The sequence below is a fragment of the Pseudomonas sp. S2_B07 genome, assembly GCF_054668435.1.
In genome coordinates this window covers 2,001,961-2,059,631 of the sequence record NZ_CP162769.1, presented here as the reverse complement: position 1 = coordinate 2,059,631, position 57,671 = coordinate 2,001,961, and the positions used below count along the sequence as shown (strand labels likewise).

At 57.4% G+C, this 57,671-nt stretch carries 47 protein-coding genes (1 of these 47 running past the window's edge); 35 read left to right on the top strand and 12 right to left on the bottom strand.

Annotated elements, in window-relative coordinates:
• Positions 1 to 1,513, bottom strand: the 5' portion of a protein-coding gene (locus AB4N43_RS09560) for a S9 family peptidase (RefSeq protein ID WP_027925867.1). Its footprint begins 542 nt before the window's first position; the window shows 1,513 of its 2,055 coding nt (coding positions 1-1,513); it begins with the start codon at positions 1,511 to 1,513; the stop codon falls past the left edge of the window.
• 247 nt (positions 1,514 to 1,760) lie between these two features.
• On the opposite strand from AB4N43_RS09560, the gene AB4N43_RS09555 reads away from it, so the two are divergent.
• Genes AB4N43_RS09555 through AB4N43_RS09545 form a run of 3 tightly spaced genes read left to right on the top strand, consistent with a single transcriptional unit; the run spans position 1,761 to position 3,623 of the window.
• Positions 1,761 to 2,258, top strand: a complete 498-nt coding sequence (locus AB4N43_RS09555; RefSeq protein ID WP_027925866.1) for a hypothetical protein — start codon at positions 1,761 to 1,763, stop codon at positions 2,256 to 2,258.
• A gap of 33 nt (positions 2,259 to 2,291) precedes the next feature.
• A complete protein-coding gene (locus AB4N43_RS09550; RefSeq protein WP_027925865.1) occupies positions 2,292 to 3,068 on the top strand; it encodes a class II glutamine amidotransferase in 777 nt (258 codons plus the stop codon).
• Positions 3,069 to 3,080: 12 nt separating this feature from the next.
• Entirely contained in the window at positions 3,081 to 3,623 is a 543-nt protein-coding gene (locus AB4N43_RS09545; protein ID WP_027925864.1) for a DUF2937 family protein, read from the top strand.
• Positions 3,624 to 3,682: 59 nt separating this feature from the next.
• Here the strand turns inward: AB4N43_RS09545 and AB4N43_RS09540 are convergent, their stop codons facing one another.
• Positions 3,683 to 4,597 (bottom strand): LysR family transcriptional regulator, encoded by a 915-nt coding sequence (locus AB4N43_RS09540; RefSeq protein WP_059181435.1) that lies wholly within the window; start codon positions 4,595 to 4,597, stop codon positions 3,683 to 3,685.
• Between the two features lie 148 nt (positions 4,598 to 4,745).
• Here AB4N43_RS09540 and AB4N43_RS09535 point away from each other — a divergent pair, with 148 nt between their 5' ends.
• From AB4N43_RS09535 to AB4N43_RS09520, 4 genes are read left to right on the top strand one after another with little or no spacing between them, the layout of a single operon-like run.
• Positions 4,746 to 6,032, top strand: coding sequence for an MFS transporter (locus AB4N43_RS09535; RefSeq protein WP_027925862.1), 1,287 nt, complete (start codon positions 4,746 to 4,748; stop codon positions 6,030 to 6,032).
• A gap of 44 nt (positions 6,033 to 6,076) precedes the next feature.
• Complete coding sequence (locus AB4N43_RS09530) at positions 6,077 to 6,829, top strand: 5-oxoprolinase subunit PxpA (protein ID WP_027925861.1); 753 nt, start codon at positions 6,077 to 6,079, stop codon at positions 6,827 to 6,829.
• Entirely contained in the window at positions 6,826 to 7,530 is a 705-nt protein-coding gene (locus tag AB4N43_RS09525; RefSeq protein ID WP_027925860.1) for a 5-oxoprolinase subunit B family protein, read from the top strand. The genes AB4N43_RS09530 and AB4N43_RS09525 overlap by 4 nt, the downstream gene beginning before the upstream one ends.
• Positions 7,527 to 8,453, top strand: a complete 927-nt coding sequence (locus tag AB4N43_RS09520; protein WP_059181433.1) for a 5-oxoprolinase subunit C family protein — start codon at positions 7,527 to 7,529, stop codon at positions 8,451 to 8,453. Before AB4N43_RS09525 ends, AB4N43_RS09520 begins: the two co-directional genes overlap by 4 nt.
• A 119-nt stretch (positions 8,454 to 8,572) precedes the next feature.
• Here AB4N43_RS09520 and AB4N43_RS09515 read toward each other — a convergent pair whose 3' ends face one another.
• From AB4N43_RS09515 to AB4N43_RS09505, 3 genes are all read right to left on the bottom strand, one after another.
• Positions 8,573 to 9,751: a vWA domain-containing protein gene (locus tag AB4N43_RS09515; protein ID WP_027925858.1), complete on the bottom strand. Its 1,179-nt coding sequence runs from the start codon at positions 9,749 to 9,751 to the stop codon at positions 8,573 to 8,575.
• Between the two features lie 12 nt (positions 9,752 to 9,763).
• Complete coding sequence (locus tag AB4N43_RS09510) at positions 9,764 to 10,609, bottom strand: AAA family ATPase (protein WP_008035065.1); 846 nt, start codon at positions 10,607 to 10,609, stop codon at positions 9,764 to 9,766.
• 165 nt (positions 10,610 to 10,774) lie between these two features.
• On the bottom strand, positions 10,775 to 11,851 hold the full coding sequence (locus AB4N43_RS09505; protein ID WP_027925857.1) for a DUF748 domain-containing protein: 1,077 nt from the start codon (positions 11,849 to 11,851) through the stop codon (positions 10,775 to 10,777).
• Positions 11,852 to 11,978: 127 nt separating this feature from the next.
• On the opposite strand from AB4N43_RS09505, the gene cysK reads away from it, so the two are divergent.
• The 18 genes from cysK (at position 11,979) to AB4N43_RS09415 (ending at position 32,194) form a co-directional block, all read left to right on the top strand.
• A complete protein-coding gene (cysK, locus tag AB4N43_RS09500) occupies positions 11,979 to 12,953 on the top strand; it encodes a cysteine synthase A (RefSeq protein WP_059181432.1) in 975 nt (324 codons plus the stop codon).
• A 219-nt stretch (positions 12,954 to 13,172) separates the two neighbouring features.
• Positions 13,173 to 14,111, top strand: coding sequence for an aspartyl/asparaginyl beta-hydroxylase domain-containing protein (locus AB4N43_RS09495; RefSeq protein WP_460153880.1), 939 nt, complete (start codon positions 13,173 to 13,175; stop codon positions 14,109 to 14,111).
• A gap of 480 nt (positions 14,112 to 14,591) precedes the next feature.
• The gene (locus AB4N43_RS09490) at positions 14,592 to 15,575 is read left to right on the top strand and encodes a glycosyltransferase family 2 protein (protein ID WP_460153878.1); all 984 of its coding nucleotides are present in this window, start codon (positions 14,592 to 14,594) and stop codon (positions 15,573 to 15,575) included.
• 5 nt (positions 15,576 to 15,580) lie between these two features.
• Positions 15,581 to 16,651, top strand: coding sequence for a dTDP-glucose 4,6-dehydratase (rfbB, locus tag AB4N43_RS09485; protein WP_460153877.1), 1,071 nt, complete (start codon positions 15,581 to 15,583; stop codon positions 16,649 to 16,651).
• Complete coding sequence (gene rfbD, locus AB4N43_RS09480) at positions 16,648 to 17,544, top strand: dTDP-4-dehydrorhamnose reductase (RefSeq protein ID WP_460153876.1); 897 nt, start codon at positions 16,648 to 16,650, stop codon at positions 17,542 to 17,544. Before rfbB ends, rfbD begins: the two co-directional genes overlap by 4 nt.
• Before the next feature lie 2 nt (positions 17,545 to 17,546).
• Positions 17,547 to 18,431, top strand: coding sequence for a glucose-1-phosphate thymidylyltransferase RfbA (gene rfbA, locus AB4N43_RS09475; RefSeq protein WP_460153874.1), 885 nt, complete (start codon positions 17,547 to 17,549; stop codon positions 18,429 to 18,431).
• A complete protein-coding gene (rfbC, locus tag AB4N43_RS09470) occupies positions 18,431 to 18,970 on the top strand; it encodes a dTDP-4-dehydrorhamnose 3,5-epimerase (protein WP_460153872.1) in 540 nt (179 codons plus the stop codon). Before rfbA ends, rfbC begins: the two co-directional genes overlap by 1 nt.
• Entirely contained in the window at positions 18,970 to 19,788 is an 819-nt protein-coding gene (locus AB4N43_RS09465) for an ABC transporter permease (protein ID WP_460153870.1), read from the top strand. Before rfbC ends, AB4N43_RS09465 begins: the two co-directional genes overlap by 1 nt.
• The gene (locus AB4N43_RS09460) at positions 19,778 to 21,109 is read left to right on the top strand and encodes an ABC transporter ATP-binding protein (RefSeq protein ID WP_460153868.1); all 1,332 of its coding nucleotides are present in this window, start codon (positions 19,778 to 19,780) and stop codon (positions 21,107 to 21,109) included. Before AB4N43_RS09465 ends, AB4N43_RS09460 begins: the two co-directional genes overlap by 11 nt.
• 1 nt (position 21,110) lies before the next feature.
• Positions 21,111 to 21,989, top strand: a complete 879-nt coding sequence (locus tag AB4N43_RS09455; protein WP_460153866.1) for a sulfotransferase domain-containing protein — start codon at positions 21,111 to 21,113, stop codon at positions 21,987 to 21,989.
• On the top strand, positions 21,986 to 23,995 hold the full coding sequence (locus AB4N43_RS09450; protein WP_460153864.1) for a sulfotransferase family protein: 2,010 nt from the start codon (positions 21,986 to 21,988) through the stop codon (positions 23,993 to 23,995). Before AB4N43_RS09455 ends, AB4N43_RS09450 begins: the two co-directional genes overlap by 4 nt.
• A gap of 29 nt (positions 23,996 to 24,024) precedes the next feature.
• Positions 24,025 to 25,110 (top strand): DegT/DnrJ/EryC1/StrS family aminotransferase, encoded by a 1,086-nt coding sequence (locus tag AB4N43_RS09445; RefSeq protein ID WP_460153862.1) that lies wholly within the window; start codon positions 24,025 to 24,027, stop codon positions 25,108 to 25,110.
• A gap of 25 nt (positions 25,111 to 25,135) precedes the next feature.
• Positions 25,136 to 27,796, top strand: coding sequence for a glycosyltransferase (locus tag AB4N43_RS09440; RefSeq protein WP_460153860.1), 2,661 nt, complete (start codon positions 25,136 to 25,138; stop codon positions 27,794 to 27,796).
• Positions 27,786 to 28,964, top strand: coding sequence for a glycosyltransferase (locus AB4N43_RS09435; RefSeq protein WP_460153858.1), 1,179 nt, complete (start codon positions 27,786 to 27,788; stop codon positions 28,962 to 28,964). Before AB4N43_RS09440 ends, AB4N43_RS09435 begins: the two co-directional genes overlap by 11 nt.
• A gap of 60 nt (positions 28,965 to 29,024) precedes the next feature.
• Positions 29,025 to 29,681, top strand: coding sequence for an acetyltransferase (locus AB4N43_RS09430; protein ID WP_460153857.1), 657 nt, complete (start codon positions 29,025 to 29,027; stop codon positions 29,679 to 29,681).
• Positions 29,681 to 30,640, top strand: a complete 960-nt coding sequence (locus tag AB4N43_RS09425) for a glycosyltransferase (protein ID WP_460153855.1) — start codon at positions 29,681 to 29,683, stop codon at positions 30,638 to 30,640. Before AB4N43_RS09430 ends, AB4N43_RS09425 begins: the two co-directional genes overlap by 1 nt.
• On the top strand, positions 30,640 to 31,722 hold the full coding sequence (locus tag AB4N43_RS09420) for a glycosyltransferase (RefSeq protein ID WP_460153853.1): 1,083 nt from the start codon (positions 30,640 to 30,642) through the stop codon (positions 31,720 to 31,722). Before AB4N43_RS09425 ends, AB4N43_RS09420 begins: the two co-directional genes overlap by 1 nt.
• Before the next feature lie 25 nt (positions 31,723 to 31,747).
• Positions 31,748 to 32,194: a hypothetical protein gene (locus AB4N43_RS09415; protein WP_460153851.1), complete on the top strand. Its 447-nt coding sequence runs from the start codon at positions 31,748 to 31,750 to the stop codon at positions 32,192 to 32,194.
• A gap of 137 nt (positions 32,195 to 32,331) precedes the next feature.
• On the opposite strand, the gene cysN is transcribed toward AB4N43_RS09415, so the two are convergent.
• Both cysN and cysD read right to left on the bottom strand, forming a co-directional pair.
• Positions 32,332 to 34,227, bottom strand: a complete 1,896-nt coding sequence (gene cysN / locus AB4N43_RS09410; RefSeq protein WP_460153849.1) for a sulfate adenylyltransferase subunit CysN — start codon at positions 34,225 to 34,227, stop codon at positions 32,332 to 32,334.
• Positions 34,227 to 35,669 carry a sulfate adenylyltransferase subunit CysD gene (gene cysD / locus AB4N43_RS09405; RefSeq protein WP_460153847.1) on the bottom strand — a complete coding sequence of 481 codons (1,443 nt, stop codon included), beginning with the start codon at positions 35,667 to 35,669 and terminating at the stop codon, positions 34,227 to 34,229. The genes cysN and cysD overlap by 1 nt, the downstream gene beginning before the upstream one ends.
• A gap of 508 nt (positions 35,670 to 36,177) precedes the next feature.
• On the opposite strand from cysD, the gene AB4N43_RS09400 reads away from it, so the two are divergent.
• Positions 36,178 to 37,041: a DMT family transporter gene (locus AB4N43_RS09400; protein WP_460153845.1), complete on the top strand. Its 864-nt coding sequence runs from the start codon at positions 36,178 to 36,180 to the stop codon at positions 37,039 to 37,041.
• A 39-nt stretch (positions 37,042 to 37,080) separates the two neighbouring features.
• Here AB4N43_RS09400 and AB4N43_RS09395 read toward each other — a convergent pair whose 3' ends face one another.
• From AB4N43_RS09395 to AB4N43_RS09380, 4 genes are all read right to left on the bottom strand, one after another.
• Positions 37,081 to 38,022 (bottom strand): LysR family transcriptional regulator, encoded by a 942-nt coding sequence (locus tag AB4N43_RS09395; protein ID WP_027925853.1) that lies wholly within the window; start codon positions 38,020 to 38,022, stop codon positions 37,081 to 37,083.
• A 70-nt stretch (positions 38,023 to 38,092) separates the two neighbouring features.
• On the bottom strand, positions 38,093 to 39,622 hold the full coding sequence (locus tag AB4N43_RS09390; protein ID WP_027925852.1) for a tripartite tricarboxylate transporter permease: 1,530 nt from the start codon (positions 39,620 to 39,622) through the stop codon (positions 38,093 to 38,095).
• Positions 39,619 to 40,152: a tripartite tricarboxylate transporter TctB family protein gene (locus tag AB4N43_RS09385; RefSeq protein WP_460153844.1), complete on the bottom strand. Its 534-nt coding sequence runs from the start codon at positions 40,150 to 40,152 to the stop codon at positions 39,619 to 39,621. Before AB4N43_RS09385 ends, AB4N43_RS09390 begins: the two co-directional genes overlap by 4 nt.
• A 52-nt stretch (positions 40,153 to 40,204) precedes the next feature.
• Positions 40,205 to 41,221 (bottom strand): Bug family tripartite tricarboxylate transporter substrate binding protein, encoded by a 1,017-nt coding sequence (locus tag AB4N43_RS09380; protein ID WP_460153842.1) that lies wholly within the window; start codon positions 41,219 to 41,221, stop codon positions 40,205 to 40,207.
• A gap of 389 nt (positions 41,222 to 41,610) precedes the next feature.
• Here AB4N43_RS09380 and AB4N43_RS09375 point away from each other — a divergent pair, with 389 nt between their 5' ends.
• The 6 genes from AB4N43_RS09375 to AB4N43_RS09350 all read left to right on the top strand — a co-directional run bounded on the left by AB4N43_RS09375 (position 41,611) and on the right by AB4N43_RS09350 (position 49,070).
• On the top strand, positions 41,611 to 42,966 hold the full coding sequence (locus AB4N43_RS09375; RefSeq protein ID WP_460153840.1) for an MFS transporter: 1,356 nt from the start codon (positions 41,611 to 41,613) through the stop codon (positions 42,964 to 42,966).
• On the top strand, positions 42,959 to 43,915 hold the full coding sequence (locus AB4N43_RS09370; protein WP_194939854.1) for an amidohydrolase family protein: 957 nt from the start codon (positions 42,959 to 42,961) through the stop codon (positions 43,913 to 43,915). Before AB4N43_RS09375 ends, AB4N43_RS09370 begins: the two co-directional genes overlap by 8 nt.
• Positions 43,912 to 44,916 (top strand): 4-hydroxythreonine-4-phosphate dehydrogenase PdxA, encoded by a 1,005-nt coding sequence (locus tag AB4N43_RS09365; protein ID WP_027925847.1) that lies wholly within the window; start codon positions 43,912 to 43,914, stop codon positions 44,914 to 44,916. The genes AB4N43_RS09370 and AB4N43_RS09365 overlap by 4 nt, the downstream gene beginning before the upstream one ends.
• Before the next feature lie 329 nt (positions 44,917 to 45,245).
• Positions 45,246 to 46,421: an L-rhamnonate dehydratase gene (locus AB4N43_RS09360; RefSeq protein WP_027925846.1), complete on the top strand. Its 1,176-nt coding sequence runs from the start codon at positions 45,246 to 45,248 to the stop codon at positions 46,419 to 46,421.
• Positions 46,422 to 46,473: 52 nt separating this feature from the next.
• On the top strand, positions 46,474 to 47,469 hold the full coding sequence (gene araD1, locus AB4N43_RS09355; protein ID WP_460153838.1) for an AraD1 family protein: 996 nt from the start codon (positions 46,474 to 46,476) through the stop codon (positions 47,467 to 47,469).
• Positions 47,470 to 47,489: 20 nt separating this feature from the next.
• Positions 47,490 to 49,070: an aldehyde dehydrogenase (NADP(+)) gene (locus AB4N43_RS09350; protein ID WP_460153836.1), complete on the top strand. Its 1,581-nt coding sequence runs from the start codon at positions 47,490 to 47,492 to the stop codon at positions 49,068 to 49,070.
• A gap of 114 nt (positions 49,071 to 49,184) precedes the next feature.
• Here AB4N43_RS09350 and AB4N43_RS09345 read toward each other — a convergent pair whose 3' ends face one another.
• Complete coding sequence (locus AB4N43_RS09345; protein ID WP_027925843.1) at positions 49,185 to 50,093, bottom strand: DMT family transporter; 909 nt, start codon at positions 50,091 to 50,093, stop codon at positions 49,185 to 49,187.
• A 239-nt stretch (positions 50,094 to 50,332) separates the two neighbouring features.
• Between AB4N43_RS09345 and aceK the strand changes: the two genes are divergently transcribed.
• The 3 genes from aceK to AB4N43_RS09330 all read left to right on the top strand — a co-directional run bounded on the left by aceK (position 50,333) and on the right by AB4N43_RS09330 (position 57,649).
• The gene (aceK, locus tag AB4N43_RS09340; RefSeq protein ID WP_027925842.1) at positions 50,333 to 52,051 is read left to right on the top strand and encodes a bifunctional isocitrate dehydrogenase kinase/phosphatase; all 1,719 of its coding nucleotides are present in this window, start codon (positions 50,333 to 50,335) and stop codon (positions 52,049 to 52,051) included.
• A 233-nt stretch (positions 52,052 to 52,284) separates the two neighbouring features.
• Entirely contained in the window at positions 52,285 to 56,196 is a 3,912-nt protein-coding gene (gene hrpA, locus AB4N43_RS09335) for an ATP-dependent RNA helicase HrpA (protein WP_194939851.1), read from the top strand.
• Positions 56,197 to 56,527: 331 nt separating this feature from the next.
• Positions 56,528 to 57,649, top strand: coding sequence for a beta-ketoacyl-ACP synthase III (locus AB4N43_RS09330; RefSeq protein WP_027925840.1), 1,122 nt, complete (start codon positions 56,528 to 56,530; stop codon positions 57,647 to 57,649).
• Positions 57,650 to 57,671 lie beyond the last annotated feature (22 nt).

Sequence of the window (57,671 nt, the reverse complement as noted above, 5' to 3'; positions counted from 1 at the left end):
GCTCCTGCTTGCCGGCGCGATACCACGCCTCGCCCAATTCACCACCGCCGCGCACATGCGCGATGGCGAAGGCCATGCCGCGATCCAGCAGGCTCAGGCGGGCGTGGGAGAACCACGGGTCGAGGCTTTCGCCGTAGGCGCCGTAGCCGTAGAGATACAACGGCACGGGTTGGCCCTGGTGCTCGCGTTTGACCACCAGGCTGATCGGCACTTGTGTCCCGTCCGGCGCGGTGGCCCACAGGCGCTGGCTGACGTAGGCATCGGCGTCGAACGGGCCGAGCACCGGGGTTTCCTTGAGCACTTTCTGCTCACCGTTGTTCAGTTCCAGCTGACGGATTTGCGCCGGACGGTTCAGGGCTTCGTAGCGCAGACGGATCCTGTCGCTGACGAACTCCAGACTGTTCTGGACATGCAGGCTGTAGGCCGCGTCCGGCAATTGCACGCGATAAGGCGCCAGGCCTTGTGGGTGGACTTCAATGATCGGCAAGCCCCCTTCACGCAGGCTCAGGGTCATGGCGCCGGTGTTCAGGCTCATGCCTTCGATCATCACGCTGTCGCTGTGGGGGATCAGGTTCTGCCAGTCGGCTTCGGTCGGCGCCACGCCGGTATCGACCGCGCTGTACAGGGCAAAGTTGATGCCGTCGCGGTTGGTGCGAATGAACCAGGCCCATTGGCCGTCGAGGGCGCCGTGGTCGACGTCGTATTCATGGTCCTCGACCCGTGGCGCCAGGCAGGTGAAGGCCTGATGCGGCAGGGCGGCGTCTAGCGCCCAGACTTCACTGGTGGTCTTGCTGCCCAGGGACAGCAGCAGTTGCAGTTCGGAGCTGGAGCGGTAGCAATGCAGGAAGAAGCGTCCGTCCGTTTCATGGAACACTTCTTCGGCGGCTGTACCGTCCAGTCGATAGCGGAACAGTTTGTGCGGGCGATGGGTGTCGTCCAGTTCGCCGAAAAACAGGGTCAGGCTGTCATTGGCCCAGGTCATGCTGCCGTCACAATCCTGGAACTCCAGCTCGCTGACTCGACCGTCGGACAGTTCCTTCACGAACAGCGTGTAAATCTCATCGCCCGTGGAGTCGATGCTGTAGGCCAGGCGCTGGTGGTCCGGGCTGATGCTGAACGCGCCCAGGGAAAAGAAGCCGCCGTTGGCCAGTTCGTTCGGGTCCAGCAGCAACTGTTCCTGGCTTTCGTCGAGTTGCAGGCTGTCATCAGCCGGGCGTGGACAGCGGTAGTGCCGGGCATATTCGTCACCGGCGGTGGTCCGCGTGTAATACAGGTACGGGCCCCAAGGGGAGGGCAGCGACAGGTCGGTTTCGAGAATCCGGCCCTTGATCTCTTCGAACAGGGTTTCGCGCAGGCCGGCCTGATCGGCGGTCAACGCCTCTTGATAGCTGTTTTCAGCCTTGAGGTAGTCGAGCACCGCATCGGTGTCGCGCTCCTGCAGCCAGGCATACGGGTCATCGCCCTCGGCCTTGCGGGCAATCGGAGCAGCGGAAACGTTGGCGGATAAGGGCATGGATGGCTCTCGTGCAATGTAAGAAATAGGGGCGTTGCAGACCACAGTCAGCTCTGGACTCAGTGCAAAACCTGTGGAAGCGAGCTTGCTCGCGATGAGGCCATTACATTCAACATCAGTGTTGAACGACACACCGCTATCGCGAGCAAGCTCGCTCCCACAGGTTGGGTGTCTTGACCGGCTGGTATTGGGGCAAGCCTGATCTGCGAAAAGTCGTTACTATAAGCGCCTCTTTGCCTGCCTTGCCATGGACACCATGACCGAGAACGACTATCTGATCGCTTGGGGCTGCTACGCCTTTGCCGCTTTTGGCTGCCTGTTGGTGTGGATGCGCTTGACCCGCTGGATGTGGCGCTGGCTGCGCGAGCCGCTGCGGCTGCTGGTGGCTGTCTTGCTATTCAGCCCGACCATCATCGATCCAGTGAAAGATAAAGTCGCGCCGGCTATCGCCATCACGGCGCTCGACCTGTTGTTCAAGGTTGGCAACAACGCCTGGCGAGCGATTTCCGATCTGTTGATGTACGGCATGATCGCCTTCGGCCTTTACCTGGTCATGGTGGCGATCCGCTTCCCCATCGAGCGCGCTTCCAACGCTCGCAAGGAACAGGCCGCCGCCGCCAAGGCCGCGGCCAAAGCCGAAGACCCGGACGATGATCATCCCTTCGGCGGTGCCGGCGATGATCGTTATGGTCGCCCACCGGTGCCGAGCAATCCGCAGCGATTGCGCGTCGAGCCGCGTTTATAACCTTGCCCCTGCCTTTTCATCGAGAATCCGAGCATGTGTGAGTTATTGGGCATGAGCGCCAATGTGCCGACCGATATCGTGTTCAGTTTCACCGGGCTGATGCAGCGCGGCGGTCGTACCGGTCCGCACCGTGATGGCTGGGGGATCGCTTTCTACGAGGGCCGTGGCCTGCGTCTGTTTCAGGACCCGGCCGCCAGTTGCGAGTCGGAAGTCGCGAACCTGGTGCAGCGCTATCCGATCAAAAGTGAAGTGGTGATCGGGCACATCCGCCAGGCCAATGTCGGCAAGGTCTGCCTGTCCAATACCCACCCGTTCGTGCGCGAGCTGTGGGGGCGCAACTGGTGTTTCGCCCACAATGGCCAGCTCGCGGACTTTCAACCGACCGCCAGTTTCTACCGTCCCGTCGGCGACACCGACAGCGAGGCGGCGTTCTGCGATCTGCTCAACCGCGTGCGCGCCGCGTTCCCGGAGCCGGTCGAGATTGAACGGCTGCTGCCAGACCTGGTGGCGGCCTGCGCCGAATACCGTAGCAAAGGCGTGTTCAACTGCCTGCTCAGCGACGGTGACTGGCTGTTCTGTTATTGCTCGACCAAATTGGCCCAAATCACCCGTCGGGCGCCATTCGGCCCGGCACGATTGAAGGATGTCGATGTGATCGTCGACTTCCAGGCCGAAACCACGCCCAACGACGTGGTGACGGTGATCGCGACTGAACCCCTGACCGAAAACGAAACCTGGACCCGTTACGAACCGGGCCAATGGAGCCTCTGGCGACGCGGCGAATGCGTCAGCCAGGGCAAGACCGAATAAGGATCTCCCCCGATGTTGCTCAGTTACCTACGGCTGGTGTTGTTTGCGGCGGGCCTGTTGATTGGTGTCCAGGTGCCGGGTTTTATCAATGATTACGCCAAGCGGGTCGAGGCGCACCTGATTGAGGCGCAGACCGGTTTGAGCGGTTTCCAGGGCACGGCCAACGAGTTCTTCAAGGGCGACATGCAGGCGCTGGTCGCCCATTACCGCGCCAGCGAAGACCCGATCTTTCGCAGCGATGCCGACAGTCTGAGCAACTTGCTGACCCGCCAACTGGCGTTGGACAAGCAATTCCAGGCGATGCAAGGCCCGTGGTACATCCGCTTCCTGCAAGTGGTACTGGCTGCTGACCCGGATATCCGCAAGGAAACCTGGAATGGTTACAGCTACCAGATCCTGCTGACCCCGGAAGCGATGATCTGGGGCATGAGCGGCGCATTGCTGCTGTCGTTCGGGATCGAATGCCTGTTCCGCTTGATCGACTGGGTGGTGCTGGGCGGCAAACGCCTGCGCCAGAGCCGGCCGATCGAAGACCGGGATGTGCGCGGCCTCTAATAACCAAAGCGCAGATCTGTGTAGCAGCTGCCTCGTGCCTCGGCAGCTGTTACAAGGGTTCAGTCAGCAAGAACGATGTAATCCTCACCCATCTCCTGCGCATACCGTTCCAGCACCTGCTGACACAACGCCACAATCTCCTCGACCCATTCAACACCCGTGCGCCACGACACCACCACCTGCAAATCCGGTGGTCGTTGACCGATGGGCAGCAGGGTCAGTTCCCCGCGCGCCAGCTCCTCGGCCACCAACACCGGCGGTAGCGCGCCAATGCCGAAACCATCGCGCAACAACCGGGTGATCGCCGACACCGAGTTCACGCAGTTCAGGCGTGGCGTCATCACGCCATTGGCCTGCATCAGGGCGAGCACCTCTTGATGCGGATGGGAGTTTTTCGAGTAGGTAATGATCCGCTCGCGCGCCAGATCGGCAATGCCGGAGTACTCGCGGTTGTAGAGAGAATTGCTCGCCGCAATCCAGCCCATGGGATGGCTGGCCAGCTCCAGGCTGCGCACGCTTTCCTGGCGCATCAGGTCGGTTTGCAGGATCAGGTCGAGAAACCCTTTTTGCAGCTGATCGCAGAGGTTGAGCGACGTATCGGCCACCAGTTCGATTTCCACCAACGGATAGAGGTCCGTCATCTGCGCCACCAGCGGGCTCAGCCAGGTGTGGATCACCGTGTCCATGACGCCGATCCGCACCCTTCCAACCTTGCTCGAACGGGTCTCGATCGACTGTTTGAGTGCCTGCATGGTGTCCATCATCTGCTCGGCATAGTCGAGCACTTTCAGGCCTTCGGGCGTCAGGCTGACGCCGCGTGAATCGCGCAAAAACAGTTTCACCCCCAGCTCGCTTTCGAGCACGGCGATGCGGCTGGATATCGAGGCCTGGGTGGTGAAGAGCTTGTCGGCGGTCAGGCGAAAACTCTTGAGTCGAGCGACCCAGACAAAGGTCTCGAGAAACTTCAGATTCATGGGATCAACTTTTTCTTATGCCTAAGCCCGGTTTTTATTAGTTGGACGCAGCAGGGCCACGGACCCAAAAATCGGCGCATCCGGTTCCCACGATAGGCGTCGTCGGGGCTCAGAACAATACCAATAAAAACTAGCGCGGAGATTTGCCATGAGTGCGCCCGACACGCTCGACATCCCCAAAACAACGGCCCGCCCGGGACCTTTCGACTGGTACCGCAACATCAATCAGCAGGAACGCCGCACCTTCTGGAGCTGCAAGATCGGCTACGGCCTGGACGGCATGGACACCCAGATGCTCAGTTTCGTGGTGCCGACCCTGATTGCCATGTGGGGCATCACCACCGGCGAAGCCGGGCTGATTCACACCAGCACCCTGATCGCCTCGGCCATTGGTGGTTGGGTAGCGGGGATACTTTCGGACCGCATCGGTCGCGTGCGCACCTTGCAACTGACGGTGCTGTGGTTCGCCTTTTTCACCTTCCTCTGCGGCTTCGCGCAAAACTATGAACAACTGCTGATCAGCCGCACCCTGATGGGCTTCGGTTTCGGCGGCGAATGGACCGCCGGTGCGGTGCTGATGGGGGAAGTGATTCGCGCCAAGGACCGTGGCAAAGCGGTGGGCATGGTGCAATCGGGCTGGGCGCTGGGGTGGGGGCTGACGGCGATTCTGTATGCGCTGCTGTTCTCGGTGTTGCCACCGGAAGACGCCTGGCGTGCGCTGTTCATTCTCGGCATCGTGCCGGCGATTTTTGTGATCTTCGTTCGTCGCCTGGTCAAGGACCCGGAAATCTACCGCGAGGCCAAGGCCAGACAGGAACCGAGCAACCCGGCGAAGTTCTACGAGATTTTTGCTCCTGGCATCCTCTTCACCACGATTCGCGCGTCGGTGCTGACCACCGGTGCATTGGGCGGTTACTACGCGATCACGTCATGGTTGCCGACGTTTTTGAAGAACGAACGGGGCTTGAGCGTACTCGGTACGGGCGGTTATCTGGCGATGGTGATCGTCGGTTCCTACGTCGGTTACGTCATCAGCGCGTATTTGACTGACATCCTCGGCCGCAAAAAGAACTTCATCCTGTTCGCTGTTGGCTCGTTCACCATCGTGCTGCTTTACACCCAACTGCCGGTCAGTAACGGCGTGATGCTCTGGCTGGGTTTCCCACTGGGCTTCTTCGCTTCGGGGATCTTCAGTGGCATGGGCGCGTTTTTGACTGAGCTGTTTCCGACGCGGATTCGCGGCTCGGGCCAGGGGTTTTGCTACAACATTGGTCGGGCGCTGGCGGCACTGTTTCCGCTGCTGATCGGCTTGCTCAGCCAGAAGGTGCCATTGAGCGTCGGTATCGGGGCGTTTGCGGCGGTGTCTTACGGCGTAGTGATCCTCGCCGCGCTGAGCCTGCCGGAAACCCGTGGCAAACAACTGGATGCGCAGTAATCTGCCTACATCTGACAAGAACAATGCCTACAGGAGTGTTCACCGTGAACCGCCTGCTATTGAACTGCGACATCGGCGAGAGTTTCGGCAACTGGACCATGGGTCTGGACGCCGAGGTCATGCCCTTCATTGATTGCGCCAACATCGCCTGCGGTTTTCACGCGGGCGATCCAAGCATCATGCGCAAGACCGTCAGCCTCGCGCTGAGCAACGGCGTGCAGATCGGCGCGCACCCGGCCTATCAGGATCTGGTCGGTTTCGGCCGGCGCTCCATGGCATACACCGCCCAGGAACTCCAGGACATCCTGCACTACCAGATTGGCGCTCTCGACGGCATTTGTCGGGCCCAGGGCGGGCGTGTCAGCTACGTCAAACCCCACGGTGCGATGTACAACGACATGATGGCCAATCCGGCGCAATTGCGTGCGGTGCTGCAGGCCGTGGCGACGTACGACCGCAGCCTGCCACTGATGTTGATGGCCACCCGTGACAACAGCGCCGCGCAGCAACTGGGCGATGAATATGGCGTGACCTTGTGGTTCGAAGCCTTCGCCGACCGCGCCTACGACAGTGCGGGCATGCTGGTTTCGCGACAACTGCCGGGCGCAGTGCATCATGATCCCGAAAAAATCATCGGGCAGGCACTGACCATCGCCCGTGGCGACCACCTCACTGCCAGCGACGGCAGCGCATTGCATTTGCAGGCCAACACCCTGTGCGTGCACGGCGACAACGCCAGTTCGGTCGCCGCCGTGCGACGGATTCGCGAAGCCCTTGATCAGCAGAGCGCGCCATGAAACTGCGGGTAGAGGTGGTGGCGCTGGATTGCCTCATGGTGCGTCTGTTCGATGAGATCAGCGAGGCCAACATGCCGTGGATGCTGGCCGCCAGCGAAAATCTGCGGGCCGCGTTCGGCGAACATCTCATCGATCTGGTGCCGTCCTATACGACGTTGATGGTGCATTACGATTTGATCGCGCTGAACCCGGCTCAGGCTCGGGAATTGATCGCTCAAGCGTTGATTGATCTGTCGCCCAATACCCGCACTGGCGGTCAATGCCACGTGCTGCCGGTCTGGTATGACCTGAGTGTCGGCCCGGAGCTGAGCCTGTTGTCGCAGCGTAGCGGGTTGGCGGTGGAGGAGGTGATCCGTCGTCACAGCGGTCGCGAGTATCAGGTGTTTGCCTTGGGTTTTGCACCGGGTTTCGCCTTCATGGGACTGGTCGAGGAAGTGCTCGCCGCGCCACGCCTGAATACCCCGCGCAAAAAAGTCGCGGCCGGCAGCGTCGGCATTGCGGAGCGCCAGACCGCGGCCTATCCGGTGGTATCCCCTGGCGGCTGGAACCTGATCGGTCGCACCCCGAGCAAACTGTTCGACCGTGAACGCGACGGTTACAGCCTGATGCAACCCGGCGACACGGTGCGCTTTGAAGCCGTCAGCCATGCTGAATTCATCCGTCTGGGCGGTGACGACACGCCATTGGAGGCGCAGGCATGAGCCGCTTATCAATAGAGGCAAGTACACCGCTGTGCCTGTTGCAGGATGCCGGTCGTTTTGGCGTGCGGCATCTGGGCGTGACCCAGGGGGGCGGGCTGGATTGGCGTTCAATGTCCTGGGCCAACTGGCTGTTGGGCAATGACCTGAAGGCGCCGGTGATCGAAATTACCCTCGGCGGGTTCACCGTGGTGGCTGAAGAAGATTGCGTGCTGGCGCTTGCTGGGGCGGATCTGGGAGCTCAAATCGAGGGCCAGGCGCTGGCGCCATGGCGTAGTTTCCGGCTGCATAAAGGTCAGCGATTGCAATTCACTCAGCCGCTGCTCGGGGCTCGGGCTTATCTCGCGGCACCGGGCGGATTTGAGGCACCAAGTGTCCTGGGCAGCCGTTCGACCGTGGTCCGTGAGGAACTGGGCGGTCTGGATGGGCGGGGACGGGCGTTGGCCAAAGGTGCGCAATTGAGCTATGCCGGGAGTGCGTTGCTCCTGTTGCGGGCGTTACCGGCGGAACACCGACCGGACTTCTCCGATGATTCGCCGCTGGATCTGGTGCTGGGCGCACAGATTGGCGAATTCAGCGGGCAGAGTGCGTTCGACGCGTTCAACAGTGTGTGGACCCTCGACAGTCGCGCCGACCGGATGGGTATTCGCCTGCTGGGCACGGCGTTGCAATACCAGGGAAAACCGATGATTTCCGAAGGCATCCCGCTCGGCGCAGTGCAGGTGCCACCGGACGGGCAGCCGATTGTGTTGCTCAATGATCGGCAGACCATTGGCGGCTATCCGCGACTGGGGGCGTTGACGCCGCTGGCGTTGGCGCGGCTGGCGCAGTGCTTGCCGGGGGCGAAGGTGCGGTTGCGGCCGGTGATGCAGGAGGTGGCGCATCGGGAGCAGATCCAATACCTGCATCGTTTCCTGAATAGCTAAAAGCATCGCGGGCAAGCCCGGCTCCCACAGGATTTTGGGGGTTCACATACTGTGTGAACGACCTCAGTCTTTGTGGGCGCCGGGCTTGCCCGCGATGGCGGCCTGAAGGGCAGCGAAGATTACTTGGAAAGAAACCGCATCCCTTCCTCCAATCCCCGAAGGGTCAGCGGATACATCTGGTCATCGATCAAGTCCCGCACAATATTGGTCGACGAGGTATAGCCCCACGTATCTTTCGGATACGGGTTAATCCAGATGAGTTTTTTGTACTTCTCCTTGAACCGCTGCATCCACACATAACCGGCTTCTTCGTTCCAGTGCTCGACGCTGCCGCCGGCCTGAGTGATCTCATACGGGGCCATGGCGGCGTCACCGATGAAGATCACTTTGTAGTCGGCGCCGTACTTGTGCAGCAAGTCCTGGGTCGAAGTGCGTTCGGAGGTGCGACGCATGTTGTTCTTCCACACCGATTCATAAATGAAGTTGTGGAAGTAGAAGTACTCCAGGTGCTTGAACTCGGTCTTGCAGGCCGAGAACAATTCCTCGCAAATCTTCACATGCGCGTCCATCGAACCGCCGATGTCGAACAGCAGCAACAACTTCACGGTATTGCGCCGCTCCGGCCGCATTTGAATATTCAGCAGCCCGGCATCTTTGGCGGTGTGGTCGATGGTGCCGTCGATGTCCAGCTCTTCCGCGGCACCCTGGCGGGCAAACTTGCGCAAGCGGCGCAGGGCCACCTTGATGTTGCGCGTGCCCAGTTCCACCGAGTCGTCGAGGTTCTTGTACTCGCGCTGATCCCAGACCTTGACCGCCTTGCCCTGACGCTTGCCGGCATCGCCGACCCGAATGCCTTCCGGGTTGAAGCCGCCAGAGCCAAACGGACTGGTGCCACCGGTGCCGATCCACTTGTTGCCACCGGCATGGCGTTCTTTCTGTTCTTCGAGGCGTTTCTTGAACTCTTCGATCAGTTTGTCCAGGCCGCCGAGCGACTGGATCGCCGCGCGTTCTTCGTCGGTCAGGGACCGTTCGAATTCCTTGCGCAACCAGTCTTCGGGAATCAGTGCCTGAAGGTGATCGTCGAGTTTTTCCAGGCCATTGAAGTAAGCCCCGAACGCTCGGTCGAACTTGTCGAAATGCTTTTCGTCCTTCACCAGAATCGCCCGGGACAAGTAATAGAACTCGTCCATGTCGGCGAAGGTCACGCGTTGTTTCAGCGCATTGATCAGGTCCAGCAGCTCACGCACCGAGACCGGCACCTTGGCGGCGCGCATTTCATTGAACAGGTTGAGCAGCATGGCATCAGCCTCTTAGCGGGTGCCGCGACGGCTCATGAACGCCAGGCGCTCAAGCAATTGCACGTCCTGTTCGTTCTTCACCAGCGCACCGGCCAGCGGCGGGATGGCCTTGGTCGGATCGCGCTCGCGCAGTACCGCTTCGCCGATGTTGTCGGCCATCAGCAGCTTGAGCCAGTCCACCAGTTCGGAGGTCGATGGCTTTTTCTTCAGGCCTGGTACTTTGCGCACGTCGAAGAACACGTCCAGCGCTTCGCTGACCAGGTCTTTCTTGATGTCCGGGTAGTGCACGTCGACGATCTTTTGCAGCGTGACGCGGTCCGGGAAGGCGATGTAGTGGAAAAAGCAGCGACGCAGGAACGCGTCCGGCAGCTCTTTCTCGTTGTTGGAGGTAATGATGATGATCGGGCGCTTCTTGGCCTTGATGGTCTCGTCGATCTCGTAAACGTAGAACTCCATCTTGTCGAGTTCTTGCAGCAAGTCGTTCGGGAACTCGATGTCGGCCTTGTCGATTTCGTCGATCAGCAGAATCACCCGTTCTTCGGATTCGAACGCTTCCCAGAGCTTGCCCTTTTTCAGGTAGTTGCGAACGTCGTGGACCTTTTCCGTGCCCAGTTGCGAGTCACGCAGGCGACTGACCGCGTCGTACTCGTACAGGCCCTGATGCGCCTTGGTGGTGGACTTGATGTGCCAGGTGATCAGCTTGGCGCCGAAGGATTCTGCCAGTTGCTCGGCCAGCATGGTTTTACCCGTGCCCGGCTCGCCCTTGACCAGCAGCGGACGCTCCAGGGTAATGGCGGCGTTGACCGCCAGCTTCAGGTCATCGGTGGCGACGTAGGCCTGGGTGCCTTCGAACTTCATCTGCTAATCCTCGAACGGTGACGCCGACCTGAACGGGGCAGGGCGGGACGCAATAATGGTGATGCCCGACTATACCGCGCTGCCCGGTCGACTGTGAACGCAGACGACTTATTCAGTCTCTGAATGGGGCGTCACATCTTGACTCAGTCTTGGCGGCTTGCAGACTTAACCCGCCTCAGGCTTGGGCCGTTCATACCGGGCGTTGAACGCCTGGATGAAACCATTGCGCAAAATCTGCAAAAACGCCTGAAACGCGCTGATGTCCTGGCGATGCACGTTGCCGCTCAGTTCCACGCGGGTTGCGAACTGGTTTTTACCCTGGTTTTTCAGCACGGTTTCAGAGCCGCCGACGATGGCTTCCCAGATGGAGCGGAAAATCCCCTTGTCCTTGTTTTCCACGTCTTGCTGCCAATTGAACACGTCGACGTCCTTCAGCAACGGTTTGATGTAGCCCGTCAATTGGGCTTTTTTCGCTTGTGCTTCGATGACCACGTCGCCATGACCGGCATTGAAGTCGAATTTGCCGTAGGCCGAGGCGAAGTCGTTCATGCGTTTGAGTTCGATGTCCTTGGCACGCAGGCGGAATTCAAAGTCTTCAAAGTTGCTTAAAGGGTCGAAGGTTGCAGTGGTTTCCAGTGGCGCATGCCCAAGCAGCAGGGCCTTGCCTTCGAAGCGAGCGTCACGCTTGCCTTGTTTGTCGACCACATTGGTCAGGTTATAAATGCTGGCATTGACCTGCGTGGCGTTCATGTTCACCGGAGGTTTGGAATTGAAGTTGCGAAAACTGAGTTTGCCGTCATAGATCCGCACTTCGTCCAGGGTAAACGGGGCCAACTTACTCAGTTGCGAACGCCAGTCAGTGCCCTGACCGGTTTGCGAGTTTTGCTTATTGGCGCCGCCGTCGACGAAGTTCACCTCGGGATTGAAGAATTGCACCCGGGCCACCACCGCATGGTCGTACCACAGCGAATGCCAGCTGACGGAAAGGTCGATCAGCGGCGCATTGACGAACGGCACCGGCACCTTGCCGTCGACCTTGACGATTTTCAGCCCGTTGATTTTATAGGCGCCGCGCCACAGGGCCAGGTCCACATCGGTGACCTGGCCCCGGTAATCACCCATATTCGCCAGTTTGTCGTTCAGGTAATCGCGCACCATGTAGGGCAGGGCGATGTGCAGGGCTATCAGCAGCACAACGAGGCCGGCGAGGGTCCACAGGGGCCAGCTGTATCGACGCTTCATGATGGCAATTCTCTGGCGATGTAAAGCCATTGACTGCGCCTGCTTCAGGACGTTCGGTCGAACTGGACGACCACCGGCAACAGGCATACCTTTGTGGGCTTATTCAATGCTGTACAAGGACCCAGCCATGAGCCGTATTTTCGCTGACAACGCCCACTCCATCGGTAATACACCACTGGTGCAGATCAACCGCATCGCCCCGCGCGGCGTGACTATCCTGGCCAAGATCGAAGGGCGTAACCCCGGTTATTCGGTCAAGTGCCGGATCGGCGCGAACATGATCTGGGACGCCGAAAGCACCGGCAAACTCAAGCCTGGCATGACCATTGTCGAACCAACCTCGGGCAATACCGGGATCGGCCTGGCGTTTGTCGCCGCTGCCCGTGGTTACAAGCTGATGCTGACCATGCCGGCGTCCATGAGTATCGAACGCCGCAAAGTGCTCAAGGCGCTGGGCGCCGAACTGGTGTTGACCGAGCCGGCCAAGGGCATGAAAGGCGCAATTGAAAAAGCCGGTGAAATTGTTGCCAGCGACCCGGCCAAGTACTTCATGCCGGCGCAGTTCGATAATCCGGCCAACCCGGCCATCCACGAAAAAACCACGGGTCCGGAAATCTGGAACGATACCGATGGCGCCGTCGATGTGTTGGTGGCGGGTGTCGGAACAGGTGGAACCATTACTGGTGTTTCGCGGTATATCAAGAATACACAGGGCAAACCGATTATCTCGGTGGCCGTTGAGCCTGCGGGTTCTCCAGTGATCACCCAGGCCCTCGCCGGTGAAGAAATCAAGCCGAGCCCGCACAAGATCCAGGGCATCGGCGCCGGTTTTGTACCGAAGAACCTGGATTTGGCGATGGTTGATCGGGTCGAGTTGGTCACAGACGACGAGTCCAAGGCCATGGCCCTGCGCTTGATGCAGGAAGAAGGGATTTTGTGCGGTATTTCATGTGGTGCAGCCATGGCCGTCGCGGTACGCCTGGCGGAAACCCCGGAAATGCAGGGCAAGACCATCGTGGTGATTCTGCCAGACTCCGGCGAGCGCTACCTGTCGAGCATGCTGTTCAGCGATCTGTTTACCGAACAGGAGAATCAGCAATAAGCGCGTCAGTGGACTGAGTGTTCATTGACGAGGGACGGGGCTGAATTCAGGTCAGCCCCCGTTCAGGAACCCTATGTTAAGAAGTGCTTTGTTGCGCATTCCTTAATACTGAATGTTGTATCAGGCGGGTTTTTCCCGAGGTCGGTAATGTTTATCATGGCCGACTGCCACGTCGGGTGAATGGCGTTGTGCGTGAGCCTAAATCTCAAGGAGTCGTTGATGAGTTTTTCCTTTGCCGCGAAAGCGTCGGTGTTGTTGCTGTTTCTGGGCAGCACCCTCTATGTCCATTTGCGCGGCAAGGCGCGATTGCCGGTGTTACGGCAATTCGTCAATCACTCGGCACTGTTTGCGCCCTACAACGCCTTGATGTACCTGTTCTCTGGTGTACCGTCCAAACCGTATCTGGATCGCAGCAAGTTTCCGGAACTGGACGTGCTCAAGGACAACTGGGAAGTTATCCGCGACGAAGCCATGCACCTGTTCGATGAGGGTTATATTCGCGCGGCTGAAAAGAACAACGACGCCGGTTTCGGTTCGTTCTTCAAGAAAGGCTGGAAGCGTTTTTACCTCAAGTGGTACGACAAGGCTCTGCCCTCGGCAGAAGCCCTGTGCCCAAAGACCGTGGAACTGGTCAACAGCATTCCCAACGTAAAGGGTGCCATGTTTGCGTTACTGCCAGGTGACAGCCACCTCAATCCGCACCGTGATCCGTTTGCCGGTTCCTTGCGCTATCACCTTGGGCTGTCGACCCCCAACTCCGATGATTGCCGCATCTTCGTTGACGGCCAGGTCTACGCCTGGCGCGATGGCGAAGACGTGATGTTCGATGAGACCTATGTGCACTGGGTCAAGAACGAAACCGGGACAACCCGGGTGATTCTGTTCTGCGACATTGAGCGTCCGCTGAGTAGTCGCCTCATGACTGGCATCAATCGCTGGGTCAGCGGTTGGCTCGGCCGCGCCACAGCCCCTCAAAACCTTGATGATGAACGCGTGGGCGGGATCAACCGGGCGTATGCCTGGAGCAAGAACTCCAGCGATAAGGTCAGTGGAGTGGTTAAACAGTGGAAACGTCGTCATCCCAAGGCCTACCGCGTACTGCGGCCTGTGTTGGCGGTGCTGGTGCTGACGTTATTGGGGTATTGGCTGTTTGGCTGAGTTGCTCTGAGGGTCAAGAAAAAAGATCGCTGAACGGCGATCTTTTTTATGTTTTTGTGGGAACTTTCCTACAGCTTTGTAGTAGCATTCCCACCCGCAAATGCCCAGAAGCTTCAACGGCGTGACGCTGAGTCTGCGGCAGATTTGAACAGCATAATTTTCATGCTGCTTTCATATCCTTCGTCTTTCCTGTCAGTCCAAGTATGCACCTGGGATTGGAACTCGTACTATCTGGAGTTCTAATCGTAAATATTCAAATATTTCCCAGGTCGGCTCAGGGCTAAAGCAGGCCGTGCCGGATAGCATGCGGTCGAGACCGACGGAATGCCTGGGCTTACCTGGGCCGTCAATATTTTTTGCAAATATTTCGCAGGTTTACTGAGTCGGTGCCGATAACAATTTTTTGACGCTTATCGTTTTGATTTTATTGAATCCATATAAGTTGGCAGCAAACCTGTCGAATGCAGGGAAGGAAATTTTGTGGGTATCTTGGAATCCAGCGTTCTTCATTCCTGTGACATTGGCACGTTGAGTGATTGCAGTACTGACAAAGTCGCAATCCTGATGTGTTCCTACAATGGAGAGTCGTTTTTAGCTGAGCAGCTGGAGTCGTTCCAGCGGCAGACACACCGTAACTGGAGTGTTTATGTCTCGGATGATGGCTCCCAGGACCAGACGCTGGAGATCCTGCGCGCGACAAGCCGCCTGTGGGAACCAGGGCGCCTGCAGATTTTTGAAGGGCCTCGGAATGGTTTTGTAACAAATTTCCTGTCTTTGACTTGTCGAAAAAGTATATCGGCCGATTTTTATGCGTGGGCCGATCAGGACGATATCTGGAAGGACGACAAACTTGAGCGGGCGCTCGCTTGGTTAAAGAGTGTGTCGGAGAATACTCCAGCGCTTTACTGTGGTCGCACCGAGCTGATCTGTGAATCGGGTGTACCTTTCGGCTATTCGCCCAAATTTATTCTTGCCCCGCATTTTTCCAATGCGCTGGTGCAAAACATCGGCGGCGGAAACACCATGGTATTTAACCAGGCCGCCCGGGCGCTTCTGCAAGAAGCGGGTGAAAACATGGATGTTCCCTCGCATGACTGGTGGGCTTACCAGCTGATTTCCGGCTCAGGCGGGGCGGTCTACTATGATCCTGTGCCGGCAGTACTCTATCGCCAGCACGATGAAAACGTGGTCGGAACCAACTCCAGCTGGTGGGCTCGCCTCAAGCGGCTGCGAATGGCGTTTCAGGGACGTTTTTATGAGTGGAACTCCCAGAATATCTATGCCCTTGAGTCCATGCGTCATCGTTTGAGCCATGAGCATCAAGCGAAGCTGGACCAATTCAAGGTAGCGCGCGAGCAACCATTATTATCCAGGATTATGGGTTTCAAGCGTGCCGGCTTATACCGGCAGACTCTCGTTGGAAACCTGGGGCTGATCCTCGCAACTTTACTGAAAAAGATCTAAATCAAATGACCATCTTAGTAACTGGCGGTGCAGGCTTCATTGGCGCGAACTTCGTATTGGATTGGCTGGCTCATTCCGATGAGACCGTGATCAACCTGGACAAGCTGACCTATGCGGGCAACCTGGATAATCTCAGCAGCCTGTCCGGTAACGAGCGGCACGTATTCGTGCGTGGCGATATCGGCGACAGCGCTTTGGTCGCGCGCCTGCTGGAAGAGCACCAGCCTCGTTCCATTCTGAACTTTGCAGCCGAGTCTCATGTCGATCGCTCCATCCATGGCCCGGAAGACTTTATCGAGACCAACATCGTCGGTACTTTCCGCATGCTGGAAGCTGTGCGTGCCTACTGGAAGGGCATGGCGGCCGACGCACAGCAGGCGTTCCGCTTTCTGCACGTGTCCACCGACGAAGTCTACGGCTCTCTGGCCAAAGATGAGGCCGCGTTCAGCGAAAGCCATCAGTACGAACCGAACAGCCCTTACTCGGCCAGCAAGGCAGCCAGCGACCACTTGGTTCGTGCCTATCACCACACCTACGGCCTGCCGGTACTGACAACCAATTGCTCGAACAACTACGGGCCTTACCACTTCCCGGAAAAACTCATTCCACTGATGATCGTCAACGCACTGCAAGGCAAAGCATTGCCTGTCTACGGCGACGGCCAGCAGATTCGTGACTGGTTGTATGTAAAAGACCACTGCAGCGCCATTCGCCGCGTGCTGGAAGCCGGCACCGTGGGAGAGGTTTACAACGTCGGCGGCTGGAACGAAAAGCCAAATCTCGACATCGTCCACACCGTTTGTGCTTTGCTGGATGAACTGCGTCCGCGTACCGATGGCCAGCCTTACAAGGCTCAAATCAGCTACGTGACGGATCGTCCCGGGCACGATCGCCGTTACGCCATTGATGCTCGCAAACTTGAGCGTGAGTTGGGCTGGAAACCGGCGGAAACCTTCGAAACTGGCATCCGCAAAACCGTTCAGTGGTACCTGGATAACCAGGACTGGGTCAGCAATATCCAGTCGGGTGCGTATCTTCAGTGGGTAGAAAAAAACTACGCCGGACGCAATGAATGAAAATTCTTTTACTCGGTAAAAACGGCCAGGTGGGGTGGGAGCTGCAACGCAGCCTCGCGCCTCTGGGAGAGTTACTTGCGCTGGACTCCCGCAGCCAGGATTACTGTGGTGACTTGAATGACCTGGCGGGGCTGGCGGACACCGTACGGCGCTTTGCGCCTGACGTGATCGTCAACGCCGCGGCCTATACGGCTGTCGACAAGGCAGAAGGCGAGCCGCAACTGGCGCGCCGGGTCAACGCCGAAGCGCCTGCGCTACTGGCCCGGGAAGCTTTCCGTATCAACGCCTTGCTGGTGCATTACTCCACCGACTATGTATTCGCTGGAAATGGCGAAACCCCTTGGCAGGAAAGTGATGCGGTCGCGCCGCTGAGTGTCTATGGTTCCAGTAAGCTTGAGGGCGAGCAGGCCATTCAGGCATCTGGCTGCTCGCACCTGATCTTTCGTACCAGCTGGGTGTATGCCGCGCGCGGCAACAACTTCGCCAAGACGATGCTACGTCTTGCCCGCGAGCGCGAAAGCCTGAACGTGATCGATGATCAGTTCGGCACACCGACTGGCGCCGATTTGCTGGCCGATGTGACTGCTCATGCGATCCGCACTGTGCAGCAACATCCGCAACTGGGTGGGCTGTACCATTTGGCGGCAGCGGGCGAAACCACGTGGTGCCGTTACGCCAGGTTCGTGCTTGAGCAAGCCCAGACAGCAGGTGTGGACCTGAAAGTGACCCCGGTGATGGTCAGCGCGATCACGACCGAGGCTTACCCGACACTGGCCAAGCGCCCGAACAACTGCCGACTCAATACTCAAAAACTGCAAAATGCCTTTGTGCTGCGCTTGCCTGACTGGCAAACCGGTGTGGCACGGATGCTCACAGAAATATTAGAGAATTAAGCATGCTTAAACGTAAAGGAATCATCCTGGCCGGCGGCTCGGGCACTCGACTGCATCCTGCAACACTGGCTATTTCCAAGCAGTTGCTGCCGGTTTACGACAAGCCGATGATCTACTATCCGCTGACCACTCTGATGATGGCGGGCATCCGCGATATCCTGATCATCTCCACGCCGCAAGACACCCCGCGCTTCGAACAGCTGTTGGGTGATGGCACCCGTTGGGGGTTGAACATCTCTTACGCGGTGCAGGCATCGCCGGATGGTCTGGCGCAAGCGTTTATCATCGGTGAAGAGTTCATCGGCGATGATCCGGTTGCCCTGGTACTCGGTGACAACATTTACCACGGCCACGACTTCTACGAACTGCTGCATAGCGCCATGGCACGCCAGGAAGGTGCCAGCGTCTTCGCGTACCACGTCAATGACCCGGAGCGTTACGGCGTCGTCGAGTTCGATGCTCAAGGCAAGGCCGTCAGTCTGGAAGAGAAGCCGCTCAAGCCTAAATCGAACTACGCGGTCACCGGCCTGTACTTCTACGACAACCAGGTTGTCTCAATTGCAAAAGGCATCAAACCGTCGCCTCGTGGCGAACTGGAAATTACCGACCTGAACCGCGTCTATCTGGAACAGGGCAACCTGTCGGTCGAGATCATGGGCCGCGGCTACGCCTGGCTGGATACCGGCACTCACGATTCCCTGCTGGAAGCGAGTCATTTCATTGCCACTCTCGAGCACCGCCAGGGTCTCAAAGTGGCCTGCCCTGAAGAGATTGCCTTCCGCCAGAAGTGGATCAGCGCCGAAAAACTTGAGGAGCTCGCTGCGCCGCTGATGAAAAACGGCTATGGCCAGTACCTGAAACGCCTTCTGCACGAGACGATTTTCTGATGAACACTACAGCCATAGCTGACGTCGTGCTGTTTGAGCCCAGGGTATTTGGCGATGAGCGTGGCTTTTTCTTTGAACGCTTCAATGAAGCGCACTTTTCAGAGGCCATTGGCAAAGACGTCAAGTTCGTACAGGACAAGCATTCCCGCTCCCTGAAAAACGTCTTGCGCGGCCTGCATTACCAGGTTGAACAGGCGCAAGGAAAGCTGGTGCGTGTGGTGTCCGGTGAAGTCTTCGACTTGGCCGTTGATATACGCAAATCGTCGCCAACATTCGGGCACTGGGTGGGCGAAATCCTGTCCGCCGAAAACAAGCGGCAACTGTGGGTGCCTGAAGGTTTTGCGCATGGTTTTTATGTGTTGTCGGAGGCGGCCGAGTTTCTGTACAAGACGACCGACTACTATGCGCCCGCACATGAGCGTTGCATTGCGTGGGATGAACCTTCCTTGGGCATCAACTGGCCTTGCGAAGGTCGCCCGGACCTCTCTGTAAAAGATCAGCAGGGATCGCTATTGAAAGATGCCGAGGTGTTTGCCTGATGCAAACTCACTCCATCTCCCCCAAAGAGCTGGTTAAAAGCCTTTGGTCTAACCGTAGTCTGATCAAGGCAATGATCAAACGCGAAGTTATTGGGCGATATAAAGGCTCTTTTCTTGGCATTTTTTGGTCGTTCTTCAACCCTGTTCTGATGCTGGCCGTCTACACTTTTGTCTTCAGCGTTATTTTTAAAGCGCGCTGGAGCGGTGGTGGTGATTCTAAAACAGAGTTCGCGTTAGTCTTGTTTGCTGGGTTGATGGTTTTCAATCTGTTTTCCGAATGCGTGAATCGAGCCCCCGGGATCATTCTGGCCAATGCCAACTACGTGAAGAAAGTCGTGTTTCCTTTAGAGATACTTCCGTGGGTGAGCCTCGGTTCGGCGATGTTCCATTCGCTGGTCAGCCTGGGAGTGTGGATGGTCGCCTATGTGATTTTCTTCGGAGTGCCGCATGTCACGGCGTTGTTGCTGCCGATCGTTGTGCTGCCACTGGTGTTTGTGGTTCTAGGCTTGTCCTGGTCCTTGGCTTCGCTGGGTGTCTACTTGCGCGATGTCACTCAGTTCATTGGGATACTGACAACGGTGACAATGTTTTTGTCGCCGATTTTCTACCCTTCAACTGCCTTGCCACCCGAATACGCCAACTTGCTTTTGCTTAATCCACTGACACCCGTGATTGAAGGCGTCAGGGACGTGCTGTTCTGGGGCAAGCTACCGCAAATCGAGTTCCTGTCAAGGTATCTGGTCGGCTCTATGCTATTCGCGTGGTTGGGATTTGCCTGGTTCCAGAAAACACGTAAGGGGTTTGCAGATGTGCTCTGATATTGCCATCAAAGTTGAAAACCTTAATAAGTGTTATCACATCTATGACAAGCCACATGACCGGCTGAAACAGATGCTGATGCGTGGCCGGCGGCAGTATTTTCAAGAGTTTTGGGCACTGCGCGACGTCTCCTTTGAAATCAAGAAAGGCGAAACCGTCGGGATTATCGGCCGTAACGGCAGCGGTAAGTCGACGTTGCTGCAAATGATCTGCGGCACGCTCAATCCAACCAGCGGAAGCATCCAGACCCAAGGCCGGATTGCCGCACTGCTCGAGTTGGGTGCAGGCTTCAACCCGGAATTTACCGGGCGTGAAAACGTGTACATGAACGGAGCGATTCTGGGGTTGACTGAAGATCAGGTCGACGCTCGCTTTGAGGAAATTGCTTCCTTTGCCGATATCGGCAACTTCATTGAGCAACCGGTCAAAACCTACTCCAGCGGCATGTTTGTGCGCCTGGCATTTGCGTCAAATATCATGTCGCGCCCGGAAATCATGATTGTCGACGAGGCGCTTTCGGTCGGCGATATGAATTTCCAGGCCAAGTGCATGACTGCGCTGACGCGGATCCAGGACAATGGCGCGACTATTCTATTTGTCAGTCACGATGTCGGTTCGGTGAAAAGCTTATGCTCGCGCGGCGTATACCTTGAGCGTGGTCAGGTCATCACGGTAGGGCCGGCTGCGGAAGTCGCCGAGCGCTATATCCGGACGATGCGCGAAGAGATGAATGAGGAGCACCGGAAGTTTTCACGGGTGTCCGCCGCGTTTGGCGAGAAGCCTGCGCTCTCTGTGGATCAGGTAATGACTGTTGATGAACCCGGTTTTAAGCGGTCGGCAGAGTTTGATAAAAGGGTTGCGCAGTTTCGCTATGGCAGCGGTGAAGTAAAAGTTGCCAGTGTTGAGTTGCTGGACTCCAAAGGTGAGGACCTGACCTTTGTTGAGTTTAATCAGGATGTCAAAGTCAGAGTATATTTCGAAGCTTTCGCTGAGAAATCTATTTCGGTGAACTTTAGTGTTTTTGATGAAAAGAAGAACAATATTGTTGGTTGTGGGTTTCCCCATACGGATCAGCCGTATTTAGTCACCAGGAGTAATGGGAAATACTTGGCTGAGTATTCGCTGAAGCTACCCTTGCAGGAAGGGGTCTATTCTCTGCGAATCAATATTTCGTCTCCGATTGTTGAGAATGAGTCTGCTGAGTTCGTCGATTTTGTAAGTGACGCAGTGGTGTTCAAGGTCGGGCGTTGGGATAAGTCCAGGGTTTGGTCGAAGGTGCATGTTTTTTCCGAGTTGAAGTTGCAAGAGTTTGAGGTCTGAGATGCCTGAGGTACCGGCTCTGAATTATTTGTCTGCACCGAATCGTCCGAGTTTTTTGATTCTGGGTGTCCAGAAATCGGCTACGACCACATTGTTTGATGTGTTAAATGGTTTGGATGGGTTTTCAGGTTCATCGCTTAAAGAGCTCCATTTTTTTGATAGCGATCATAACTATCAGAAGGGCGTCGATTGGTATCTGGATTTTTTTAGTGAAGAAGCAGGTGTCAAAAAGTTTGAAGCGACACCTTCATATATCTATATGCGAGATGTGCCGGGGCGAATCCATAACAGCTTTGGCTCAATGAAATTTATCGTAATGCTTCGGGATCCAGTGAAGCGCTGTTTCTCCGCTTGGAATATGTTTAGGGGCTTCAACGCTCATAAGCAGACAGCTGAATATATATATGATATGTATATAAAGGACAGCAATTCTGGTTCGAGAGAAGCGCTTCGTGATTTACTGTTTGCTGAAGAATTTCCAAGCTTTGAGCAGTGTGTCAGCGATGATTTAGTACGGCGTCAGCAAAACGATTTGAACGAAGAACCCAGCTTTGTTCGGCGTGGGTTCTATTACGAGCAAATCTTGCGGTTTTTAGAGTTTTACAGTGTTCAGGATTTTTTGTTTTTAGAGCAGGACGAGTTTGCCAGGGATGCTTCTGTTGGCGTGAGTCGGATTTGTGACTTTCTCGGGATTGAATCAAGTCCTGATGCCGAGTGTGTTCAGAAGACAAGTAACAAGGGCGATTATGAAGGTGTTGCAGTTGAAGAACACACCGAAACGTTTTTAAAATTATATGACTTGTACCGTGAGCCTAATCAAAAGCTGTTTTCGCTCATTGGCAAGGCATACCCCTGGAATGCATCTTGGCTCTCTCTATGAATAATGCATTTATTATTGGCACCGGACGCTGCGGCACCACCTGGCTAGGCCAGATGCTGAACAGCCATGCCGAGTTGTGTGTGCCTCCAGAGATCCAGTTGCTTTTCGAATATTCCGGAAACGGAAACAGACTATTCGAAGAGTTTTTCCTGGCTGATCAGAAAGGACTCAGTGGCGAGCAGTTGGCTTCAGTGATTGAGCGCTGCTGCCCACATAAGCTTGAAATGTTCTTCGACTATCAGGAGTTTTGTCGGAAGCATGACACGCCCAAGATGTCTTTGGCCGAGTTCGTGAAGTCGTTTTACGCGGCTATTGCGTCATCCCACGGGAAGTCGTGGTTGGTCGAGCAAACGCCATGGTATGGGCAGCGTCTTGACCTGGTTTCCAAACTGTTCCCCGATGCGAAATTCATACATATGGTTCGCGATGGGCGTGATGTTGCCTTGTCTTTTGCCAGGACAACCTGGTGGCACATATCTCCCCGCTTGAACCTGGCGAGGTGGCAACGTGAAATCAAAAAAATCGCCACGGATGCAAATAGTTTTCTTAAGCCAGACTGCTACCTCGAAGTAAAGTATGAAGACTTGGTCGCCAGCCCGGAATCCGAACTAAGAAAAGTGTGTACTTTTCTGGGCATCGATTTTGATCCGCACATGCTTGATCCGCAGGGGTTCATCGATTACGACAAACTCTGTAAGTTCGATATGGCGCAGGTTTCCTCGAAGGCTTATTCGGCGTGGCGCGAGCGAAAGGACGGGGCGGTTTTTTCGGAAAATGTCGAAGCCTGGCGCAAAACCGATAACCTGTTCGATGACTTTTTGCCAACCGAAATATCCGGTTGGCTCTCCCGGTATGGCTATGAGGTCCGCGAAACAGCGTCGACGGAAGTAGAAAAAAACCGGAGTCGGCACGAATACAGTTTCGGCGCGCTTGAGCAGGACAATCTTGCGCGGGCCAGTCATATCCATACGCTCGAGCAGGAGCTGACCCGTAAGGCCGAGTGCCTGGATGTTCTGGAAAAAGAGTGGGTAGCCCGGGGCATCTTGATCGAGCAGCTTGGCAAATCCATGGATCTGCTGACGCATGAAAGCGAGAGCCGTGCTGAGCATATACGCACGCTTGAGCAGGTACTTGCCAAACAGACCAGGCAGGCAGGCGTCATCGAGAAGGAATGGGGCGCCCGAGGAGAGTTACTCGACGAACTGGCGGCGACCATCGAAGCATTGACACAAGAGAGTCAGGGTCGGGTTGAGTACATTCAAACGCTTGAGCAAGCGCTGTTCCAACAGACCGAGCAAGCAAGCGCAATAGGCAAGGAATGGGAAGCGCGTGGAGACTTGCTTGCTGAGTTGTCCAGGACAATCAATGTATTGACCGAAGAGAGTCAGGGCCGACTTGAATGTATTCGTTTGCTTGAGCAATCACTCGCACAGCAGGCCGAGCACTCAAGTAGTGTAGAGAAAGAGTGGCAAGCCCGAGGGGAGTTGCTCGATCAATTAGTCACGACCATTGATGCCTTGCGGCATGAGAGCAAGGGGCGGGCTGAGCATATTCATACGCTCGAACAAAATCTCTTCAAACAGGCTGAGCATGTCAATAATGTAGAGAAAGAATGGGAAGGCCGAGGGCAGTTGCTCGATCAACTGACCACGACCCTTGATGCATTCAAGCAAGAGAGTGAAGGCCGTGCCGAGCATATCAAGGTGCTTGAGCAGGTATTGCTTCAGAAAACCGGACAGTTAGAAGAAACAGAGACCCGGTGGGAAAATCGTGGAAATGTGATTGATACGCTTACTCAGTCTGTCGAGGCATTGACGCAAGAGACAAAAAGCCAGGCTGAGCATATAGAGCAACTGTCGCAAGAAAATATCGTGAGTCTCAACAGGAACTCCCAGCTTGATCAGGAGATTGCAGATCAAAAGGTTTTAATTGATCAGTTGGAAGAGCGTCTTAATGAATTCAGGCGCTCCTGGTATGGAATCCTAAAAGAATATCTCGGTAAGTGAGATGTTATTAATTGTAGCTTGAGTATTTCATGAATATTACAGTCACCAAACCGTTTATGCCGCCGTACGCGGATTTTAAAAACTACCTGGAAGGCATCTGGTCCCGGGAATGGTTGACCAATAATGGTCCTTTGTTGAATGAATTGGAAATCAAGCTCAAGGAACATCTGGATGTTGATCATCTGCTGTTCCTGAGCAACGGTACCGTGGCCATTCAAATCGCCATTCGTGCACTCGATCTCGTGGGTGAAATCATCACCACGCCGTTCAGTTACGTTGCGACAACGTCCAGTATTGTGTGGGAACGCTGCGACCCGGTGATGGTGGACATCTGCCCTGATACGCTGAACATTGATGCGTCGAAAATCGAGCAGGCCATTACTGAAAAAACCACTGCTATTCTTGCTACGCACGTATTTGGTAACGCGTGTGATGTAGATGCTATTCATGCTATTGCCGAGAAGCATAACCTGAAAGTTATCTATGATGCGGCTCATGCGTTTGGCACTCTCTACAAAGGAAAGTCGTTGCTCGCCTACGGTGATGTATCGACCTGCAGCTTTCATTCGACAAAGCTTTTCCACACCGTTGAAGGCGGCGCGGTGATCAGCCCTCATGCTTCCGTGTTGAAGCAAATGGCAATGATGAGAAACTTTGGCCACTCTTCTGCCACTGACTTCGGCAGTGTCGGTATAAATGGCAAGAACTCTGAGTTTCATGCTGCAATGGGGTTGTGCAATCTGAAACATGTTCCTGATATTTTGTCGGTTCGCCGCACGCTGTCAGAACGTTACAAAAGTAATCTGGAAGATCTGCCCATTCAGTTTCAGAAAATTCAGGCAAAAACTGAATACAACTATGCCTACTTTCCAGTGATTTTCGAGACTGAAGCAAAAATGCTGAAGCTTGTGGAGTTTCTTAACCTCCACAGTATTTTTCCACGTCGCTACTTCTATCCTTCGCTGACCAAACTGCCGTATGTGTATGAGCAGAGCGCACCCATTGCGGAAGATATTTCCCGCCGTATTCTCTGTCTGCCGCTCTATCACACACTGTCGGTTGAAGAGGTTGATATGATTTGCCGGTTTGTCAAGCAAAAGCTTTCTTGCGAATAGAATTTTGTAAATAGGGACGTTTCAGATGGTTACGTTGAGTGGTGATTCAGGTGCGCAGGGTGTTAGTAAAATGGGTGGGATAGAACTCTTTAAAGATGATAGCTTTGCTGAAGAGGACAAGCTCGCCCTGCTCAACTTTATCATGCAGGAGTTTAAGCTCCAGCAGCCCGTGATATTGAAGGGGGCAGATTCTGCCGTGGCGGCGCGGTTCCTTTTCGGGCAATACTCCCTGCGTGGCACCCGTATAGATTTACTCTATCTGGATGAACGCGCTCTTCGTGACAGTGCTTCGTCAGTCAATGGACTCATCAGTTTTGTTTCGAAAAAGGGCTTGATTTGTATTGAGTCCAGTGGCGGCGCCATTGCGGAAGAAATACTATCTGTTGAGGCATTTGAAGCGGTCCTGGTTACTCCGGGCTTTTCGATTTTTGCTAGATCGAATGGGCTACGTTCGATTCGCAGCACTTGCTACCAAATCGACTTGTTTCGTCGAAAGCTTTACTTTCAGAAAAAGAGTCATGTTGCTCACTCTTTGAATGCCGAGTGTCCATTGGTCACAGTGGTCGTCCTGACGTATAAACACCAGGATTATATTACTCAAAGCATACAGTCGGTGTTGAGTCAGCAGGGTAACTTTTGTATGCGTGTCATCATTATTGATGACGCGTCGCCTGATGGCACCGCGCAAGCAGTAAGAACAATTGTTGACGGGTTTCACGACGATCGCATTGACATTGAATTTCATGCGAATCAGAAAAATGCCGGGGTCGTTGCAAATCTGGCGACGGCGATACGCCTTTCGGCAGGATGTGATTATCTGACTTTCTGTGAAGGGGATGATTTCTGGAGTTCCGAATTCAGAATCCAGAACCACATTGATTTTCTTGGCAGTCATCCCGAATCAGTGATGTCGTTCAACTCTATTGAGCTTTGCGCCGCTGACGGATCATCACGTAAATTGTTTTCAGAGCATGCCGGCCTTCTGGGCGATACGCTTGATGGCCTGGCACTTTCCGCTAACAACGTAATCGGGAACTTCACCGCGTGTTTCTATCGGGGTGCTTTGCTTGATGTTGTGCCGCAGGCGTTGTTTGATATTTACACCGTTGATTGGTTTTTCAATATATATAGCGCGCAGTTCGGCAGTATTGCCCACTTGAAAATGCCCCTGTCTGTCTATCGTCAGCATGAGGGCGGGGAGTGGAGTGCTCGTAAGGATCTGGATAAGGGCACCGCACTGCTCGGTTTAATAGCTCAGTACAATTCTTTTATTGATTATAACTATGATGAAGGGTTCCAGAGTTATAATCAGCGGCTGTATTCGTGGTTGAATGGTAACTACTCCGCCGAGATGGAAAAGTTTGACGTTATCATTGTCGATGATGTTTTTCCCTCGAGAAAAAGCGGATTTCGCCATGCGGAATTTACGTCGTATCTTCAAGCCTTTCCACGTTCGTTGGTGCTGACCACAGGGGCAACTCTGCATGTTCTTGAAAGTGCTTCGATCAAGGACGTGGTTCGGGATTATCAGCGTAGTTATCCTGATTTGGGTAATCGCGTGATGATCTCCAATGAGCAGTTTCCGCTTACGCTTGGAAAGGTGTTGTACGCCAATTTTCTTTCTAACGCCTACAAATTACTTCCGCACGCCGAAGCACTCGGTGTGCCATTTGTATTTACGCTCTATCCAGGGGCAGGTTTCGCTCTGAACAGCGCAGAGGGTGACAAGAAGCTGAAGCGGATCTTCGATTCTCCTTGCTTCCAGAAAGTTATTGTTACCCAACAAGTGATCTACGACTACATCATTGCGCGCGGACTGTGCCCGGCGGAAAAGGTGGAGTTGATCTTCGGGGTTGTGATGCCGGAGGTTTCTGGTACGCAATCGATTCTTGAAAAAAACAGATGGGGTTTTGGAAAGAAACGTCTGGATATCTGCTTCATGGCTCACAAGTACACCACGTACGGTGAGGATAAAGGCTATGACGTCTTTGTGAATGTCGCCAGTATCTTGTGTCAGCGCTACGAAGATATTTATTTCCATGTTGTGGGTCCTTTCGATAAAACTGTGCTGGATGTCAGTTTGTTCAATGATCGGATACAGTTTTACGGATCGCTCAATCCAGAAGAGTTTGATGGTTTCTTCCAGAATATGGATATCATCATGTCGCCGAATATCAGCGGCAAGATTTTCCCCGGTTCGTTTGACGGTTTTCCTACCGCCAGTTGCACCGAAGCTGGATTGCGTGGCACGGCAGTATTTGCTTTTGACGAATTCCACTCCTCCAATGGGCGCTTCACTGACGGCCAGGACATCGTTCTCATCCAATATGACTTATGGGCAATCGTCGAGAAGGTCGAGCGTTACTATGCTGACCCCGTCGAGTTGAAGGCCGTGGGCGAACGCTCTATAGATACAATGCGTAAGTTGTATAGCCTCGATGCACAGATGTCGCCACGTATTGAGGTGCTGCGCCAGGTCATTCGCGAGCCGAAAATGTATCCGGTGCTTGTCGAGTTGCAACCCTGTGTCGATGAAGTTTCGCCGTCAGTAGAAAGCGCAAGTGTGCAGGGTGGTATTGCGACTCCAGTACAGACTACTCAAGTTGCTTGGAAGGTATTACGAAAAATTTGCCCTGAGCCCATTAAAAAACTTTACCGCTCTGTGAGGGCAAATTATGTTTCCTAGTGATAAGGTCGGCTCGACTGATGCGATTGGGCCGGTATTGGTCAGCGTTGTTGTGCCGTCTTACAATCACGCAAAGTACATCCGCAAGGCTGTCGATAGCGTATTGGGTCAGGATTTCACCGACTTCGAGCTGTTGATCTCGGATGATATGTCGCCCGACAACAGTTGGGATGTTATTTGCGGGTTTGATGACCCGCGCATTCGTTCGTTCCGGCAGGAAAAAAACCTGGGGCCGGTGGGGAACCTTGTGTTTCTGATCAAGCAGGCGCGTGGCAAGTACATCGCGCTGTTGAATTCGGACGATGCCTGGTACCCGTCGAAGCTGAGCAAGCAAGTTGCCGTGCTGGAAGCTCAGCCACAACTGGGAGCCTGTTTTACCTGGGCCGATCTGGTTGATGGCCAAGGGCGTGAAATTTCCGGGCCCGAGGCCATTTGGAACGATGTGTTCCGGCAACCAAACCGTACTCAAGGTGAGTGGCTGCGGCATTTTTTCTTTAGTGGCAACTGCATCTGTCACCCGAGCATGCTGGCGCGCAAGGAAATCTACGATGAACTGGGTTTCTACAACCCTGGATTGAAACAGTTGCCCGATTTCGACATGTGGATCCGACTGGTCAAGAAGTACCCGATCCATATCGTTGAAGAAAATCTTGTAGCGCACCTTCGGGACGGAAATAACACCAGCGCTGTTTCGCCCGAGAACTCGGCACGCAACCTGACCGAACTGGTCGAGATATTCGGCTCGTACTTCGACGGCGTATCGGACGAGGTGTTCATTGAGGGGTTCGGCAAGGAGTTTCGACTCAAAGGTGTACCCGCTACACCTGCCAGGCTGAAATGTGAACGGCTATTCCTGCTGCTGGATAGCGCCTTTGCCCATGCTGCCGGTAGGGCTGCCGGACTGTCCTCATGCATAAAGAACCTGGCTGATCCCGAGTTCGAGCGAGTGCTTCGTGACGAGTACATGTTCAACGTATTCGACTTCTATCGGCTGACGGGGCAAGCGGGCTTCGGTCACTATATGATGCTGGCCCACAGTACTCCTGCCCCCGTCGCTGGCGTCGGACTCGGCGGACACCGCGATATCCCTGTGACGCTGGTGGATCGTGCTGTTCGCTATCTCAAGGCTCTCGCTCGCCGGCTGCGTCATGCGGTGCGTCAGAACTGACATGGGCATGCGTTCATCGTCGCTCGCACCTTATCCACTGAGAATGGAATGCAGAACTCTATGAATACCTATTTTGGTCTGATTGGTGCGGGTGGGCATGGCCGGGAAGTCATGCCGATGTTGCGTGGGATGCTGCAGGACAAATTAGCGGACCTGAACGCTCATTTACTGTTTGTTGTAGAGAACCTCGAACAAGAGACGCAGATCAACGGATACCGGACGATTAGCTTGCAGGCGTTTTTCGAACTGGAAGGGGTCAAGCGCTTTAATGTGGCGATTGGTGATTCAAAGGTGCGTCAGCGGATCGCTGAAGCTTGCCTTGCCCGGAAAATCGAGCCTTTCTCGCTGGTAGCAAACAGTGTGAAGATGTTGGATAACAACGAAATCGGCGAAGGCTGCATGATTTCCGAGCAGACGATCATTACGTCCAACGTCACGATCGGCCAATTCTTTCAGGCCAACAACCAATGCAATATCTCTCATGATTGTGTGATCGGGGACTACGTGACCTTCGCACCGGGAGTCAAATGTAATGGGAATGTGACTATCGGTGATCACGCCTACATAGGCGCTGGCGCATTGATCAAGCAAGGCAGGCACGGTAAACCGCTGTTGATAGGCGCGGGAGCAGTGGTCGGAATGGGAGCGGTTGTGATCAAGGACGTAGAACCGAATACAACCGTAGTGGGCAATCCCGCCCGGCCAATGGTGAAGTAATGTCAGAGGCTAAGCCACACGTCGGGTTGTCGGTCCTTCTGGTTACCTATAATCACGAGTCGTACATCGATCGAGCGCTGGAATCACTTTTCAAACAGGACTACGCAGGTCCTGTTGAATTGGTGGTCGCGGATGATGCATCGACGGATGGGACGCTGGATCGTATCCGGGCCTACGATGGCGTCGACTCACGATTTATTTTCACGTACCTGTCGGGCGACAACATAGGCATTACCAGAAACTATCAGCGTGGTTTCGCTGTGTGCACGGGCCAGTATGTTGCTGTATTGGAAGGCGATGACTACTGGATTAGTCCGAACAAGTTGTCCCGGCAAGTCCGGTTTCTGAACGAGCATTGGGAATGCGACCTTTGCTCCGTCAACTATTTTGTTTTCTACGAAGAGAGTGCAACGTTTACCGAGCGGACAACCATTGGCACGGGGCATCGTTTGTTGGGGGCTCGTGATCTGATTGCGGATAACCTAGTCGGTAATTTTTCCACGTGCATGTATCGAAAGTCGGGGCTTGATAATTTGCCGACGGAGTTGTTCGAGCTCAAGTCCTATGACTGGATCGTTAATATCTGCGTGGCCCGCACCAGCCTGATTGGTTTTATCGAAGAGCCCATGTCGGTTTACCGTGTCCACGCCAGCGGCGCCTGGTCCGGCTTTGCGCATTTAGAGAAGCTTCAGTTGCAACTGAGCCTGATCCCCGCTTATGACACGATCACACGGCAGACGTACCACGCTGAATTCACGCGCCTGGAACACAATCTGCGGCGGATCATATTACTCGCGCATGGCGAACGTCTGGCCGGAAGGCTGGCGCGGCCCGCCTTGAGAATATTGGCGAGGCTGGATGAGTTCATGCCGCCAATCGTTCTCGCCATCATTCGTGGGCTGATGCCCCCCATCGTCACTCGACAGTTATTGAAGATTGCCCGTCGAGGGCGAGTGTAATGAAGCCACCCGTTGTTAGTGTGGTCATGGCAACCTACAACCATGCCGCTTACGTTGCCCAGGCTATAAAAAGCGTGCTGGCGCAACGCGACGTAGCCTTCGAGTTTTTGATCGCCGATGATGGTTCCAGCGACACTACCCGTGAGGTGGTCGAAGGATTTACGGACGCGAGGATTCGTTTTTTTCCACATCAAATCAATCGCGGCGCGAGCGTCGTCACCAATGAGTTGATCGAGCGTGCCACTGGCGAATTTGTGACACTTATCAATTCCGACGATTATTGGGTGGATGAGGACAAGCTGGCTTTCCAGCTTGATATTCTGCGCACGAATCCAGAGCTGGGAGCCAGTTTTGGGCGGGCCCGTTTTGTCGACAAACACGGGAATCTCATCAGCAAGAAAAGCCTGTCATTTGGTTCGGTGTTTGATCAGGCGAACCGAACTCAAGGTGAATGGCTGCGCTACTTCCTGGATCACGGCAATTGCCTCTGTCACCCGACCGTGATGATCCGTCGCAAGTGCTACGAAGAGCTCGGGGGATACAGCAACAATCTCCGGCAGCTGCCTGATTATGATATGTGGATCAGATTGATAAAACGTTATCCAATCCATATCTCCGAGCGGGAGCTGATTTGCTTCAGAGTCATGCCGGGCGAAAATGTCAGTAGCCAGTCGGTGACCAATTCCATTCGTACGATGAACGAACACTACCTGATCGCCGAGACGTTTTTTCAGGACGTCGGCGTGCAACAACTGAAAGAGGGGTTTTTCGGGTTGTTGAAGTACCCGGAAATACCCAGCTCGATACACCTTGAGATCGAAAAGGTGCTGCTGTTTTTTTTGCCGAACGCAGCTATCGGCAAGGCCTACAGAATGATCGGAATGATCAAGCTGAATCATTTGCTCGCTAGCCGTGTGCATCGAGAGGTTCTCGAAGAAGCCTACGGCATAGATGGGCAATGGTTTCAGGCTAAGATGGGCGAAATCGACATATTGCGGCCGAAGTTTTTGGCCATGATTGCCGGGAAGACTATTGGGGTGAGACGCGCCTTGAAAAATTTTTTGAAGCGCGATGATTATTAAAATGAACATACATAAAGGAAGTGTTATGCGCTATTTGTACTTGCCAGCGGTTGCTATGTTGGGTCTTCTGGCTGCTTGTGATGCGGGCAAGCCGAAGGATATCGCGGTCAATAACTACTGCTCTCTGGACAGTCCGAAAGCTGAAGCAAAGCTTTCGACAAGCGCACCGTTTGAAGTGTGGGGATGGGCTTACAACGTGGCGGCGGGTACCGTGCCTAAAGACGTTTCTCTCGAGATTATTTCTTCGGGTGGAGAGGTTGCGATGACTGCACCTCTAGTTCGTTCCTCGCGTCCGGACGTCGCCAAAGCCTTTGCCAAGCCAGACCTGGAAATGGCTGGTTTCACCGGTGTCGTAGACATCGGCGCGCTGAAATCCGGTGTTTACACCGTGAAGATCATTCAGCAGGAAGGCGTCAGCCGTTTGGCATGCACCAGCCCGTCGAAGTTTGATATCAAATCCACCAAGGGTTAATTGATAACGCCGGAAGAATGCCGACGCAGTCGTCGTGGTCGCTCGAGCATGGATGGGTTCAAGAGGCGGTTTTTACTTTCATCTGTCCAAAAAAACACCCCGGGGCTCGGGGTGTTTTTTTATGCCTGGCTCATCAATTACTGTTTGATGGACCGTATTAATCGAGTAATTGCAGTCTCCAGTTCTGTCTGCCCGGCATCGATTTCGAAGTCAGCGGCGTCCGGCGCTTCGTAAGGACTGCCCACTCCCGACAGGTTTGGCAGTTGCCCCGAGCGCGCCTTCTTGTAGAGCCCTTTCACATCCCGTTGCTCGCAGACCTCTAGCGGCGTGCTGACATACACCTCCACAAAGTTCTCTTCACCGATCAGTTCACGCGCCATTTGCCGTTCCCGTTGGAACGGTGAAATAAACGCGGTCATGACAATCAGCCCGGCGTCCATCATCAGTTTGGCGACTTCGGCGATGCGCCGAATATTTTCCACGCGGTCTGCGTCGGTGAAACCGAGGTCTTTGTTGAGCCCTTGACGCACGTTGTCGCCGTCGAGGAGGTAGGTGCGGTAGCCGCTTGCATGCAACTCGACTTCCAGCGCATTGGCGAGCGTCGATTTGCCTGAGCCGGAAAGACCGGTAAACCAGATGACCTTGCCCTTGTGCCCATTGAGCTTTTCGCGGTTTTCGCGGGTAATCGACAGCACTTGTTTATGCACATTTTGCGCACGCCGCAGGCTGTGGGTGATCATACCCGCGGCCACCGTGGCGTTGCTGAGCCGATCCACCAGAATAAAGCCGCCCAGCGTTCTGGAGTGCTGGTAGCTGTCATAGACCAGTGGTTTGCTCAGTGCCAGGGTGCAGACGCTGATGTCATTGAGTAGCAACTGCTTGCAGGCATCGTGGGCCAGAGTATTGATATCGACTCGATACTTGATGTTGGTGATCGACGCGGAAGCCCATTGCGTGGCCAGCTTGATATCGTAGTTACGACCGTGCAGGCCCGCATCTTCATTCATCCACACCAGCGTTGCTTCAAATTGGTCGGTGGTTTCCAGCGGACGTTGGCTCAGGGCAAGCATATCGCCGCGCGAGGCGTCGATTTCCTGGCTGAGCTTCAACGTCACCGCATCGCCACACGACGCTTCCTGCATCGGGCCGTCCATGCTGACGATGTCGGTCACGGTCGCGGTGTGGCCGGAGAGGGTGACGCGCACCTCGTCGCCCACGCTGACTTTCCCTTCAGCGACATAGCCGCTGTACCCGCGAAACGACGCATCAGGTCGATTCACCCATTGCACAGGAAACACCAGGCGTTCGGATTCGACAGCGTTGACGGCGATGGTGTCCAGGCATCCCATCAGCGTCGGTCCCGAATACCAAGGCGTGTTTATCGAGCGCTGAGTGATGTTGTCGCCCTTGAGTGCGCTGACCGGGATGGGAGTGATGCGTTCAAAACCGAGTGTTTGCGCGAACGCCTGAAAGGTATCGACGGTGCGTTGAAAAGTGTCCGGATCAAAACCGGTCAGGTCCATCTTGTTGACCGCCAGCACGACCTGGCGAATCCCCATCAGCGACACCAGGTAAGCGTGTCGCCGCGTTTGCGTCAGCACACCCTGCCGAGCGTCAACGAGGATGACTGCCACGTCGGCCGTTGAAGCGCCGGTGATCATGTTGCGTGTGTATTGCTCATGGCCCGGAGTATCGGCAACGATGAATTTGCGCTTGGCCGTGGCGAAATATCGATAGGCCACATCGATGGTGATGCCCTGTTCGCGTTCTGCCGACAAGCCGTCGACCAGCAAGGCAAAGTCTATGTCCTCGCCTTGGGTGCCATATTTTTTAGATTCGTTTTTCAGTGCACTCAACTGATCGTCTGTCAGTTGTCGGGAGTCCCACAGTAACCGTCCGATCAGAGTACTTTTTCCATCGTCCACGCTGCCGCAAGTGATAAAACGCAGCAGGTCCTGACCTTGTTGCTGTTCAAGGAAGGCTTCAATCGTCGAGGGCCGGTGGATGGCGGCGGTTTGTGCTTTCAGTACCATCAGAAATAGCCCTTCTGTTTTTTCTTTTCCATGCTGGCCGAGCTGTCACTGTCAATGGCTCGCCCCTGTCTCTCGGAGCCGTTGGAGCCCAGTAGCTCCAGCAAAATGTCGGCGACGCTGGTAGCCGTCGATTCCACGGCCCCCGTCAGGGGATAGCAGCCAAGGGTACGAAAGCGGATGTTCCTGGCTTCGATCTTCTCGCCGGGCAGCAGGGCCATGCGCTCATCGTCGACCATCAGGGTCGTGCCATTGCGAACGACCACGGGCCGCTCTTTGGCAAAGTACAGCGGCACGACTGGAATATTTTCCTGATAGATGTATTGCCAGATGTCGAGTTCTGTCCAGTTAGAGAGCGGGAAGACCCGAATGCTCTCGCCCTGGTGTTTACGCGCGTTATAGAGATTCCACAGTTCGGGTCGCTGCTGTTTCGGATCCCAGTGATGGCTCTGGGTGCGGAATGAAAAAATCCGTTCCTTCGCCCGGGATTTTTCTTCATCCCGACGCGCGCCGCCGAACACGAGATCAAACTTGTACTGATCCAGTGCTTGCTTGAGGCCTTCGGTCTTGGTGATGTCGGTGTGCAGGGCCGAGCCGTGATCGAAAGGGTTGATGTCTTTGCTGATGGCTTCCGGGTTGATATGCACCAACAGGTCCATTCCGCTTTCCCGCGCCATGAAGTCGCGGAACAGGTACATCTCCTGGAACTTCCAGCGCGTATCCACATGCAGCAGCGGGAAGGGCGGGGCTGATGGATAAAAGGCCTTGCGAGCGAGGTGCAACATCACGGCGCTGTCCTTGCCCATCGAATACAGCATGGCGGGATTCTCTGCTTCAGCGACCGCCTCGCGAATAATCTGCAGGCTTTCGGCCTCCAGGCGCTTGAGGTGTGGCGTGCGCACCGCCAATGAATCGACCGTTGTGTGTTGACGGTTTTCTTCCAGCACGGCGAGATAACTCAGCAGTCCCAATTCGACATTCGGCGGTACGCTGGCGTGGCGGCATACCGCGACCAGGCGACCACTCGGGAAGATGACGACGGGTTTGGCAATGTGGGTCTGGAGGCGTTGCAGCGCTTCAGTGAGTTGCGGCGCGTCGACAGGTCGACTACCCAGTGGCAGCCAGTAGCGAGCGCCCCGGGCATCGTTGGCGTGCAAGAAATCGCTGCCGTCAGCGCTGCGCAGCAACTGGACGAACAGCACCAATTTACGTTTGCTGCGGGCTTTTTCAATATCCGACGCCAGGACCGAAGGTGTCGGCTGGCGGCCGGACTCGTCACGTAGGCTTGACGCTGTGAGCTCGGGGGGAAGCAGATCGAGTTCGTGGAGGCGCCGCTCGGCGGTGCGCTTGGTGTCCGCGTGTTCGAGTTGGTTCAGGTGAAGGAATGCCAGCTGTGTGTCCCATACCACGGGGGCGTCCAATCCAAGAAGGTCTGGGTTAAGCATGAACTGCTTTCCTTGTCGCAATATGTGATTGATGTGTTATCGGCATCATTTAGTAATTCTTTAATCGGCATATTCATTATTTTCTGCATTTAATCACGTAATGCGACAAGTCGTTGCTGAAAGTTTCGCGCTCAACTTAAGCTGTTGTGAATGGAAGTGGTTCGGCACGTTGCAATCCCTGTCCGGCGCTGGTTATAGTCGGCACTCGCCTGCTAACCCAGCACGGCCCTCCCAAAAGATCAGCCCAATGCCTGCATTCCACATCAACGCGGTAGTCGATTCAGCGGTCAACGCTGGCGTCTTGCCGTGCGGGAATCAGCAGCCTGCGCAGATCAGTCATTACCCCCCACCTGTCCATAGCACGCCGGTGTACGCCGTCGTATCACCGCCGGGCGTTGGCATTTCGGGCTGATCAGCTTCTCTTTGCTGCTGCCCTTTGCCCGCCAGAAAAAACTACTGAATTTCAGCTTCGGCTGAGTTGGCTTTTGCCTGACTACAGGTGGTCTTCATGTTTGTCCTTTCGAAACAATCCGCGCTCGCGGCGGCGTCCACGAGCCTGTTCGTCCTGCTGTGGAGCAGCGGGGCGATCTTCTCCAAATGGGGCCTGGCGCATGCGTCACCCTTTGCTTTTCTGCTGGTGCGCTTCGCCATCGCCTTGTGCGGTCTGGTGCTGCTGGTGCCTTTGCTCAAGCTGAAGTTGCCCAAGGGCGGCAAGCCGATGTTGTATGCGATGGCTACGGGCGTGGTGTTGCTGGGGGCTTATCAGATTTTCTATCTGCTGGCCCTGGACCTGAAAGTCACCCCGGGCATGATGGCGACGATCATGGGCGTGCAACCGATTCTGACCGTGGTGCTGATGGAACGTCAGCGCTCCCTCAGCCGGATGTTCGGTCTGGGGCTGGGTCTGGCGGGATTGATCATGGTGGTGTATCAGGGCATCGGCCTGGCCGGCATGTCGATGGCCGGGATGCTCTTCGGATTGCTGGCGCTGGCGAGCATGACGTTCGGCTCGATCATGCAGAAACGCATCACCGACAATCCCCTCGGCACACTGCCGGTGCAATACCTCGCCGGGCTGTTGCTGTGCGGGATCTTCGTGCCGTTCCAGCCGTTTCATTTTGAACACAGCACGGGATTTATCGTGCCGGTGTTGTGGATGGGACTGGTGGTGTCGGTGCTGGCGACGTTGCTGCTGTACCGCTTGATCGCCCGGGGCAATCTGGTGAATGTCACCAGTCTGTTTTACCTGGTGCCGGCGGTGACGGCAGTGATGGACTACCTGATTTTCGGCAACAGGCTGGCGGCGCTGAGTCTGCTGGGCATGCTGCTGATCATCGTCGGTCTGGTCTTCGTGTTCCGTAAAAACGCGTAAACCGAAAAAGGCCCGGAGCATTTAATGCTCCGGGCCTTTTTATTTGGCCAACGCGTGCTCGGCCCGCACCGAATTCATGAACGCCTGCATCGCCGACGATTGAATGCGATGACGCCGGGTGATCAGCCCATAGGGCGGCAGCCGTGCTTCGAACTTGATCGGCAAAATGGCCAGCAAATCCCGACCGGGATAGTCTTCTACCACCGACACCGGCGTGACGCCGAGCATGTCGGTCTGCTGCACCAGCGAAAGCAAAGTCATGATCGAGGTGGTTTCGACAATGCTGCTGGGGATGTCGACCCGTGCGTTGTGGAACACCTGATTGATGATGGCGCGCATCGGGCTCGGATGCTGTTGCAGCACCCAGGTCATGTGCTGCAGTTCCGCCCAGCTCAGCTGTTTCTCCTGCGCCAGCGGGTTTTTCGCCCCGGCGATCACGCACAAGGCTTCTTCACCGAGGCTGTCAAACAGCAACTCCTCGGCCCGCGCACCGGCCGGAATCCGCCCCAATACAATATCCAGTTGATCCTGCAATAGCGCTTGCACCAGCACGTCGCTGGTGTCGACCTGGATGCTCATGGACAGCCGCGGATGGCTCTGTTTCAAGGTCGCGATGGTGCGGGTCAACAGTCCCGAGGCCAGTGCCGGAATCGCACCGACCGCGACACGGCCAAGGTTGCCGGACTCCAGCGCCACCAATTCTTCACGCATGCCGCTGAGTTCGGCGAACACCATGCGCGCATAGTAAATGACGGTTTCGCCGAACGGGGTAGCGCGCATACCCCGGGGCAGGCGTTCGAAGAGTTCGACGCCGAGCAAGTCCTCGGCTTCGTGGAGCATTTTGGTCGCGGCCGGTTGGGTCATGCCGATGTGGTCGGCGGCGCGGCGCAGCGAGCCGAATTCCTGCAACGCCAGCATCAACCGCAGTTGGCGCAGACGCAGTCGACTGTGGATCACATTGGCAGGAGGAATTCGGGTCATGGGCCGTGGCTCGCAAGGAAGTCTGCGGCAAGCCTGACAACAAATGTCAGGCGTTGCCAGCATTGCTGTGTCACAGCACCGATTTGGGTTTGGCGACGTGGGGTTTGCGCAGGCCCATCAGGCCGCCCAGCGCCTTGGAAATCAGCGGCCAGAACAGCATCAGCAGCGCCGCCGTGGTCAGGCTGCCCACCAATGGGTTGGACCAGAAGATGCCCAAATGGCCGTCAGAAAACAGCATCGACTGACGGAACGCATCTTCCGCCTTGTCGCCCAGCACCGCCGCCAACACCAGTGGCGCAATCGGATAACCGAGTTTCTTGAACAGATACCCCAGCGCGCCGAAGCCCAGCATCAGCACCACGTCGAAGAACGAGTTGTGCACCGAATAGGCACCGATGGCGCAGACCATGATGATGATCGGCGCGATGATCGAAAACGGAATCCGCAGGATCGAGGCAAACAGCGGCACGGTGGCCAACACCACGATCAGGCTGACCACGTTGCCCAGGTACATGCTGGCGATCAGGCCCCAGACAAAATCATGCTGCTCGACGAACAGCGTCGGGCCAGGGTGCAGGCCCCAGATCATCAAGCCACCGAGCATCACCGCCGCCGTGGCCGAACCGGGAATGCCCAGGGTCAGCATTGGCAGCAGGGCGCTGGTGCCGGCGGCGTGGTCGGCGGTTTCCGGGGCGATCACGCCTTCGAGTTCACCTTTGCCGAAGTTCTCGCGGTTCTTGGAGAATCGCCTCGCCAGGCTGTAGCTCATGAACGACGCGGCCGTCGGGCCGCCAGGGGTGATGCCCATCCAGCAGCCGACCAGCGTGCTGCGCACAATCGTCCACCAGTAGCGTGGCAACTTGGCCCAAGTGCGCAGGATCACCATCGGTGTGATGCGCGCATGCTCGCCGCGAAACACCAGGCCTTCCTCGACGGTGCAGAGGATTTCACCGATGCCGAACAGGCCGATTACCGCCACTTCGAAACTGATGCCCGTCATCAAGATTGGCTGGTCGAAGGTCAGGCGCAGGTTGCCGGACACCGTGTCCATGCCGACCGCCGCCATGGCAAACCCGATCATCATCGCCACCACGGTTTTCAGCGGCGGGTTCTTGCTCATGCCGATGAAGGTGCAGAACGCCAACAGGTACACCGCGAAGAACTCCGGCGAGCTGAACGACATGGCAAACGCGGCAATTTTTGTCGACAGAAACGTCAGCAACAACACCCCGGCCAATGCGCCGATCAGTGCCGAACTGAACGCCGCAGTCAGTGCCTCGGCGGCACGACCTTCACGGGCCATCGGGTAACCGTCGAACGTCGTCGCCACCGATGAGGGCTCACCGGGAATGTTGAACAGAATCGAGGTGATCGAGCCGCCGAACAGCGCGCCCCAATACATGCACGACAGCAGAATGATCGCCGACACCGGCGACATGGTGAACGTCAGCGGCAGCAGCAACGCCACGCCATTGGGGGCGCCGAGGCCGGGCAACACGCCGACCAGAATGCCCAGCAGCACGCCGATCACCATCAGGCCGATATGCCCCGGGGTCAGGATCAGGTTCATGCCTTGCAGCAGGGAATCGAACTCGCTCATTTGAAATTTCTCCCGGCCAGGGCAATCCAGTCGCCTATCGGGCCGGCATCCAGCGGGACCTTGAACCACAGCGCGAAAATCAGGTAGCTGGCGAGCACCGCACCCAGCGACACCGTGCCGATCATCAGCTTGCCGTAAGGTTTGACGCGGACGTTGTCACGCCACATGAACCAGGCAATGAAACAGGCTGAGGCCACGTAAATACCGGTGAACGGCATGGCGCCGACAAACAGCGCAATCGGGATGAACACCGACAACACTTGCTTGAATGCGCTGCGGCTGACGAATGAAATGCTCAGGGCTTGCCAGCGCACCACGGTCAACACGCCGTTGCCGACACTGGCGGCACTCAACAGCAGGCCGATGTAGAAGGGAAAGTAACCCGGCTCGGGGCCGGAATCGCCCCAGCCGATACCTTGTTCGACGCTGCCGAACATCACCACCGCGCCGATCAGCGTGGTGAAGAGTGTCAGGCCGAGTTCGACCCAGCGGGTGCCGACCAGCGCCGGTGAATCCGAAGATTGGGACATCAAACACCTCCAGCAGGTGACGGCCGCGCGCATGCGGACGGCCGTTGGCGACTCAGTTTTTCAGCCAGCCGGCTTCTTTGAACACCGGGGTCACGCGGGCGGTGTCTTTCTCAATGTAGGCGGTCAGCGGCTCGCCTTCGAGGAAGGTCGGCACCAGTGCGTTCTGTTTCACGTACGCCTTGAACTCCGGCGTCTCGGTGACTTTGCGCATCAGCTCGACATAGAACGCGCGCTGTTCGGCCGTGACGTCGCCAGGCATGAACACGGTGCGCGGAAAGCGGTACTGGTCGATGCCCAGGCCTTCTTCGTGGCAGGTCGGCACGTCGGCCCAGGATTTATCCCCGGCGACTTTCTCGGTGTAGCCCATGCGCTCTTTACTGAACACGCACAGTGGCTCGACCTGGTCGCCGCGCCATTGGCTGATGCTTTCGCTGGGGTTGTTGACGTTGGCGGCGATGTGTTTGCCGGCCAGTTGGGTCGCGGCTTCACTGCCGCTCTTGAACGGGATGTAGACGAGTTTGGCGTCGTTGGTCTGGTTCAGCAGCAGGGTCAGGGTCTGGTCGACATCCTTGGACTGGCTGCCGCCCATGCGCAGGTTCGACGGGTCCGCCTTGACCGCGGCGTAGAAGCCCTTGGCGTCTTTCCATGGCGCGTCTTTGTAGCTCCAGAGAATGAAGTCATCCTCGGCCACGGCGGCGACGGGCGTCAGTTCCTGCCATTGGTAACCGAGCTTGGACACCAGCGGCAACAGGTAGATGTTGTTGGTGCCGATCACCAGTTTTTCCGCGTCGCCCTTGTTCATCTTCAGGTCGAGAAAGGCTTCGGCACCATTGCCACCGCCCTTGTTGAGGACGATGGTATTCACATCGAGAAACTTGTGGGTGGTGATGATCGACTGGATCAGGCGACCGAGTTGGTCAGTGCCGCCACCGGGACCACCGGCGACGACGATTTCGACGTTCTTGTCCGGCTGCCAGGCAGCACTGGCGAGAGCGGGAAGTGCGCCAGCGGCGATCAGTGTGCAGCCGAGAAACAAACGGGAGGTGCGACGGACGAATGCATTTCGCATGATGGAATGGCCTCGTTTTTGTGTTTCTTGTAATTGTTATGAGCGGCTTGTCGATGCGGTAAAGCTGCAAGCCTGGCCTGAGTGTGTGAAGCCGCCGGCTCCGCGTCTAGTCAAAACAATACATACACCGATAGCCTGGGGTTATAGGTCTGGGCGGTGAAAGTGGCCGTTGACGCGCCAGGCTTTGTGCCAGGGCCGTTTTCGAGGAAAACCGAAAGGCGGCTATCCGTTGAAAGCTGCCTGAAAGCAGGACATGCCATAACTCGAAGCTATCGCCTGATTTCAAGTTTTGATTAGACGGTTATCACTGAGCCTTCGATAGTGCTCACCAACGCCGCCACGCCGCGGTAATGTCGTCACCACAAAAATAATAAATCGAGGTACGCACCATGGCTCGTCCCAGTGCTTCCCTGCATCTGCACAATGCTGGTGTTCAATCGGCTGGTGTTCAATCAACCGTAGCGGCCGTCCCGCTCTCCGGGGCGGGCAACGCCAGCAGCGTACGCTGGCGGATTTTCGCGATCATCTTTGCGTTGACCATGGTCAACCTGATCGATCGAGTGTCGCTGTCGATTGCGATGCCGACCATCGCCCATGAATTCTCCCTGTCGCCGAGCCTGCAAGGGCTGATCCTCAGCAGCTTCTTCTGGGCGTATGCGCTGTTGCAGATTCCTGGCGGCTGGCTGATTGACCGTTTCGGCCCGCACCGGGTGATCAGTTGGTCCACGGGGTTGTGGGGGACTTTTCAGGTCATCGCTGCCTTTGCCACGGGCGGTGTGTCACTGCTGTTCGCCCGCGTCGCACTGGGGGCCGCCGAGGCGCCCTTGTTTCCGTCCGGCGGCAAACTGATTTCCCTGTGGCTGGCGCCGAGCGAGCGCAGTCGCGGCGCGGTGCTGATGGACAGTGGCAGCCCGTTGGGCGTGGCAGTGGGCGGGTTGATCATTGCGTACCTGATTGCTTCGCTGGATTCGTGGCGTCTGGCGTTCGTGATCGCCGGCCTCGCAACGCTTGTTCTGGCGTGGCTGGCGCGGCGTTACCTGCGCGATGACCCGGCCACGCATCCACAAGTGAATGCCCAGGAGCTGGAGAAGATCAACGCCGGACGCGCCACGCCGGCTGCCGAAGCCGCCCGTGCGCCGGTCAAGGGGCTGGGCATTGCGGCCCGTTCATTGACGGGTTTGCTGATCGGCCGTGCGAGTTGGGCGATGGTGTATTTCGGTTTGCTGACCTGGGGCCCCAGTTACCTGGCGCAGGCTCGCGGCTTTGATATCAAGGGCATTGGCGCGGCGACCTTCGTGATTTTCATCTGCGGCGCGCTGGGTTCATTGACCGGTGGTTTCCTCTGCGACGGCTTGATTCGCAAAGGTGTGAGCCGCGGTGTGGCAGTCAAGAGTCTGCTGGCGTTTTCCGGTGTCGTGGCGTTGAGCGCGTTCCTGTTGCTGCCGACCCTGAGTGATCCTTTTGCGGCGGTGGCGCTGTTGGCCATGACTGCGTTTTTCCTGATGTGGGGCAGTCTCTACTGGAGCTTCCCGGCGCTGCTGGCGGCGCCGGCCCGGGTCGGTTTGATCGGCGGTGTGATGAACATGGCCGGCAGCACGGGCGGTATCGCGGTGCCTATTCTGGTGGGCGTCATTGTGCAAATGGCCGGTGGTTTCGCGCCGGTGCTGGGGTTCTTTGCGGCGTGCTCGGCGGTCTTTGTATTGGCCACATTGTTTATCAGCCTGGATGAGGTGCGTCATGACTAAGTTGTGGGACGGCCCGATCGTAGACGCCCATCACCATTTCTGGGACCCGGCGATCAATAACCATCCGTGGCTCGCGCCCGAGGCCAACATTGCGTTTCGCTACGGTGATTACAGCGCGATCAAGCGTCGCTATTTTCCCGATGACTACTTCGTCGATGCCGGTGCCCATAACGTCGTGCAAACGGTGTACGTCGAGACTGAATGGAACCCGCAAGACCCGATTGGCGAAACCCGTTTCATCGAGGGGCTGGTCGCGCGCTACGGCGTGCCGAACGCCATCGTCGCGCAAGCCTGGCTCGACCATCCGGACGCTATCGCGGTGCTCACCGAACAAGCAGGTTTCAAGTGCGTGCGCAGTGTGCGCCACAAGCCTGGCGGTCCTGTCGCACCGGAGCAGGTAGGGCACGTGCGCAGCCTGATGAGCGATGAGCACTGGCGCCGCAGTTACGCCGCGCTCGAAGGCCTGGGCCTGCATTTCGACCTGCAGACGCCTTGGTGGAACCTGCACGAAGCCGAACGCCTGGCCCGGGACTTTCCTGGCGTCACGCTGATTCTCAACCATGCCGGATTGCCCAATGACCGCAGTGCCGAAGGCCTGGCCGGTTGGCGCCTGGCGATGGCGCGGCTGGCGCAGTGGCCGAACGTGCGGGTGAAGATTTCCGGCCTGGGCCAGGGCGGCCAGCGTTGGCGCGCCAAGGACAACGCCTGGATCGTGCGCGAAGTCATTGCCATGTTCGGCAGCGACCGGGCGATGTTCGCCAGCAACTTCCCCGTGGACAGCCTGTGCGGCTCGTTCGACGACATTTACAGCGGTTTCAAATCCATCGTTGCCGATTTTCCGAGCGCCGATCAGCAACGGCTTTTCTACAGCAACGCGCAGCAAGTCTATCGCTGCGAGCCTTGCGCCATTGACCGGGCGCGGCCTGAATCCTTGAGGAGTGAAGCATGAACAAAACCACCATCGCGATGGTCCTGGGCGACCCGGCCGGCATCGGCCCGGAACTGATCGCACGCCTGCTCGCCGAGCCCGAGGTGCGCCGTCAGGCCCAGGTGATTTTGATCGCCGACGAGGCAGAAATGCGTCGCGGCATGCGCATTGCCGGGACGGAGTTTCCGTACCGTCGCGTCGAGTCGCTGGAGCAACTGTCATTCGTTGATGACACGCCGCTGTTCTATGACTTTCGCGGCGACACCATTGGCGAATTTGCGCGCAATGAAGCCAGCATCATCGGCGGTCGCTATAGCCTCGATACCCTGGAAAAAGCCTTGCGCCTGACCGAGGCCGGCATCACCGACTCCGTGCTGTTCGGACCGCTGAACAAGACCTCGCTGCACATGGCTGGCATGGCGCATAACGATGAGCTGCACTGGTTCGCCGAGTTGCTGGATTTCCACGGGCCGTTCTGTGAGTTCAACGTGCTCGATAACTTGTGGACGTCGCGGGTGACCTCCCACGTGGCGCTGGCTGAAGTGCCGGGCATGCTCACGCAGGCGCGGGTGGTGGAAGCCATTCAGTTGATCGACACCGCGCTCAAGCGCAATGGCCTGGCCAAACCGCGTATCGGCGTGTGTGGGCTGAACCCGCACAACGGCGACAACGGCTCGTTCGGTCGCGAAGAACTGGACATCATCGGCCCCGCCGTGCGCTCCGCCCAGGCGTTGGGGATTGCGGCGGAAGGGCCGTACCCGGGGGACACGATTTTCCTCAAGGTGCAGGGCGATGCCAGTGCCTTTGACGCGGTGGTGACGATGTATCACGACCAGGGACAGATCGCGATCAAGTTGATGGGCTTCTCCCGCGGCGTGACGGTGCAGGGCGGCTTGCCGATACCGATTGCCACCCCGGCCCATGGCACAGCATTCGACATTGCAGGGCAGGGCAAAGCGAATGTCGGGGCGACCCGCCAGGCGTTCGAAATCGCGTGCCGGATGGGCACCAACACCTACTGATCCCCGGTCTTCAACACAACGAAAATCTCCTGTGGGAGCGAGCTTGCTCGCGATAGCGGTCTGATAGTCACAGCAGCAGTGACTGACATACCGCTATCGCGAGCAAGCGCGCTCCCACCTTTGTTTTGTGTTGGGGCTGATAACCCCATCTAGGCAAAAATACAAAAATGCGATCACCTCAGGTTATCGCCGGATACGCATAAGTGATTATCCGCACCCCCGAGCGCTGGCTAAAGTCGCTCCATCGAATGCCTGGAACCTGCCCCCCATGCGGTTCTGAGCAGCGACCCAACAACGACAAGAAGCCGGCAGCGCAAGGAATTGTATTCATGAAAATCAAAGCCATCCGTACCCGCGTTTTTGAGTGGAAAGGCAAAGTCGTTCCCCCTCAAGCGCACTTCTGCACCAATGCCAGCGACATCCTGTTCGAGCGTGGCGACGCCATGGGCTCGTTCCGTTTTCACGGCTGGCTGGTGGTGGAAGTCGAGACCGATACCGGCCTCGTCGGCATCGGTAACTGCGCCCTGGCGCCTCGCGTGGCCAAGGAAATCATCGACACTTACCTGGCACCGATTGCGATGGGTGAAGACCCGTTCGACAACGAATACATCTGGCAGAAAATGTACCGCCAGAGCCACGCCTGGGGCCGCAAAGGCATCGGCATGGCGGCGATCTCGGCCATCGACATCGCCATCTGGGACATCATGGGCAAAGCCGTGAACAAGCCGGTGTTCAAACTGCTCGGCGGGCGGACCAAGGAAAAGATCTGGACCTACGCCTCAAAACTCTACGCCAACGACAACCTCGACCTGTTCCTCGAAGAGGCCCAGGGTTATCTGAACCAGGGTTTCACCGCGCTGAAAATGCGCTTCGGCTACGGCCCGAAAGACGGCCCGGCGGGCATGCGCAAGAACATCGAACAAGTGCGCGCGCTGCGTAACCTGGCCGGTCCAGACATCGACATCATGCTCGAATGCTACATGGGCTGGACCCTGGAATACGCGCGGCGCATGTTACCAAAACTCGCCGAGTTCGAGCCGCGCTGGCTCGAAGAACCGGTGATCGCCGATGACATCGAAGGCTACATCGAGCTGAAAAAAATGGGGATCATGCCGATCTCCGGTGGTGAGCATGAGTTCACTTCCTACGGCTTCAAGGACTTGCTGGAACGCCGCGCCGTCGACGTGATCCAGTACGACACCAACCGCGTCGGCGGCATCACCGCCGCGCGCAAGATTAACGCCATGGCCGAAGCCTGGTCGGTGCCGGTGATCCCTCACGCCGGTCAGATGCACAACTACCACCTGACCATGTCCACCACCGCCTCGCCAATGGCCGAGTTCTTCCCGGTGTTCGACGTCGAGGTTGGCAATGAACTGTTCTACTACGTGTTCAAGGGCGAGCCGCAACCGGTCAACGGCTACATCCAGCTCGACGACCACACACCGGGCCTGGGCCTGGAAATCTCCGATGAGTACCTGAGCGACTTCAACATCATCGAGTGACCTTGAGGCGCCGTTAACGTACGGCGCCATCCCCGACTTTCTGGAGGCCGTCATGCGCCTGATTCAATTTGAAAACACTGCCGGCGAGCGCCAGGTCGGCCTCGTCGAGGGTTCACAGGTCCAGGTGCTCAAAGGCACCGGCAGCACCCGTGAACTGGCCCTCGCGGCCATCCGCGCCCAGCGTAGCTTGCAAGAAGAGGTCGCCCGGCGCGGCACCGAACCGGGTCCCGATTACGCGCAACTGTTACAGCAAGGCAAAGTCCTGCCGCCGCTGGATCACGAAGACCCGGCCCATTGCCTGATCAGCGGTACCGGCCTGACGCACTTGGGCAGCGCCTCGGCGCGGGACAAAATGCACCAGCAGGACGGCGCCGTCGAAGCCGGCATGACCGACACCATGCGCATCTTCAAGTGGGGCCTGGAAGGCGGCAAGCCCGCCGCCGGGCAGATTGGCGCGCAGCCGGAATGGTTTTACAAGGGCGACGGCAGCATCGTCGTGCGCCCCGGTGCGGATTTTCCAGTGCCACCGTTTGCCGAGGACGCTGGCGAAGAACCGGAGCTGACGGGCCTGTATGTGATCGGCGACGACGGCCTGCCGTATCGCCTCGGTTATGCCTTGGGCAACGAGTTCTCCGACCATGTGATGGAGCGGCGCAATTACTTGTACCTGGCCCATTCGAAACTGCGTTTTTGCTCCTACGGCCCCGAACTGCGTGTCGGTGAGTTGCCCAGGCATCTGGCCGGCACCAGCCGCATCAAGCGCAACGGCGAAACGATCTGGGAAAAGGAATTTCTCAGCGGCGAAGACAACATGTGCCACAGCCTCGCCAACCTCGAATTCCATCACTTCAAGTACGCGCAGTTCTTGCGCCCCGGCGATGTCCATGTGCACTACTTCGGCACTGCCACGCTGTCGTTTGCCGACGGGGTGAAAACCCAGCCGGGCGATCGCTTCCAGATCAGCCTCGATGAGTTTGGTGCGCCACTGGTGAACGGCATCGGCGAAAGCGCCCAGCCGTTAGCCATCGGCCAAGTGCGTGCGCTTTAAGCTTTTAAAGGAACCCCCTCATGACATTGCCACTGGGACACAACTACATCGGCGGTCGCCGCAGCGCCAACGGCACGCTGCAATTGCAAAGCCTCGACGCGACGACTGGCGAACCGCTGCCGGGCATGTTTTTTCAGGCCAGCGAAGCCGAAGTGGATGCCGCCGCCAACGCTGCGGCCGCCGCTTACCCGGTCTTCCGCAACCTGAGCGCGGAAAAGCGCGCCCGCTTCCTCGACGCCATCGCCGATGAAATCGATGCACTCGGCGATGATTTTGTCGCCACCGTGTGCCGCGAAACCGCGCTGCCGGCCGGGCGTATTCAGGGGGAGCGGGGGCGCACCAGCGGGCAGATGCGTTTGTTTGCCAAGGTCCTGCGTCGCGGGGATTTTTATGGTGCGCGGATTGATCGGTCACTGCCGGATCGCCAGCCATTGCCGCGTCCGGACCTGCGTCAGTACCGCATCGGTTTAGGGCCGGTCGCGGTGTTTGGCGCGAGTAACTTTCCGCTGGCGTTCTCCACGGCCGGCGGCGATACCGCGTCGGCCTTGGCCGCCGGTTGCCCGGTGGTGTTCAAGGCGCACAGCGGTCACATGGCGACGGCCGAATGGGTGGCGGACGCGATCATCCGTGCCGCCGAGCGCACCGAAATGCCGGCCGGCGTGTTCAACATGATCTACGGCGGGGGCGTCGGCGAGTGGCTGGTCAAGCATCCGGCGATTCAGGCGGTGGGCTTCACCGGTTCGCTCAAGGGGGGCAATGCCCTGAGCCACATGGCCGCGACCCGCCCGCAACCGATCCCGGTATTTGCCGAGATGTCGAGCATCAACCCGGTGTTCCTGTTGCCCGAAGCACTGGCGGTACGCGGCGAGCAGATCGCTGCGCAACTGGCCGGCTCGGTGACTTTGGGGGGCGGTCAGTTCTGCACCAATCCCGGTCTGGTCATTGGCCTGCGTTCGCCGCAGTTCAGCAGCTTTCTGGAAACCTTTTGCGCCAGCATGAACCAGCAACCGGCGCAAACCATGCTCAACACCGGTGCGCTGGTCAGCTACAGCCGGGGCCTTGGCGAGTTGCACGAACATCCGGGGCTGACGCACCTGGCGGGCCGGCCGCAACAGGGCAATCAGGTGCAACCGCAGGTGTTCAAGGCTGAAGTCAGTTTGTTGCTCGAGGGTGATGAGCGGCTTCAGGAAGAAGTGTTCGGGCCGACCACCATCGTCGTCGAAGTCGAGAGCCGTGCGCAGTTGGCAGAAGCGTTGCAGGGGTTGCGCGGGCAATTGACGGCGACGTTGATTGGCGAGACCGAGGAGTTGCTGCAGTACCGCTGGCTGGCGGAAATGCTTCAGGAAAAGGTCGGTCGGATTCTGCTCAACGGCTATCCGACCGGGGTCGAGGTGTGCGAGGCGATGGTGCATGGCGGGCCGTACCCGGCGACGTCCGACTCCCGGGGGACGTCGGTGGGGACGCTGGCGATCGATCGGTTCCTGCGGCCGGTGTGCTTTCAGAATTACCCGGATGCGTTGTTGCCAGAGGCGTTGCAGAACGCTAATCCGCTGGGGATTCGGCGGTTGGTGGATGGGGAGGTGAGTCAGTCGGCTTTGTAGTGCCTGGGCGATCGCCATCGCGAGCAAGTTCGCTCCCACAGGGTTTTGTGAGCACCGCAAATCCATTGTGGGAGTGAGCTTGCTCGCGATGGCTTAATCAGCCGCACCACAGCACTACTTGGCCGTCACCTCAGCCACTTTCACCACCGCCGGCTTCAACACCAGCCACAACGCCGCCGCAATCAACACCCCGCCATAGATATGCGCCATGGACAACGGCTCATCCAGCAACAACGCCCCCCACAACACCCCGAACGGCGGGATCAGGAAGGTCGTGGTCATCGACCGCACCGGCCCGACCGAGCTGAGCAAGCGGAAGTAAATGATGTACGCCAGCGCGGTACACACCAGCCCCAACCCCAACAACGACAGCCAGACATTCCAGCCGCCCCAGCTCGCCGGTGGCTGGGTAATCACGCTGTAACCGAACAGCGGCAGCAAAAATAACGTGGCCCCCATCATGCTGCCTACCGCCGAAAGGCGACTGTCCAGACCGCCCGCGTGATCGAGCCAACGGCGGGCCAGGAAACCGGCGAAGCCATAACACGTCGTGGCCATCAGGCAGGCGAGGGCGCCCATCAGCAATTGCAGGTCGAACGCGACCGGGCCCGCGCGGGTCAGCACGCCTACACCAAACAGTCCGAGGAATACCCCGCCAAGCTTGGCGGCGGTGAGTCGTTCATGGAAAAACAACCCGCCGATCAACACGCCCATCAGCGGCGTGGTGGCGTTGAAAATGGCCGAATACCCGGCCGGCAGCACCTGAGCGGCCACGGAATACAAAGTCGCCGGAATCCCGGAGTTGATCACCCCGAGCAGCATCACGGTCTTGAGTTTGCCTTTGAAATCCCAGCTGATGCGCATCAGCCCGAGAATAATCAGCAGGCCGGTCGCGGCAATCGACACGCGGAAAAACGCCGTGGGGATTGTGCCAATCACGGGGGCGATGATGCGCATGAACAGAAAACTCGCACCCCAAATGGCCGCCAATGACAGTAAACGGACGATATCGACGGGGTTCACGGTGCTCTCCTTCCTTGCTGGGGACGAGAGTGTTGCCGAGTGCCTGATTGATGGCAACCGAAAAACGGGCAAATAACCTTGATGCCTATAAGTTGAGCCGAACCGCACTTTGTAGCCGCTGGCTTCGCCAGCTGCTACGGTTCGCGTCAAGGCCATAACCCGAGTGGAAAATTACGCTTCTCCTGCACCCGGTTCACTGGCTAAGCTCAGGGCTCACGAATTCCCGCAGAGGTCTCACCATGCCGCAGCAATGGCCAGCCGCCGATATCGCCCGAATGATCCTCGATGGCTTTGACGATTACCGTGAGCATTTCCGCCAGATCACCGACGGCGCGCGAGCCCGTTTCGAACAGGCCCAGTGGCAGGAGACGCAAATCGCGTCGGCCGCGCGGATCAATCTCTATGAAGAAAAAGTCAGTGAAACCGTGGAGCGGCTGCGCGTCGCGTTCGACAGCGACACGCTGGACGTCAGTTGCTGGCCGCTGGTCAAGAGCGCGTACATCACGCTGATCGACCTGCGGTTCGACGATGAATTGTCCGAGACCTGGTACAACTCGATTTTCTGCGGTCTGTTCAGCCATGACCTGATCAGCGACGGCTGCATGTTCATTCACACCACCCGCCCGAGCCTGCGCCGGGCCCGCGCCGCACAAACCCGCACGTACAAACCTCAGGGCCAGTTGTCCGGCATGCTCGCGAGCATTTTTGCCGACTACCGTTTCAGTGAGGATTACGCCGATCTGGCCGGCGACTTGCACCGCCTCGAAGCGCAACTGCGCGAGAACCTGCCGGACTGGGTGTGCAAGGACCCGGAGTTGAGCGTCGAACTGTTTTCCTCGGTGCTCTACCGCAATAAGGGGGCGTACCTGGTCGGGCGTATCTACACCCGGGACGAACAGTGGCCGCTGGTGATTCCGCTGCTGCACCGCGAAGGTCGCGGGATTCAGATCGATGCGCTGATTACCGATGAAGCGGACGTGTCGATCATTTTCTCGTTCACCCGCTCGTATTTCATGGTCGACGTGCCGGTGCCGGCGGAGTTCATCGGTTTCCTCAAGCGCATCCTGCCGGGCAAGCACATCGCCGAGCTGTACACCTCGATCGGTTTCTACAAACACGGCAAGTCCGAATTCTATCGGGCGCTGATCAACCATCTGGCCAACACCGACGACCAGTTCATCATGGCCCCCGGCGTGCGCGGCATGGTCATGAGCGTGTTTACCCTGCCGGGTTTCAACACCGTGTTCAAAATCATCAAGGACCGTTTCTCTCCGTCGAAGAACGTTGACCGAGCCACGGTGATCGAGAAATACCGGCTGGTCAAAAGTGTCGACCGCGTCGGACGCATGGCCGATACCCAGGAGTTCGCCGATTTCCGTTTCCCATTGAGCAAGTTCGATCCGGCGTGCCTGGAAGAATTACTCGAAGTCGCCGCGTCCACGGTGTCGGTGGAAGGTGACACCGTGCTGATCCGCCACTGCTGGACCGAACGGCGGATGACGCCATTGAACCTGTATCTGGAAAACGCCAACGAGGCGCAGGTGCATGAGGCGCTGGAGGATTACGGCCTGGCGATCAAGCAACTGGCGGCGGCGAATATCTTTCCCGGCGACATGCTGTTGAAAAACTTCGGCGTCACCCGCCACGGTCGCGTGGTGTTTTATGACTACGACGAGATTTGCTTTTTGACCGAAGCCAACTTCCGGCACATCCCGCAGCCGCGTACGCCGGAAGACGAGATGGCGTCGGAGCCTTGGTATTCGATCGGGCCGCTGGATGTGTTTCCCGAGGAGTTTCCGCCGTTTTTGTTTGCTGACTCGGGGCAGCGGCGCTTGTTTGATCAGTTGCATGGCGAGTTGTACAACGCCGATTACTGGAAAAGCCTGCAGGAAGCCATACGTGCCGGCAAAATCATCGACGTATTCCCGTATCGCCGCAAAGGCCTGGATAACGAATAAACCCCTGAGTGAACCCCCTGTTGCGAGGGAGCTTGCTCCCGCTGGGTCGCGAAGCGACCCAAAAACCATCCACCGCGCAGCTTCAGACAAATCTCGATGACCGGATTACGACTGCCGCGCAGCCGAGCGGGAGCAAGCTCCCTCACCACAAAGGCAGGTTGAATTCGTCGCCGAGCCCCCAAATCTGCGACAATCCGGCCCCTGCGCCACTAGACGACTGAATTGCGTACCCGATGACCGACGAATCGCCCTCCATCGACAAACTGCTGAAAAACCTCGATCACGCCATGCTTGCCGACCGCCACCGGCTGCGGCGGCAGTTGCTTGAGCTGCGCAAGAAACCTGACGAGGCCAAGCTGGCCCTGTGGGTGACGCGCATGCAGGCGTCCTGTGATCAGGTGTTGGCGCGGCGCGCGAGCCTGCCGGTGATTCGTTACGACGACAGCCTGCCGATCGCCGCCAAGCGCGACGAAATCAAAGCCGCGCTGCTCAAGCATCAGGTGCTGATCATCGCTGGCGAAACCGGTTCGGGTAAAACCACCCAGTTGCCGAAAATCTGCCTGGAAATCGGGCGCGGCCAGCATGGCCTGATCGGCCACACCCAGCCGCGTCGAATTGCAGCGCGCAGCGTGGCGAGTCGGGTGGCTGAAGAACTGGCGACGCCATTGGGCGCGCTGGTCGGCTATCAGGTGCGGTTCGAGGACCAGAGCGATTCCAACACCCTGATCAAACTGATGACCGACGGCATCCTGCTCGCGGAAACCCAGAACGACCGCTACCTCGAACGCTACGACACGATCATCGTCGACGAAGCCCACGAACGTAGCCTCAACATCGACTTCCTGCTCGGTTACCTGAAAACCCTGCTGCCGCGTCGTCCGGACCTGAAAGTCATCATCACCTCGGCCACCATCGACCTGGAACGCTTCTCCAAGCATTTCGACGATGCGCCGATTGTCGAAGTCTCCGGCCGCACCTTCCCGGTGGACACCTGGTATCGCCCGCTGACCCTGGAGCAAGACGAAGAGGGCAACCGCGTCGAGGATGACTTGACCGTCGATCAGGCGATCCTCGCCACCCTCGATGAAATCGCCGCGTTCGAACGCAGCGAGCGCAAGAGCCCCGGCGATGTGCTGGTGTTCCTGCCCGGCGAGCGCGAGATTCGTGACGCGGCCGACATGTTGCGCAAGGCCCAGCTCAAACACACCGAAATCCTGCCGTTGTATGCGCGTCTGTCGCCAGCCGAGCAGCAGCGGATTTTCCAGTCGCACCCAGGCCGTCGCGTGGTACTGGCAACCAACGTCGCGGAAACCTCGCTGACCGTGCCGGGCATTCGTTACGTGATCGACAGCGGCACTGCGCGCATCAGCCGCTACAGCTACCGCGCCAAGGTCCAGCGCCTGCCCATCGAGGCGATTTCCCAGGCCAGCGCCAACCAGCGTAAAGGTCGCTGTGGTCGGGTCGAGCCCGGCATCTGCATCCGCCTCTACGGCGAAGACGATTTCATGGGCCGCCCGGAATTTACCGACCCGGAGATCCTGCGCACCAACCTCGCCGCCGTGATCCTGCAGATGTTGCACCTGCGCCTTGGCGAGATCACCGACTTCCCGTTTATCGAACCGCCGGACGGCAAGGCGATCAGCGACGGTTTCAACCTGCTGCAAGAACTCTCGGCGGTGGACCGCAACAGCCAACTGACCCCGCTGGGGCGCAATCTGGCGCGTTTGCCGGTGGACCCGCGCATGGGCCGCATGCTGCTGGAAGCGGCGAAACTCGGCAGCTTGCAGGAAGTGCTGATCGTCGCCAGCGCCATGTCGATTCAAGACCCGCGCGAGCGACCGCCGGAGCGTCAGCAAGCGGCGGATCAGGCCCACGCACAATGGAAAGACGTGGACTCGGACTTCGCCGGGCTGGTCAATCTGTGGCGCGGCTTTGAAGAGCAGCGTCAGGCGCTGACGGCCAGTCCGTTGCGCAATTGGTGCCGCAAGAATTTCCTCAATTACCTGCGTCTGCGCGAATGGCGCGACTCGCACCGCCAGTTGAGCCTGATCTGCCGCGACATGCAGTTGAGCCTCAACAAAGAACCGGCGGATTACCCGAAACTGCACAAAGCCGTGCTCTCGGGCCTGCTCAGTCAGATCGGCCAGAAAACCGATGAAGGCGATTACCTCGGGGCCCGTCAGCGACGTTTCTGGATTCACCCGTCATCCGGTTTGGGTAAAAAACGTCCGCAATGGCTGATGACTGCCGAGCTGGTGGAAACCACCAAGCTCTATGCGCGCATGGTCGCCAAGATCGACGCCGACTGGATCGAGCCACTGGCCGGGCACCTGATCAAGAAAAACCACTTCGAACCGCATTGGGAGAAGAAGCGCGGTCAGGTCGTGGCCTTCGAGCAGATCACGTTGTTCGGGCTGATCGTGGTCGGCCGGCGGCCGGTGCATTACGGGCCGATTGATCCGGTGGTGTCCCGTGAGTTTTTCATTCGCGAAGGCCTGGTGCGCGGCGAAATTCAGTCCAAGGCCAAGTGCCTGACAGCCAATGCGCAACTGCTGGAACAACTCGACGAACTGGAAGCCAAGGCCCGTCGCCGCGACATTCTCGCGGACGAGGAAACCCTGTTCGCCTTTTACGATGCGCGATTGCCCGCGGAGATTCACCAGACCGCGACGTTCGACAGCTGGTATCGGGTCAACAGTCAGAAAGACCCACAGCTGTTGATCATGCGCGAAGAAGACGTGCTGGCCCGCGAGGCCAGCGAAGTCACCGCCCTGCATTACCCGGACACCTTGCACATCGGCGATCTGGAACTGGCGCTGAGTTACCACTTCGAGCCTAACCATCCCCGTGATGGCGTGACCCTGCGCGTACCGGCGCCATTGCTGCCGATGCTGCCACCGGAGCGTCTGGAGTGGCTGGTGCCGGGTGTGATCGAAGCCAAATGCATCGCGCTCGTGCGCAACCTGCCCAAGGCCTTGCGCAAGAACTTCGTGCCGGTGCCGGACTTTGTCAAAGCCGCGTTGCAGCGCATGACCTTCGCCGAGGGTTCATTGCCGCTGGCGCTGGGCCGCGAATTGCTGCGCATGACCGGTGCGCGGGTCAGCGATGAGGCGTGGGCCGAAGCGTCGCAGCAGGTCGACAGCCATTTGCGGATGAACCTGGAAATCGTCGACGGCCAGGGCAAGTTCCTGGGCGAAGGGCGTGATCTGGCGGAACTGACCGCGCGTTTTGCCGAAGCCAGTCAGGCCGCCTTGGCGGTACCGCAAACCGCGAAAAGCCAGCAGCCGGTAGAAGCCAAGGTCTTTGCCGCGGTTGCCGAGAAAACCCAGCAGAAGATCGCCGGGCTGTCGATGACGGTCTATCCGGCGCTGGTGGAAGAGGGCGGTACGGTCAAGGAAGGGCGTTTCTCGACACCGGCCGAAGCCGAGTTCCAGCATCGCCGAGCATTGCAGCGTTTGCTGATGCAGCAACTGGCGGAGCCGGCGAAATTCCTGCGCGGCAAACTGCCGGGGCTGACCGAGCTGGGCCTGATGTACCGCGACATGGGGCGTGTCGACAGTCTGGTGGAAGACATTCTGCTGGCCAGTCTCGACAGCTGCATTCTCGACGGTGAAGACCCGTTGCCGCGCGATGGTGCCGGGCTGGCGGCGTTGGCCGAGCGCAAACGTGGCGGCTGGACCGAACACGCCGAGCGTCTGGCGAAGCTGACCCTGGACATCCTCAAGCTGTGGCATGGCCTGCAAAAACGCTTCAAGGGCAAGATCGACCTGGCGCAAGCCGTGGCCCTGAACGACATCAAGCAGCAGCTCAGTCATCTGGTGTATCCCGGTTTCGTGCGTGAAACACCGATGGTGTGGCTCAAGGAACTGCCGCGTTACCTGAAAGCGGTCGAGCAGCGTTTCGAGAAAATCGGCGCTCAGGTGCAACGGGATCGGGTGTGGAGCGGCGAATTGTCCGGCCTCTGGACCCAATACCAGACCCGCGCCGGCAAACATGCCCAGGAAGGCAAGCGCGATCCGCAGCTGGAGCTGTACCGCTGGTGGCTGGAGGAATACCGGGTTTCGCTGTTCGCCCAACAATTGGGGACCAAGGTGCCGATCTCCGATAAACGCCTGAATAAACAGTGGACTCAGGTCGAACCCTGAAACCGGGGCTCGCCACAAAACCTGTGGGAGCGAGCTTGCTCGCGATGACGGACTGTCAGACAACATTGATATTGAATGTACTGGCCTCATCGCGAGCAAGCTCGCTCCCACATTTTAGGTACGCCGTTACTCGCGCAAAAGGCGCCAAAATCTAACGTTTATGGCAAACTTCGCGCCTATAAACGCCGGCCCCGCGGTTTTGAGCCCTTCAAGGTTCGGGCGGAACGGAATAAAGCGATGCCTGGTTGGCTTCCCGTGACGGGAACAGACCCTTTGTGTGTTGGTACGTCGGTGCCAATGCTTTCTGCCTGAACAGATTAGAGAAACGACCATGCATAACGTCGTCATCAGCGGCACCGGCCTGTACACCCCGGCCAACAGCATCTCCAACGAAGAGCTGGTGCAGTCTTTCAACGCCTACGTGGCGCAATTCAATGCCGACAACGCCGAGGCCATTGCCCGTGGCGAGGTCGAAGCGTTGACCGAGTCCAGCGCTGCGTTTATCGAAAAAGCCTCCGGCATCAAAAGCCGCTTTGTCATGGACAAGGACGGTATTCTCGACCCGCAACGCATGGCACCACGCCTGCCGGAGCGTTCGAACGACGAATGGTCGGTGCTCTGCCAAATGGCCATCGGCGCGGCCGAACAAGCCTTGCAGCGCGCCGGCAAGACCGCCGCTGACATCGACGGCGTGATCGTCGCCTGCTCCAACCTGCAACGCGCCTACCCGGCCATCGCCATCGAAGTCCAGGAAGCGCTGGGCATCCAGGGCTTCGGTTTCGACATGAACGTTGCCTGCTCTTCGGCAACTTTCGGTATTCAGGCCGCCACTAACAGCGTGCAACTGGGCCAGGCCCGGGCCATCCTGATGGTCAACCCGGAAGTCTGCACCGGTCACCTGAACTTCCGCGACCGCGACAGCCACTTCATCTTCGGTGACGCGGCCACGGCCGTGATCATCGAACGTGCGGACCTGGCGACGTCCCAGTACCAGTTCGACATCGTCAGCACCAAGCTGCTGACCAAGTTCTCCAACAACATCCGCAACAACTTCGGCTTCCTCAACCGCGCCGCGGAAGAGGGCATCGGTGCCAAGGACAAACTGTTCGTGCAGGAAGGCCGCAAGGTGTTCCGCGACGTCTGCCCGATGGTCGCCGAGCTGATCGCCACGCACCTGGATGAGAACAAGCTCAACATCGGTGACGTGAAGCGCTTCTGGCTGCACCAGGCCAACCTCAGCATGAACCACTTGATCGTCAAGAAACTGCTGGGTCGCGAGGCCACCGAAGAAGAAGCCCCGGTGATTCTCGACACCTACGCCAACACCAGCTCTGCCGGTTCGGTGATTGCGTTTCACAAGAACCAGGATGATCTGGCTGCCGGTTCGCTGGCCGTGCTCAGTTCATTTGGCGCCGGTTATTCGATTGGCAGCGTGATTCTGCGCAAGCGTTGATCCGAACTTTTTCCGTTGGATA

Coding starts and splice junctions, on each gene's coding strand:
- AB4N43_RS09555 (WP_027925866.1), top strand. CDS start 1,761: ATGGACACCATGACCGAGAACGACTATCTGATCGCTTGGGGCTGCTAC.
- AB4N43_RS09550 (WP_027925865.1), top strand. CDS start 2,292: ATGTGTGAGTTATTGGGCATGAGCGCCAATGTGCCGACCGATATCGTG.
- AB4N43_RS09545 (WP_027925864.1), top strand. CDS start 3,081: ATGTTGCTCAGTTACCTACGGCTGGTGTTGTTTGCGGCGGGCCTGTTG.
- AB4N43_RS09540 (WP_059181435.1), bottom strand. CDS start 4,597: ATGAATCTGAAGTTTCTCGAGACCTTTGTCTGGGTCGCTCGACTCAAG.
- AB4N43_RS09535 (WP_027925862.1), top strand. CDS start 4,746: ATGAGTGCGCCCGACACGCTCGACATCCCCAAAACAACGGCCCGCCCG.
- AB4N43_RS09525 (WP_027925860.1), top strand. CDS start 6,826: ATGAAACTGCGGGTAGAGGTGGTGGCGCTGGATTGCCTCATGGTGCGT.
- AB4N43_RS09520 (WP_059181433.1), top strand. CDS start 7,527: ATGAGCCGCTTATCAATAGAGGCAAGTACACCGCTGTGCCTGTTGCAG.
- AB4N43_RS09515 (WP_027925858.1), bottom strand. CDS start 9,751: ATGCTGCTCAACCTGTTCAATGAAATGCGCGCCGCCAAGGTGCCGGTC.
- AB4N43_RS09510 (WP_008035065.1), bottom strand. CDS start 10,609: ATGAAGTTCGAAGGCACCCAGGCCTACGTCGCCACCGATGACCTGAAG.
- AB4N43_RS09505 (WP_027925857.1), bottom strand. CDS start 11,851: ATGAAGCGTCGATACAGCTGGCCCCTGTGGACCCTCGCCGGCCTCGTT.
- cysK (WP_059181432.1), top strand. CDS start 11,979: ATGAGCCGTATTTTCGCTGACAACGCCCACTCCATCGGTAATACACCA.
- AB4N43_RS09495 (WP_460153880.1), top strand. CDS start 13,173: ATGAGTTTTTCCTTTGCCGCGAAAGCGTCGGTGTTGTTGCTGTTTCTG.
- rfbB (WP_460153877.1), top strand. CDS start 15,581: ATGACCATCTTAGTAACTGGCGGTGCAGGCTTCATTGGCGCGAACTTC.
- rfbD (WP_460153876.1), top strand. CDS start 16,648: ATGAAAATTCTTTTACTCGGTAAAAACGGCCAGGTGGGGTGGGAGCTG.
- rfbA (WP_460153874.1), top strand. CDS start 17,547: ATGCTTAAACGTAAAGGAATCATCCTGGCCGGCGGCTCGGGCACTCGA.
- rfbC (WP_460153872.1), top strand. CDS start 18,431: ATGAACACTACAGCCATAGCTGACGTCGTGCTGTTTGAGCCCAGGGTA.
- AB4N43_RS09465 (WP_460153870.1), top strand. CDS start 18,970: ATGCAAACTCACTCCATCTCCCCCAAAGAGCTGGTTAAAAGCCTTTGG.
- AB4N43_RS09460 (WP_460153868.1), top strand. CDS start 19,778: ATGTGCTCTGATATTGCCATCAAAGTTGAAAACCTTAATAAGTGTTAT.
- AB4N43_RS09455 (WP_460153866.1), top strand. CDS start 21,111: ATGCCTGAGGTACCGGCTCTGAATTATTTGTCTGCACCGAATCGTCCG.
- AB4N43_RS09450 (WP_460153864.1), top strand. CDS start 21,986: ATGAATAATGCATTTATTATTGGCACCGGACGCTGCGGCACCACCTGG.
- AB4N43_RS09445 (WP_460153862.1), top strand. CDS start 24,025: ATGAATATTACAGTCACCAAACCGTTTATGCCGCCGTACGCGGATTTT.
- AB4N43_RS09440 (WP_460153860.1), top strand. CDS start 25,136: ATGGTTACGTTGAGTGGTGATTCAGGTGCGCAGGGTGTTAGTAAAATG.
- AB4N43_RS09435 (WP_460153858.1), top strand. CDS start 27,786: ATGTTTCCTAGTGATAAGGTCGGCTCGACTGATGCGATTGGGCCGGTA.
- AB4N43_RS09430 (WP_460153857.1), top strand. CDS start 29,025: ATGAATACCTATTTTGGTCTGATTGGTGCGGGTGGGCATGGCCGGGAA.
- AB4N43_RS09425 (WP_460153855.1), top strand. CDS start 29,681: ATGTCAGAGGCTAAGCCACACGTCGGGTTGTCGGTCCTTCTGGTTACC.
- AB4N43_RS09420 (WP_460153853.1), top strand. CDS start 30,640: ATGAAGCCACCCGTTGTTAGTGTGGTCATGGCAACCTACAACCATGCC.
- AB4N43_RS09415 (WP_460153851.1), top strand. CDS start 31,748: ATGCGCTATTTGTACTTGCCAGCGGTTGCTATGTTGGGTCTTCTGGCT.
- cysN (WP_460153849.1), bottom strand. CDS start 34,227: ATGGTACTGAAAGCACAAACCGCCGCCATCCACCGGCCCTCGACGATT.
- cysD (WP_460153847.1), bottom strand. CDS start 35,669: ATGCTTAACCCAGACCTTCTTGGATTGGACGCCCCCGTGGTATGGGAC.
- AB4N43_RS09400 (WP_460153845.1), top strand. CDS start 36,178: ATGTTTGTCCTTTCGAAACAATCCGCGCTCGCGGCGGCGTCCACGAGC.
- AB4N43_RS09395 (WP_027925853.1), bottom strand. CDS start 38,022: ATGACCCGAATTCCTCCTGCCAATGTGATCCACAGTCGACTGCGTCTG.
- AB4N43_RS09390 (WP_027925852.1), bottom strand. CDS start 39,622: ATGAGCGAGTTCGATTCCCTGCTGCAAGGCATGAACCTGATCCTGACC.
- AB4N43_RS09385 (WP_460153844.1), bottom strand. CDS start 40,152: ATGTCCCAATCTTCGGATTCACCGGCGCTGGTCGGCACCCGCTGGGTC.
- AB4N43_RS09380 (WP_460153842.1), bottom strand. CDS start 41,221: ATGCGAAATGCATTCGTCCGTCGCACCTCCCGTTTGTTTCTCGGCTGC.
- AB4N43_RS09375 (WP_460153840.1), top strand. CDS start 41,611: ATGGCTCGTCCCAGTGCTTCCCTGCATCTGCACAATGCTGGTGTTCAA.
- AB4N43_RS09370 (WP_194939854.1), top strand. CDS start 42,959: ATGACTAAGTTGTGGGACGGCCCGATCGTAGACGCCCATCACCATTTC.
- AB4N43_RS09365 (WP_027925847.1), top strand. CDS start 43,912: ATGAACAAAACCACCATCGCGATGGTCCTGGGCGACCCGGCCGGCATC.
- AB4N43_RS09360 (WP_027925846.1), top strand. CDS start 45,246: ATGAAAATCAAAGCCATCCGTACCCGCGTTTTTGAGTGGAAAGGCAAA.
- araD1 (WP_460153838.1), top strand. CDS start 46,474: ATGCGCCTGATTCAATTTGAAAACACTGCCGGCGAGCGCCAGGTCGGC.
- AB4N43_RS09350 (WP_460153836.1), top strand. CDS start 47,490: ATGACATTGCCACTGGGACACAACTACATCGGCGGTCGCCGCAGCGCC.
- aceK (WP_027925842.1), top strand. CDS start 50,333: ATGCCGCAGCAATGGCCAGCCGCCGATATCGCCCGAATGATCCTCGAT.
- hrpA (WP_194939851.1), top strand. CDS start 52,285: ATGACCGACGAATCGCCCTCCATCGACAAACTGCTGAAAAACCTCGAT.
- AB4N43_RS09330 (WP_027925840.1), top strand. CDS start 56,528: ATGCATAACGTCGTCATCAGCGGCACCGGCCTGTACACCCCGGCCAAC.